This window comes from Gluconobacter sp. P1D12_c (genome assembly GCF_018812105.1).
GTDB lineage: Bacteria > Pseudomonadota > Alphaproteobacteria > Acetobacterales > Acetobacteraceae > Gluconobacter > Gluconobacter oxydans_A.
In genome coordinates, this window is the sequence record NZ_JACSIQ010000004.1 from 173,014 (window position 1) to 229,889 (window position 56,876).

Genomic DNA, 56,876 nt, shown 5'->3' on the forward strand with positions numbered 1-56,876 from the left:
AGTCGGCCTGCTCGACCCTGGACCACGCTCTTCTGTCCTTCTGCAAAACTACACACGCTTTTTCAAAGGTCTCTGGCAGGTTGTGCCTTTTTCCCTGGTGAGCGGCTGGGCGCTTGTTTTCCATGAAGGCGGCTTTGCTGCCGTAAACTGGACGATCAATGCCATGCAGCTGATCGGGATTGCCATGGCGGTGGTTTTCATAACGACAGTTCGCGGACCGTTCCTGCGAGCCCGTCGGGCCATGCGCCCTCAGCCTGCTGTTTTTGACACCCTCAGAAACCGTATGGTTCTCATGGCTGGCCTTGGTCTTGTGAACATTCTGATTGCAGCCATGGCGCACGGCATGTGATTGTGGTAGCGATATGGCGCTTCATGGGCTGTATCGCTTGCCATTCCAGCGTTTAGCCGATAACGCACCACTTTAAAGTTGCGGGACATGTGCCCGCCCTCAACTCCGGTCCATTCCGTCAGGTCTGTACCGTCAACGAGAGTCTCGAGAGTCATTTGAGCGCGAAAACGACCTCCGGTCCTTCCAAGCCCCGTACCTCTGCCCCTGCAAAACGCGGACGCCCCGTAGGCAGCCGTGCGAAGGCAATCAAGAATTCCCCGATCGAAACGGAAGATGCCGATTCGGCTACTCCTGAGCCGGTCGTAGCTGAAAAGAAGCCTCGCGGTCGTCGTCCCGCTGCTCAAAAGACAGAGACAGAAGCCGTTGCCAAGGCCGCAACACCTTCTCGTCGGCGCACGAAGGCAGTTGCAATCTCCGAAGAGGAAAGCGCACCAGAAACTGCTGAAGCAGCCCCAGTACGTCGTGGCCGCCGCCCCAAGAGCGAGACGGTTGGTACAGACACTCCGAGCACCCCGCGTCGGAAGGCACGCAAGCCAGCTCCAGAAACAACCGAGTCCGTCGAAGCTGTCGCCCCGGAAGTAACTGAAACTCCTGCGCCCAAGCGCCGCGGTCGTAAGCCGAAGGTCGTTAGTGACGCAGTCGTTGAAGAAGTCGCAGCGCCAGCTCCCAAAAAGCGCGGGCGCAAACCGAAAGTCGTTGCTGCTGAGGCTACACCTGAAGTCGTGGAGCCAGCAGAGACACCGAAGCCACGTCGCGGGCGCAAACCCAAAGCTGCTGTCGCAGCCGAGGTATCCGCACCTGAACCAGCAAAAGCCGAGGCACGTCCTGGAGTTGCTCCTCCGGTAGAGGCAGCAGAGGCTCCAGCGAAAGCACCAGCTCGTCGTGGACGCCCTAGGAAGATTCAGCCTGAGGCTGAAGCTCCGGTAACTGCGCCAGCTACTCCGGAAGTAACGGCTGAGATTAAACCTGAGCCGGCACAAGCCGAAGTTGTAGTCGCTGTTGAGGCCTCAGAAGATCGTCCGCGCTTTGCTGATCTGGGCCTTTCTGACGCCATCATGCGCGCCATTCAGGAACTCGGTTACGAGCACCCGACTCCTATTCAGGCTCAGGCTATTCCTGAAGTTCTGAAGGGACACGACGTTCTGGGTGTTGCTCAAACCGGAACGGGTAAGACAGCATCCTTCACGCTTCCGATGATCGAGAAGCTGTCTGGTTCTCGCGCTCGGGCCAGAATGCCGCGTTCGCTCATTCTTGAGCCAACACGTGAGCTGGCCCTCCAGGTTGCAGATAATTTCAAGCTTTACGGCAAGCACTTACGCCTGACCCATGCACTGCTGATCGGCGGTGAAAGCATGGCCGAACAGCGCGAAGTTCTGAACCGTGGCGTGGATGTTCTGATTGCGACTCCGGGGCGTCTTCTCGATCTGTTCGGACGTGGCGGCCTACTGCTGACGCAGACAAGCACGCTGGTTATCGACGAAGCTGACCGTATGCTCGATATGGGATTCATTCCCGATATTGAAAAAATCGTCAGCCTGCTGCCCGCAAATCGCCAGACGCTTTTCTTCTCCGCCACTATGGCACCCGAAATTCGTCGCCTTGCAGACGCGTTCCTGAGAAATCCGGTACAGATCACGGTCTCCCGTCCATCTTCTGTCGCAACCACGATTGAAGAAGGTTTGATCATCGTTGAAGAGGACGAGAAGCGCCGGGCGCTTCGTAAGCTGCTTCAGGCGCAGAATGTTCAGAACGCCATTGTGTTCTGTAACCGCAAGCGCGACGTCGATATGCTCCAGCGTTATCTGACGAAGCATGGATTCGCCGCAGGTCATCTGCATGGCGATCTGGCACAGTCCTTACGCTTTTCAACGCTTGATAGCTTCAAGTCTGGCGAGTTGAAGATTCTGGTCTGCTCTGACGTTGCCGGGCGTGGAATTGACATCGGCGGTCTGTCGCATGTTTTCAATTTTGATCTGCCGTTCAATGCGGAAGACTATGTGCATCGCATCGGACGCACTGGTCGTGCCGGTAAGCATGGTCATGCCTTCAGCATTGCTGGGCCGCGTGACCGCCGCCTCCTGGACGCGATTGAAACCCTGACAGGGAAGGTTATTCCCCGTCTGGAATTCGCCGGAATACAGTCTGTTGATTGGGCTCAGGAAGACGAGAACGGTCGTCTGATTCAGACACCCAAGCAGGCACTCCCATCGCAGACTTCCGAAGAATCCAGCATTGAGGACGAATCGGAAGGACAGCGCCGCAACAAGCGCCGACGCGGAGGGCGCAAGCGCAATCGTGCGGATCGTGACGAGACACAGGTAGCAAATGCGCCACAGCCTGTTGCAACACCCGTTGCGCAGCCTGCTCCTCATGATCGCCAGTCCGTTGAACTTGCCCCTGCCTTTGAAAACGATGCGCCGAAGACAGGCTTTGGCGGCGATACACCCGCCTTTATGCTGGTACCTCGGCGACACAGACTGTCGGTGGCAGCCGAAACAGACCTGACCCTTCCCGTTCAGCACGATGCTCGTCATTACGGTGATGAATAACCCCGGGACCGGAGCTTTTCCCCTCCGGATTGAAGGTTTAGGCGCTGCTGCAGACGGCGTGGCTCATCACGACGGGCATGTTCTTTTTATTCCTGGCACGTTGCCAGGAGAGGAGGTGCTAGCCCGCTTTTCTGGTACGCGCCCTGAACTGATTGAAATTACGGCTCCGTCGTCAGATAGAGTTGCACCTCCCTGCACTCTCTTTGGCGAATGCGGTGGCTGTGCGATTCAACAGATGTCATTGCCTGCGCTACTGGACTGGAAGACAACACGAGTCGCTGAAGCTCTGACAGCAGCGGGCTTTGAAGATCTTCCTGTTCCACAGCGTTATCAAACGCCGTCATACACGCGTCGACGTATGGACCTGGCGATCCAGCGTATTCCAGGTGGCGTTGTCCTCGGGCTTCATCGACGCAATGGCGATCCGGTGGATATGACGGAGTGTCATGTCCTGCACCCTACCCTTTTTGCTTTGCTGAAGCCACTTCGTGAGGTTCTGTCTTCTCTGGGTGCGTTGACCGGCCGCGGAGGCTTAGTCCTCAATCTTCTGGATAGTGGCCCAGACCTGACGCTTTCGACGCCAGCTGAGTTGACTACCGCTGACCGCACCAAGCTTGCCGCCTTCGGGAGGCAACACGGACTGCCGCGGATTTCATGGCAAAACCCGAAAGACCGTTCTATTGAAACGGTCTCACAGACGCGGGCAGTCAAGGAAGCATTTGGAAGCGTGGAAATTACTCCACCTCCTGCTGCCTTTCTTCAGGCGACTGAAAATGCGGAAAACGCCATTGTACAGGCTGTTGTTGATGGGCTTCCGCCACTCAACAAAAAAGATATCACAGTCGAGCTTTTCGCAGGCTGCGGTACTCTGACATTCCCCATGTCGGAAAAAGGCCGCGTAATAGCGTATGAAGGTGATCTTGCTGCCGCAACTTGCTTAAAGGCAGCAGCAGGCGGTCGACGGGTAGATGGATTCCATCGTGATCTTATGCGTCAGCCTCTCCTGCCTCAGGATCTGAAGTCAACACGAGCTGTCGTTCTTGATCCGCCTTACGCTGGTGCTGGTGCACAGACAATGCCACTCGCCAAATCTGGCGTTAAAGACATCGTGTATGTGAGCTGTAATCCTGCTGCGTTGGAAAAAGATGGTCGTGCATTAAAAGATGCAGGCTATTCAGTCCTGAACTGGACAATTGTGGACCAGTTCCTCTGGTCCACAGAAGTGGAAACGGTTCTGGTATTTTCACGTGATCCTAAACGGATCAAACGTGAAAACTCTCGCCGCAACCACAACGTCCCTTCTCATTTGGATTCCTGAAGGTAAATCCGGCTTCGAGATCCTTGATCTCGTAGTCCATAACTGTCCCTGTCAGAAAAAGTGTGGCCTTGCGATCAACAAGCAGGGTCACACCTTGGTCTTCTACGCGCTCGTCCGTTACGGCTGGCTCATCCACAAAAGTCATTTCGTAAGACAGGCCTGAGCAGCCTCGCGTACCAACACCAATGCGTAAAAGTTGCCCCTGATGAGCGCCGGCATAGAGAACGCGCAACCTCTCAGCAGCACGATCAGACACAGACAGCAGAGCGGGAAGTGGTCGACGTGTCAGGGTTTCAGACATGACTTTTGCCCCTCAGATCAGAACATATTAAGCGCAAGACGCGCATCATCACTCATGCGGCTCATGTCCCACGGCGGATCCCATACAATTTCCACAGTGGCATTCGTCACATTTGGCACTTTCAGAATGGCGTCACGCACCATTTCCGGCAGTTCCTGAGCACTTGGGCAATTTGGAGCCGTCAGGGTCATTTCCACGTTGACCCGACCGTCATCATGCAGATCAATCGCGTAGATCAGACCCAGCTCATAAATGTTTACCGGAATTTCCGGGTCATAAACGGTCGCAATCGCCGCTATAACAGTGTCCTGGTCCGGAACAATGCCCTCACCTGTTACGGGAGTGCTCTCATCAATGGGGTGTTGTTCGGTCATGGCATCACTCATGTGAGCATCTTCCGTGCCCGTTCAAGGCCTGTGATCAGGACGTCAATCTCATCCTGTGTCGTGTAAATACCGAAACTGGCGCGCGCCGTAGCATGCACACCGAGACGACGGACAAGCGGCTCCGCACAATGCTGACCAGCACGGATCGCAATTCCCAATTGATCCAGCAAGGTAGCCAGATCATGGGGATGAGCGCCGTCCATCACGAAGGACAGAACACCACCGCGAACCTGGGGAGACCCAAGAACTTTAAGCCCCTCAACCTCGCCCAGACGCTGCTCAGCATATGTGGTCAAGGCTGTTTCGTGACGAGAGATGGCGTCGTAACCAATCCCCTCCACGAACTTAACAGCCGCCCCCAGACCAATCGTTTCCAGAATGGCAGGGGTTCCCGCTTCAAATTTATGAGGGACAGTCGCCCAGGTCGCACGCTCGAAAGAGACATTCTGGATCATCTCGCCACCACCCAGGAACGGTGGCATGGCATCTAGAAGCTCCCGCTTACCCCAGAGTACGCCGATACCTGTTGGCCCGTAAAGCTTATGGCCAGTGAAGGTAAAAAAGTCTGCTCCGATATCCTGCACATCGATTTTCCGATGTACGACAGACTGCGACCCATCAAACAGAATGCGCGCGCCATGAGCATGGGCGATTTCTGCCAGTTTTTTGGCGGGCGTAACGGTCCCCAGCACGTTCGACATATGCGTGATGGACACGAGAGCAACATTGCCATCGTCCAGAAGCGCTTCATACGCCTCGAGATCAATGTCACCACTCTCATCCATTGGGGCTACACGGAGTTCGATACCAACCCGATCCCGCAGCATAAGCCATGGAACAATATTGGCATGATGCTCCAGTTCAGAAATCAGAACCGCCTGCCCTGGCTTCATCAAGGAGCCAAGACTGTGCGCCACCAGATTGATGGCCTCTGTGCTGTTTCGCGTGAAGACAACTTCATGGCGGTCGGGTGCATTGATGAGCCCTGCGACAGCATCACGCGTACGTTCGTAAGCTTCTGTTGTCCGCTCACTCATCCAGTGCAAGCCGCGATGAATGTTAGCGTACTGATGATACGCCGCATCGCGCATAGCTTCGATCACGCATTCCGGTTTCTGAGCTGAAGCGGCGCTGTCGAGAAAGACAAGCGGACGACCATGCACCTGCTCAGACAGGATCGGAAACTGCGCGCGTACGGCCGGCGTCATGCTGTGATGCTCCGGATCAGTACGTCGCGCAGGGTCTCATCTGTTACGAGATCAAGTGCATCCAGAAGGAAGGCCTGAACGAGAATAGCGCGCGCTTCTGCTTCTGGCACACCACGAGAGCGCAGATAGAAAAGCTGCTCGTCATCCAGTGCCCCCACAGTCGCGCCATGGCTGCACTTCACGTCATCCGCGTAAATTTCCAGCTCAGGCTTACTGTTAATCTGCGCCTTCTCTGAGAGAAGAAGCGCCTGATTCATCTGATAGCCGTCAGTCTTCTGGGCAACACGATCGACGAGAATCTTGCCTTGGAACACGCCCTGTCCGCTCTCGGAAAGCACAGTCTTAACCGTTTGGCGCGATCCACAATCAGGCGCTGCATGATGAATCATAGACGTCAGATCGTTCAGGCGCGTGCCATCCACGATCTGGATTCCGTTCACATGGACCTGTGCATGGGCTTGGGTCAGCGTCGCAACAACTTCGTGCCGCGCCAGTTCACCACCCTGATTCAGGGTAAAGCTGTCGTAGTTTCCGTTCGCGTCTACGGATGCATAAACAAGAGCAAGATGCCCCGCGTCCGCGCCCTCACGCTGCAGTTTGACGTGATTCAGCTGGGCACCTTTTCCCACTACAATGTCAAACCGCGGATTGGTCACATACCGACCGTCCCCTACGTTAACATCGAAGACCGTCAGAGATGCACCGTCTTCGAGAACAATCTGATGGCGCAGATGTGTGGAAATGGCGTTCCCTGAGGTGAGGGAAACGAGGACCAGCGTTCCAGCAGCAACGCTCGCAGGCACGCGAATGGACAAACCATCCTGACGCAGGGCTGCGTTGAGAATAGCCGAAAAGCGGTCCTCTAACGGGTCAACGGCTTCACCCTGCGAACGAACGAGATTTTCCGAAAGGCATGTTTGAGATGCAGCTTCCTGCCCATTCGCGAAAACCGCACGGCTTTCTGCTTCTGGCAACGCAAGAGCGTCCAACAGAGACTGCACATCCTGATCCGAAAGTGCAGGCGCTTCGTTCCAAACCGTTTCCGTAAAGGCCCGCAGTGGCGTATATCGCCATGCCTCGACACGCCGCGTGGGAATCCCGCGCTCAGCCAGAACAGAGCCATGTCCCGCTGCACGCCCGACGAAAGCGCTCAGGGCTGGGGACGACTGAACTGCGGTCCCTGTACTCACGCTGCAGCCTCGAGGAACTGGGTGTAGCCCTGCTTTTCAAGCGTCTTCGCTACTTCCGGACCACCACTAAAGATGATCTTGCCCTTGGCCATTACATGCACGCGGTCAGGAACGATGTAATCGAGCAGACGCTGATGATGCGTAATGACAAGTGCTGAGAAGTCAGGCCCGCGAAGAGAATTCACGCCATCTGCAACAATACGCAGGGCATCAATATCCAGACCACTGTCTGTCTCGTCGAGAATAGCGAAAGAGGGCTGCAGCAAGCGCATCTGGAGCACTTCATTACGCTTCTTCTCACCGCCGGAGAAGCCTACATTAACAGCACGCTTGAGCATTTCGTCAGACATGGACAGACGCTTGGTCTCAGCCCGGACCGCCTTCAGGAAAGCAACAGCGTCCAGTTCGTCTTCACCACGCGCACGGCGCACAGCATTGACGGCTGTCCGCAGAAAATTGGCGTTATTGACGCCCGGCAGCTCGACGGGAGACTGGAATGCGAGAAACACGCCCAGAGCCGCACGCTCTTCCGGGTCCAGAGCCAGAAGATCCTGGCCTTTAAAGGTCGCGCTTCCGCCTGTTACTTCGTAGTCATCGCGGCCGGAGAGGACATAGGAGAGCGTAGATTTGCCAGAGCCATTCGGGCCCATGATGGCATGAATTTCGCCCTTTGGAATTTCGAGGTCGATCCCTTTCAGGATTTCCTTTGGCGTCCCATCGGCATCAATGCGTGCTTCGAGGCCCTGGATCTTGAGAAAATCATTCATGTCTTAACCCACACTTCCTTCGAGGCTGACCTGGAGTAGCTTCTGAGCCTCGACCGCGAATTCCATTGGCAGCTCCTTGAGCACCTCGCGGCAAAATCCGTTAACAATCAAACCAACTGCGTCTTCTTCAGAAAGCCCGCGAGAGCGACAGTAGAAGAGCTGGTCTTCGGAGATTTTAGACGTCGTTGCTTCGTGCTCGATACGCGCGGTCATGTTGCGGCTCTCGATATACGGAACCGTATGTGCACCACACTGATCACCAATCAGCAGACTGTCGCACTGCGTGAAATTGCGCGCATTGCGCGCCTTCGGCTGCATACGAACAAGACCACGATATGTGCTGTCAGAGCGGCCGGCCGAAATGGTCTTGGCAATGATCGTCGAGCGCGTATTCGGCGCCAGATGAATCATTTTCGTACCTGTATCGGCCTGCTGGTGATTATTGGTCACAGCAACGGAGTAGAATTCGCCAACCGAGCCCTCGCCTGCCAAAACGCAGGATGGATACTTCCACGTAATCGCGGAACCGGTTTCAACCTGCGTCCAGGAAATCTTGGACCGTGCGCCGCGACAGGCCCCGCGCTTCGTCACGAAGTTATAAATGCCACCGCGACCTTCGTCGTCTCCCGGATACCAGTTCTGCACCGTAGAGTACTTGATGGACGCATCATCCATCGCAATCAGCTCGACAACCGCCGCATGAAGCTGGTTTTCATCTCTCTGGGGAGCCGTACACCCCTCCAGATAAGAGACGCTCGCGCCATCTTCGACGATAATCAGGGTCCGCTCGAACTGGCCGGTATTGCGGGCATTGATTCGGAAGTATGTGGAGAGTTCCATCGGGCAACGCACACCCTTTGGAACGAACACAAACGATCCGTCCGTAAAGACAGCGGAATTCAATGCTGCAAAAAAATTGTCAGCGGCTGGTACAACCGAACCAAGATACTGCTTTACGAGATCCGGATGTTCGCGAATGGCATCCGAAATCGGGCAGAAGATGACACCGGCTTCTTCAAGCGTCTTACGAAAGGTTGTCGCAACCGACACGCTGTCAAAAACAGCGTCAACGGCAACAGGCAGACGCTTCTGATCTTCAGCACCTTCTACACCAGCCAGCAACGCCTGCTCATGCAGCGGAATGCCTAACTTGGCATAGGTTTTGAGAAGCTCGGGATCGACTTCATCCAGACTTTTCGGGCCAGGCTTCTTCTTAGGCTGAGCGAAGTAATGCGCATCCTGATAATCAATCGGAGGGTGGCTGACTTTGGCCCATTCAGGCTCTTTCATTTCCAGCCACATGCGGAAAGCCTTGAGACGCCATTCCAGCATCCACTCAGGCTCTCTCTTACGCTCCGAGATCAGGCGAACCGTATCTTCATTCAGGCCCTTGGGAGCGATATCCATTTCGATATCAGTCTCGAAGCCCCACTCGTAACTGGACTTCGCGAGCTTTTCGACTGTCTCGCGGGTCTCCGTCACAGCTGGCATGATTTGGTGTCCTCAGTTGACCGGATCAGCCACGGGGACTGGCCCGGCGCCGGTAGTGTCGAGAGAAGGCTCCTTGGGCTCCTTCCCGCTATGTAGAACGGAATGTCGGTCCATATCCGCAAGCGTAATACTGTTGAGCGTTCGGAGAATGGCGTCATTCACCATGTCCCATTGCCCCGAAAGGCCACACAGGGAGCTATGTTCGCACTCCCGACCGTCGCAGCAGGCTGTAATCGAAATCGGACCATCAACAACGGCGATAACCGTGGCGATCGTAATTTCTTCCAGCGCACCTGCCAAACGGTAACCGCCACGGGCCCCTCGATGAGAGATGACGAGTCCGCTCGAAGCCAAACCCTTAAGCAGCTTTGCAACGGTTGGCTCGGGTACTCCGGTCTCTCCTGCCAGCGCGGCGGCTGTTGCCAGACCCTCGTGCTGTCCGAGGTGGACAAGGAGGACGGTGGCATAATCGGCTAGTTTGGAGAGCCTCAGCATAGCTTGCACACTCACATTACATTCATTCAAGACTTATGAAGTCCTGATTAGGTTCCAGATGACCCATGCTGTCACAAAGGTCAAGAAGTTTGTGATGTCTTAAACGGAGTTATAACCTCTTCAGACACCGAAAAACAGGCGGGAGATCAGATCAAGGCCAGCTCCAGCCAAAAACCCGACGACAGTCCCGTTAACGCGAATATAGGCCAGATCCCGCCCTACACGTGCTTCCAGACGGCGCGCAAGGTCATCGCCATCCCATCCTGCCATGACATTGGCGATAAACCCGGAGAGCTTGTCTCTGACGCCAGGAAGCAGCTTCGAGACCATGCGTTCCACGGTGGTGTTGATGCGCTCTCTCAGCGGATCATTTTCACGCATGGACGTTGCCAGACCGGTAATCGCCGTATCCAGAACAGAGGCACTCCAACCGTCCTCTTTTGCGCAATCCTCTTCTGCCATCCGGCGGACGCGCTCCCAGAGTTCGCCGCTCCAGGCCTTTAGGCTGGAATGCGTGAGAACTGAGCCAATCGCTCGCGTCAGATCCTGTCGGCGATCCGGATCCGTTTCCATCCGATCGATTTCAGCCCGCACCCACGTCGTGAAGCCATGCCGAATATCCGAGTCCATCGGGTCGATCCGTTCAATTTCAGCCTGAAGAGCCGTCAGAACCCGATTGGCAACCGATCCTCCAATGGCCCAGCCGAGGAAGCGCCCCCCCTGCTCACGCACCCGCTCCTCGACGAACTGCCTCAGATCACCCTCCTTGGCAGCGACGGTGGCCTTGAGCTTTACCAGAAGGAAAGAGAGCACTTCCTGATGCATCTCACTGTCCACCATCGCCCTCATGGCGCGAGAGACGAGTGGCGCGATTTCCTCACCATTGAGCAGGACCGGCAGCGCGCGCGATAGAGCAGCACTCGCCCGACCGTCCTCAAGGCGATCAAACAGGCTGGGGATACTGGCGCGCAGCGTGGCGACAAGTGTCTGTCGGGTAGATGGCTCGCTGAGAGCGTCCGCGATCAAACCTGGCAGATCAATCTTGGAGAGGGCCCGATGAACGTCGGCATCCGTAAAGAACTGACCAGACACAAACCGGCCCAACGCCTGCCCTAACCGCACCTTCTGTCTGGGAAGGATAGCCGTATGAGGAATAGGAAGCCCCATCGGATGTCGAAACAGGGCAGTCACAGCAAACCAGTCTGCCAAGCCTCCAACAACGCCGGCTCGTGAGCCTGCCCGAAGCACGTTTAATGCCAGGCTATCATCGTGGAAATGTCTCGCCGCCAAATAGGTCGTGCCTGTGGCAACCGCGCCCATGCCGACCAAAAGGCCTCCGGCCAATCTGGTTGGCGAAGACCCCTTCTGCGGAATGGCCTGACTGACATCTTTCTTCATATCCGGACGCATGAAGCCTCCGATAGCATCATCCGGACGCACTGTCGCGTCCGCAACAAGGTTGCGCTCACAGGCCGGGCATGGAACATAACTTGCCCGTTTTCAATTTACCTTCCGCAGAAGCGAGACTGCTCCCGATGTCTGACTGCGCCTCCCGGCACGACACATCCCTTTCCGACCGCATCGACGCCATGACCACGCGCCTGACACAGGAACGCAACGGTCTTAGTGATCTGATTGCCTCCATTGGTGATGAACTGTCCATCGGAAAAGGTGAGAAAATCGAGGAGCTGGAACACACAGTTCGAACCTTGCGGGACGAATATTTTTCGCAGCGTGCCGCTCATCTTCGCCAATATGTCGGTCTTGAAGATGCGGACCCGACAGAGCGTCTGAAGCAGGTTGCTGCCAAACTGGTCGAGCAGGCACCGTCGCCGGAAGCCCTGACCAAACCAGCAATTGCTGCTGTCTTTACAGCTCACCCGACATTTGCTCTGGCTGACCACGTCTATGCGCTCATGGCCGAACGTGCCTCCAATCCGGAAGCGCCTCTCCCATGCCTGACAACACATCGCCGGTCGGCACCGCCGACACTTGCCGATGAGCAGTCCCTCGCCCTGGCTGCCGTTTTGCGTGGCCGCGATGCCCTTGATGAGCTCACGACATCTCTCATTGAAAAAATGACATCCCGGTGGGCGAACGAGGCGGATCATGTGGATCCCTCACCCATCATTCTCGCAAGCTGGGTCGGTTTTGATACAGACGGGCGCAATGACATTGGCTGGTGGGACACAATTCGCATCCGTCTGGAACTCAAACTTGCGCAGCTTGAACGTCTTGAATCGGGCCTGACTGAACTCCGCCTTCAGGATACGTCACTGGCGATGCGTGTTCGCCGCGCCATGGAAGCGGTCCGGACACAACATGCTGCATGTCCGAGAAGCAAAAGTGCTACCCCCGAAGACATTCGCGACTTTGCACAGACCCTGATCGCACATCGGGAAAAAGCCCTGTTGGACGCGAAAGAGCTCCAGCCCTTCTTCCGGGATGCCGCATCGGGACTGGAAGCTTCAGATGCCCTCCGTCTGCGCACGCTCCGGGCCGGGTTCATGAGCCACGGGCTTGGCATTGCGCACATCCACACGCGCCTGAATGCCGCTCAAATCTATAACGTTGCCAGAACGCGCCTCGGCCTGACGGATGACCCGGCTCTTCCGTCCCGCCGGCGCGTGCTGCTGTCTCGGATCAACGATGCGCTCGATGATCTGACCGCACGCCATGTCGATTTTGGCTCTCTGCTCGTCGAGCCGGCATCGGCCGCGCGCCTGATGATGACAATGGCGCAGATTCTCAAGCACATTGACACTGGGTCCCCCATCCGTTTCCTTATTGCTGAAACAGAAAGCGGATACACGCTGCTGGCCACGCTGTGGCTAGCCCGCCTGTTTGGCATTCAGGATCATCAGATCGAAATTTCTCCCCTTTTCGAGACGGAAAGCGCACTCGAAAACGGAGAGACCATCCTTGAGGAAGCGTTCCGCTCCCCACACTGGCGGGATTATCTGCGTGCGAACGGCAGACTATCCCTGCAGTTCGGTTATTCGGACTCGGGTCGTTATGTCGGGCAGTTAGCCGCCACGAATCTGGTTGAGCGCCTGCGGATGCGGACGCTGGACCTGCTGAAAGAACATGATCTCGAGGACGTTGCCCTCACGCTTTTCGACACTCACGGCGAAAGCATCGGCCGCGGCGCCCATCCTTTCAGCCTCCGTCAGCGTCTGGACTATTTTTCTCCGGCAAGAACGCGGATTGCGTTTCAGAATGCAGGTGTCGGCTGCCGTGTAGAAACCGCATTCCAGGGTGGTGACGGCTATACATTGTTCGGAACGGGAAGCATTGCAGCCTCCACGATTGCGACATTGGCCGAGCATGTGGCGCACGTTCCGACGAGCGTGAATGATCCCGTCTATGAACGCCCGGATTTTGCAGCAGACTTCTTTTCGACCATTGCGCTGGACATGGGCGCTCTGGTCAACGATCCGGGATATGCAGCACTCTTGAGTGCTTTCGGGCCATCCCTGATCGACAAGACAGGCTCCCGTCCGTCCGCACGTCAGTCTGACGCCGCTACAGTGACGCGCATCACGCATCCAAGTCAGCTGCGCGCTATCCCGAACAATGCCATCCTTCAGCAGCTTGGCTGGTGGGCCAATGTGCTGCACGGACTTGGAAGTGCGGCGCAGCGTCATCCGGAAACATTCGAGCAGTTTGTCACCAGTTCGCCACGTTTCCGCGAAGCCATGGACTTTGCGCGGCAGGCATTGGCTCACTCCGATCTGGAAGTCCTGCGCGCAACAATACGTCAGCTTGATCCGGGAACCTGGCTGGATCGGGCCTCCAAGGCGCAGGACGAAGAAGAGCGTCAGAATTTCCTGACCATTTCCCATGGATTGGAAGTTCTACGCTTCTGGACGAGCGCACCGGCAATGTTCCGCCGTATCCAGACGGATCATATTGCCCTACGCGCCGCGTGGCCCGATGCACCGCATATGGAGCCCCGCGAAAAGTTGCTGCACGCCATCCGCTTTGCACTGATTGATCGCCTGTGGGTTCTGTCTACGCGCATTCCCTATTTTGGCCCGCGCAATAGCCTGACACGTGATTCCATCACCAACCTGATCCTGTGTCTGGATATCCCGCGCTCCCTGCATCTGCTGGATGACCTCTTCCCGGTCTCTGGCCCGAGCGTGGCCAATCTCGACTTCGGCGAGCCGGGCGACGCAGGAGAAGAAAGTGGCTTTGCGCGGGAACACCGGGAAATTTTCCAGCCGCTGGAACGCTCGTTCAACCTGCTACGGGAAATCGGCGTGGCGATCATGCATACGAACCGTGCATTCGGTTAAGAACGAAACATTATAACATCTGGCTTGTCTGCAAGTCAGCTATGCGTTTAGAGAAGGGCAGAACACTTAACACAAGGCCCTTCTGAATGCTTCGCAAGGCTCTCTTCCTGGGTGTTGCCATGATGGTAACACCCGCTCTTGCCGCTGAACCCGCCAAGGATACTCCTGCCCCCAATGCCGACAGCGTTACACGCGGCACGGTAGTCGTGGATGGCTCGACCATTCCTTATCAGGCTGTTGCCGGGACCATTCTCGTGCACGGGTCAGAGTACAATGATTCCAATGAGGTTCTGACCAAACGCGGCATCAAGGTTGAAGCCGGCAAAGACGATAGCGACAAGAACCCACCTGTCGCATCGATGTTCTATACCGCCTACTTCAAGGATGGGGTTCCATCAGCGAAACGTCCTATTACCTTCCTGTATAACGGCGGGCCGGGGTCGGCGTCTGTCTGGGTTCATATGGGCACGTTCGGGCCACGCCGCGTCAACACCCCCGGTGACCAGCATCTTCCCGCCGCACCTTACGCTCTGATCAACAATCCCCAGTCTCTACTGGACGTGTCTGACGTTGTGTTTGTCGATGCGCCGGGAACCGGCTTCTCGCGCATTGCGGGCAAGGATGCAGCCAAGGAGTTCCTTGGTGTCGACGGTGACGGAGAGGCGTTCACCCACTTCATCTCGAAGTTTCTTGCAAAGTACCACCGCTACAATTCGCCCAAATACCTGTTTGGCGAAAGCTACGGCACCATGCGCTCCGCAGTCGTCATCAATGATCTGGAGCAGGAAGAGAACATCGATTTCAATGGTGTCATCCTGCTCTCCCAGATCCTGAATTACGACAACAGCGCTGATGCACCGCAGTTCAACCCTGGCGTTGATGACCCGTATGTTCTCGCTCTACCCACTTATGCTGCAACGGCGTGGTATCATCATTGCCTGCCACAGCAGCACCCGGACCTGAAGGCCTTCCTGAAGGAAGTCGAGCATTTTGCTGTGGCGGATTATACCGTTGCCCTCCGTCAGGGAGCAGACCTGCCGGAAAGCGAGCGTCAGGCTATTGCAGAGAAGCTCCACACCTACACTGGCCTGCCGGTGGACTATATTCTACGCTCTGATCTCCGCGTGAACGGCGGCCAGTTCGAACAGCAGCTTCAGGCTGCAACGGGAATGGCAACAGGTCGTCTCGATACGCGGTATTCCAGCCCGACGCTTGATCCGATGACGAAGGAAGCAGATTACGATCCGCAGTCCAGCGCTATCAGCTCTGCCTATGTTTCGGTCTTCAATGACTATGTGCGGAACACTCTGAAGTACGGCACAGACGAAACCTACCGCCTCTTCAATCCCGAAGGAAACTGGGACAACAAACACACCCAGCCAGGACACGGCTACCAGCCCAAGGGCGTTCCCAATGTCATGAGCGACCTTGCCATGGCAATCAAGACGAACCCAAACCTGCATGTGATGCTGAACGGTGGCTACTACGATCTCGCGACGCCTTACTATGAAGGTATTTACGAGATGAAGCATCTTCCGATGGCTACCAGCCTTCAGAAGAACATCGAATACGCTCAGTATTCGTCCGGACACATGGTCTACGTAGACCCGGCAGCCTTGCAGCAGCTTCATGACAATGTCGCAGCGTTTATCCGCCGGACAGACAATCTGCACTGATCTCAAGCGTTTTCAGAAAAGGCGACGGAGGGGCAACCTTTCATCGCCTTTTTTTATGTGTCATCAGGCAAGCCTATGTGCACACGAGCCTTGTCGGAGCCTTCGATCGAAAACTCGTGTGCACTCTGCGGCTTGGTTGCTGGGACAGCCTGCACCAGATCAAGAGCTCGTAAAAGCCGGTGTTTCTGAGCGTTGGCGCTCGCAGAAGAACACCAGGCAAGGCGAGAAACACTCTGCAAGCAGAACACTATTCATGGAGACGATAGCAATAACCGACGCCTGTGCTTCAGGCAGGGGTATTGGTGCGTCTTTATGGAATATAGGGACAAAAAACCCCGCCAGATTGCTCTGGCGGGGTCAGATGTCTCACCGAGGTGAAAAAATCAGGCGGACTTCGCCATGATTTCTTCAGCCACGTTACGAGGAACAGCCTCGTAGTGGTGGAACTGCATGGTGAAGGATGCACGACCCTTCGTTGCAGAACGCAGATGGGAAATGTAGCCGAACATTTCCTTCAGCGGCACCTGGGAACGGATCATCACGGTCGAACCAGACGTTTCCTGGCTCTGGATGATGCCGCGGCGACGGTTAAGATCGCCAACAACATCACCGACATGATCGTTCGGCGTCGTGATTTCCACGTCCATGATCGGCTCAAGAATCACCGGACCGGCATTCTTCATGCCTTCACGGAAGCAAGCCTTGGCGGCGATCTCGAAGGCCAGAGCCGACGAGTCAACGTCATGGTACTTACCGTCAAGCAGCGTGAACTGGAAGTCCACCGTCGGGAAGCCAGCGAGAACACCCGTGGTGCTCTGCATGCGGATACCCTTTTCGACAGCCGGGATATATTCCTTCGGAACAGTACCGCCGACGACCTTGTTGGTGAAGATGATCTCGTCCGGCTTGTCAGACGGAGCGAACTCGATCTTGACTTCAGCGTACTGACCCGATCCACCAGACTGCTTCTTGTGGGTATAGGTCTCAACGTGCGGCTTCGTGATCGTCTCACGATAGGCCACCTGAGGTGCACCGATGTTGGCATCAACGCCGTATTCACGACGCAGACGGTCAACAATGATGTCCAGGTGAAGCTCACCCATGCCGGAAAGGATGGTCTGACCCGTTTCCTGATCGGTCTTAAGGTGCAGGGAAGGATCTTCAGCCGTCAGCTTCTGCAGTGCCAGCGTCATCTTCTCGACGCCATCCTTGGTCTTTGGCTCGACAGAGATGTCGATAACCGGAACCGGGAACTGCATACGCTCCAGAACCACCGGATCAGCGGCATCCGCCAGCGTATCACCCGTGACCGTGTCCTTCAGACCAACGAACGCAGCAATGTCACCCGCACCAACGGACTTCACTTCCTGACGCTTGTCAGCATGCATCTGGAACATGCGGCCAACGCGTTCCTTGTGACCCTTGGTCGTGTTCAGGATCGTGTCGCCGGCATTCAGAACGCCGCGATAGACGCGAACGAAGGTCAGCGTGCCGTACTTGTCGGAAATGATCTTGAACGCAAGGCCAGCAAACTTGCCGTCCGGGTCAACCGGAACGATCGGCAGGAAGTCTTCGTCAACCTCTTCGCCTTCCGGCGGAGCAATGCGGATGCCTTCAACTTCGTCCGGAGCCGGCAGATAGTCGATAACTGCATCGAGCAGCGGCTGAACGCCTTTGTTCTTGAACGCCGTACCGCACATGACGGGACGGAATTCGCCGGAGATTGCACCCTTCTTGATGCACTTCTTCAGCGTAGCGATGTCAACGTCGCCCTTCTCGAAGTACTCTTCCATGGCGTCGTTATCCACGGCAAGAGCGGTATCGAGCAGGGTCTGGCGAGCTTCCTCAGCCTTTTCCTTCAGGTCAGCCGGGATCTCTTCATAGTGGAACTTGGCGCCAAGTTCGCCGCCTTCCCACACGATCGCACGCATCTCAACGAGATCGACAACGCCAACAAAGTTTTCTTCAGCACCGATCGGCAGCTGCAGCGGAACTGCAACGATATCCAGCTTCTCTTTCAGCGTGCTGAAAGCGTAGTAGAAGTCTGCACCCGTACGATCGAGCTTGTTGATGAAGATGATGCGCGGCACGTTGTAGCGGTCAGCAAGACGCCAGTTGGTCTCGGACTGCGGCTGCACGCCAGCCACACCTTCAATCACGAAGATGGCGCCATCGAGCACGCGGAGCGAGCGATTCACTTCAATGTTGAAGTCAATGTGGCCCGGGGTGTCGATGATGTTGATGCGGTGGTCGTTCCACTCACACGTCACGGCAGCGGACGTGATGGTGATGCCGCGCTCACGCTCCTGCGCCATGTAATCGGTGGTGGTGTTACCGTCGTGCACTTCACCGATCTTATGGGAGACACCCGTGTAGTACAGGATGCGCTCGGTCGTGGTGGTCTTACCAGCATCGATATGAGCGGTAATACCGATATTGCGGATCTTCGAGAGAGCCGATTTGGCTTCCTGAACGCTTTCGGACACGGAGAACCTCCAAAAAACAATAAAAGGTGTTTCAGTCTGGACTGAAACACCTCCGCTGCGGCTCGTTAAAGCCGAACCTGATTTGTCCCAGTGGCGGCTGAATGACCCAGACCGCCATGGTTTTCAAGAGTAATCTTTATGAACCAGCCGAAGCCGGAAAGATTTCTCAGGCTGTCTGTGCAGCCTTACGCTCCTGAACACGCAGGATACGACGCTTGATGACCTGAGCTTCTTCAGGAAGCTTGCGGTTTGGCGTTCCCAGCAGGAACGAATCCAGCCCACCATTGTGCTCGATCGTACGGATACCGTTGGTGGACAGGCGCATGCGCACTGAAGAACCAAGAATATCGGAGATCATCGTGGTCTCCTGCAGATTCGGGAGAAAACGACGGCGGGACTTGTTATTGGCGTGGCTGACGTTATTGCCCGTCAGCACGCCCTTGCCCGTGACCTGGCAACGGCGAGACATGGTAGCACTTTCCTCGATGCTGGATGACGCAGGACAGCGGAGGCCCGGCGCGTTCCGTAAATCAGGCGCGGCTTATCGCGAACGAGAGGGCTTTCGTCAAGCCCTCATGACCGCTTCTCCCGCCTGAACCGACCACATTCTTGCATAATAGCCGTCTTTTTGCAGCAATTCCGTGTGTGTTCCACGTTCGACCACCCTTCCGGCATCCAGCACGACGATCTGATCAGCGTCCTGAATGGTAGATAGACGGTGCGCAACGATCACCGTTGTTCGGGACAGAGAAAGCGCGCGCAATTCCTGCTGTATCGCGGCTTCTGTCCACGTATCGAGGGCACTTGTTGCTTCATCCAGAAGAAGAATTCTGGGGTCTTTGAGGAGCACGCGCGCGATTGCGACCCGCTGTTTTTCGCCCCCTGAGAGCTTCAGCCCACGCTCTCCCACGACTGTGTCATATTTTTCTGGCAGCTCATTAATGAAGTCATGAATTTGCGCACGGGCGGCCGCAAGTTCGACAGCCGCTTCTGGAGCAGAAGGATCTCCATAGGCAATATTTTCGCCAATTCCCGCATTGAACAGAACCGTGTCCTGCGGGACGGTTCCAATCACTCGTTGCAGATCTTCCAGCGCCACATCCCGCAGGTTTTTCCCGTCAATAAAGATAGAGCCCGATGTCGGATCATAAGCGCGGGTCAACAGACGCCCGATCGTTGATTTTCCTGAGCCCGTATGCCCGACGATTGCTAGAGATGTTCCCGCCGGAATATCCAGATTAATATCATGCAGGATTTCGCGGGACGGATCATAACTGAAGGAAACATGCTCGAACCTGATCGCAGCAGGACCACCTGTCGCGAGCTTGGCGGGCAAGGGTGCTGGATTTTTCGCCTCAACAATTTCTGAGTGCGTACCAAGGAGTTCAAGGTAGTTCTCAAGATCTACCCGGGCATTTCTCCAGCCCGCGCTGACGTAATTCAGCGCTCCTACAGAACTATAGAGCCCTCGAAGGTAGCTACCGATCAGAACGAACTGCGCGACACCAATCCTATGCTGCACGATGTCATGAGCGGCCAGCAACAATATGACCGCGGTTGCGCCCGCAATTAGCAGGCTTCGCGCCATCTGGGAAAGGCCGACCAATCGTTTCAAACGAATTTCAGCGTTCTTTAGAGCGACACGCGACCGGTCGTAGCGGAGAATTTCCTGATGACTGTTGGCAAAACTGCGGACTGTCTCGAAGTTCAGCATACTGTCAACGAGTTGGTATTGTGCCTGACTGTTGGCTGTGTTCCGCGCACGCCGAGCTGTCATTCGCATACGCGTAAAAACATACGATACAGCTGCGTAAACGCCGATCCCGCCGACAGCCACCACGACATACCGCCAGTCAAAGATCCGAAACACGACGAAAAGCGTCATCAACAGTTCGATGGTGTTTGGCAGAACGTTAAAGAGGACAAGACTGAGCAGTGTGCCAATCGCATCCGAGCCACGATCCAGTGTCCTCGTGAGAGCTCCCGTCTGCCGGTCAAGGTGAAACCGGACGCTCATGGCGTGAAGATGCTCCAACCCCACCAGCGCAACACGCCTTTGCAGGTCAGCTTCAATAGGAGCAATCAGCATTTCACGGAGCGGCGTCGATAGCCCCGCAACAACACGGATGATCGCGTACTGGCCAATTAACCAGAACGGGACAGCCAGCAGCGCCTGATGCTCTGACAACGCCGACACCATCCGACTGAATAGCCAGGGGGTCGCAACTGTCGTCCCGCTTTCTACAAGAAGCAGAACCATCGCCACCCCGACCCAGAACGCCGTACGGCCAGGGTTTTCAGGACGAATTTTTTTCCAGAGTTCTTTGAGAGACAGGCTTTCCGATTTCGAATCGTGTTTCTTTGACATGCCAGACTATGAGAAAGAGAGGCTCCGCTTTGCAATCGCTCGCGCGCATGCGAAACTTTCGATTGTGCTAGAAAAGTCTCCATTCCCGAATCTTGATCCGTTCCTCCGACATATAGAGGCCTGCAATAGCGCACGCCTTCCCGGCGGACGGCGCCCGTTTTTTTGTGCTCACGAGCAGATTGGATGGATTTCCCCGGAAACGTCCCTCCAGCTTGAATCTTTAGGATTAAAAACACAGGAAAAATTTGGCGTTGCGTCAGGAGAGGACTTGTTTCCCCTCTCCCAAACTCTTGCCAGACAGGGCGTGTATGCTTCGCATGATGAGCCCTTCGACGTTCGCAACGCGCAAGGTCATGTCATTGGACGTGTTGACCGGGGCGCCATTCCGGTTCTGGGAGTGGCGGCAGAAGGCATCCATATGAATGGCCTCGTAGAGCATTCCACAGGCACAATGCTATGGATCGCCTGTCGGAGTATGTCCAAGCGTCTTGATCCTGGAAAACTGGACCATCTGGTCGCCGGCGGCATGAGTGCCGGGCTTGACCCACAGATGACCGTTATCAAGGAAGCTCAGGAAGAGGCTGGCATCCCGGAAGAGCTATCCCGCCGCGCAGTGCCCGTCAGCCGACTGCACTACGCCATGGACCGCCCTGAAGGGCTTAGAAGAGATGTTCTTCACTGCTACGACCTGATCCTGCCAGAAGATTTTGTCCCAGTAGCAGAAGATGGTGAAGTTGAGAGTTTTCATCTGATACCGCTAGCGGATGCATTCTCTCTCGTCCGAGATACTGATGACTTCAAGTTCAACGTCAATCTCGTTCTGATCGATCTGTTTATCCGGCGGGGCCTGTTCACTTCCAGCGAATGTACCATCCTTAGAAATGCACTGGCACAAACACACTCATGAAAAACCTCGGTCTCACTGCCCTGTTCCTTTCGCTTCCCCTTTTGGGAGGCTGCGTCGTCCCGGTGAGTGTCACGCCCGACCTCTGCCGCGAAATGCGTGCTCAGGATACATTGCAGATCAGAATGATGTTCGGGCAGACGCGTCCCGGCGGACTGCCCATAACAGATGATGAATGGCAGACATTCGTTACATCCGAAATTACCCCCTATTTCCCGAGCGGCCTGACAGTTTTCAGGGCTGATGGGCAATGGATGAATACTGTGACCCATGTGGTAGGCAGGGAACCGTCCAGAATTCTCTGGGTTGTGACACCTCCCGACAAGAACCTTCAGCACAATCTACGTGCAATTCAGGCCGCTTACCGGCAACAGTTCTCCCAACAGGCTGTGGGCCTCACCATCCAATCCGGATGCTCGCTGTTCAACTGAGAACCTACGGACATGGTGCAAACACTTCGCCAGTGCGCGGACGGATAGCGCATCAGCCATAATTTCCGGCCACTATTTTCAGGACCCCCATGACCGATCAATTTCCTCCTCGTTCCCCTGAAGTCATTCCGGTGGAAGCCTCGGATTCCACCGGAACCATACAGCGTCGGGCACGGGGGTTTCTGGCCCTCTTTTTCGTGGCTATCGGTCTTTACACACTGAAAAATTTTCTTCCGGCTTTGTTATGGGGATGCGTGTTCGCCATTTCCCTTTGGCCGCTTTACCAGCGCGCTGAGCGTCGGTTTGGCCGCAATGACTGGCTGCCGATGAGCTTCACCCTTGTTGTTGCTCTGATTTTTCTGGTCCCGGTTTCTCTCGTTGGCGTCAAACTTGCCGATGAAATCAGGAGCGCGCTGGAATGGATTGAGGACGTGCGGAATAACGGCATTCCAATGCCCGAATGGGTCCCGCGTCTTCCATTCGTGTCCACGCAGGCAACCACGTGGTGGCAAAACCACATGACCAGCCCACAACGGCTGTCCCACCTGCTCCACTCAGTCGATGTCGCTCATGGTATGCAGATGACAAAGCAAGTTGGGTCGCAGGTCGCACGCCGCGGCACACTTTTTGCGTTCTCTCTACTGACGCTCTTCTTCCTGCTGAAGGATGGAGATTACGTGATTCGTAAGGGGCTAGTGGGCTCCCATCGGTTGTTTGGTGAACAAGGCGAAAGCCTTGCCAAACAGATGATCTCATCCGTTCACGGAACACTCGCAGGGCTTGTGCTGGTTGGTCTGGGAGAAGGGGCAATCATGGGAGCTGCCTATATGCTTACAGGCGCCCCCCAGCCCCTGCTCTTTGCCATGCTCACGGCCGTGGCAGCCATGATACCTTTCCTCGCTTGGCCAACAGTCGGACTGGTCGCTCTCTTGCTGTTGGCTAAAAGCAGCATGATTGGCGCAATTGTCGTGATGGCTCTGGGCTCCGTTGTAATTTTTGTAGCCGACCATTTTATCCGCCCGGTTTTAATCGGCGGCAGCACCAAGATGCCGTTCCTTTGGGTCCTGCTTGGCATTCTAGGCGGAGCAGAAACGTGGGGCCTTCTCGGCCTGTTCCTTGGACCAGCAATTATGGCCGCACTCCATCTGCTGTGGACGCTCTGGACAGAAGAGCGCACAGACAAGAAAAAGGCCTGAAAAGGCCTTTTATAATACCATCATTTTTTAAGGTAATTACCGCAGGACTGGTCGGGCAGGCGGGATTCGAACCCACGACCCCCAGTCCCCCAGACTGGTGCGCTACCAGGCTGCGCTACTGCCCGTTCGTCCTGCGGTGGCGGTGGTTTAGCAGCGCAAACTCATCACCGCAATGGGGCATCTGCCCTATACCGGAAGAAGACTTCTCAAAATTTGAAGTTCTTCCAGAATTTCCTTCATTTCAGAACGCAAAAATTCGTTTTCTGCATCCAGATGCCTGACGGAGGCAGCAAGGTGCTGATTCGCATCCTGCAGAACCAGAACTTCTTCTGTGTCATAAATTGAGAAAGGCGCTTCGGCTTCGGCTTCGGCTTCGGCTTCGGCTTCGGCTTCGGCTTCGGCTTCGGCGAATGTCCTTCCCGTCAGACACTCGTCAAGCACCTGATCCGCCTTTTCTTCAGGTTCAAGAGTTTCGGGATACTCTGAAAGCGATACGTCTTCTTCGTCGTGAAGCACCGACGTCTCACCAACGGCGACACTCTCTTCTCTCAGTTCAGGAGCACCAGAGATCTCTGGTACTGCCGGAGCTTCGGGAAAGATAATATCGTCCGCAGCGTCTCCTAAAACTGGACCCTCAACTGGAGCGGGCGCTGCATGAACACTCGCAATATTCTCCTCTGCCTTAGGAGAAACAGTGCGATTTTCTAGAGATTTCCTAGCTTTTTCTTCTCTTAAAACTCGCAGAACGCCTTGGCCCTTATAGCCCTGTACGTAGAGAAGATCGGAAATAAGACGAAGCGTCTCGACGTGTTCAGGGCTGTAATAACGGCGCCCACTTTCCCCACGAAATGGCTTCACACCCGGATAGAGAGTTTCCCATGAACGCAGTCGATGCTGCGGAATATGGAGCTCTTCCGCGACCTCGCTGATGGTTCTGTAAGCGTCCGGGCCCTTTTTGATTTTTCCAGCCCCAGAATCAGCCAGATTATCGTCGGAGAGATCAGCGCTATTGTTCGAAGTGGTATCAATCATCTGCGTCGTCCACATCGCCAGCATGGCTTTCCACGCCATTCATCTGGTCCCGCAAAAGCTGCGAAGACCGAAACACCAAAACAGCGCGAGGCAAGATTGGAACCTCAACCCCGGTCTTGGGATTTCGCCCGATGCGTTCTCCCTTCTGGCGGACAGAGAAGGTCCCGAAGCCGCTCAGCTTCACGGATTCACCTGCTTCAAGTGTGGAGGAAATTTTCTCCAACACACTTTCCAGAATCATGGAGGAATCGTGCCGGGACAGCCCAACACGGCTATAGATGTGCTCGACAAGATTCGCGCGCGTGACTGTACTCATGACACATGCGTATCATGACGTTCAGAACAGTCAAAGGAATCAATCGTTAACCTTGAAAGACAATGCGCCGTCTCACATGCGGACGAGCGCGGAACCCCAGGTTAAACCGCCACCCAGCGCTTCCATCAGAACAAGATCGCCCTTCTGGATACGACCGTCTCTGACGGCTTCATTCAGAGCCAACGGGATGGAAGCGGCAGACGTGTTAGCATGACGGTCCACTGTCACCACGACACGATCGGCGGGAAGAGCCAGCTTTTTGGCCATACCGTCAATAATACGGAGATTGGCCTGATGCGGTACAAGCCACTGAATATCCTGCCCCGTCAGGTTGTTGGCTTCCAGTGCTTCATCAACAGCCTGGGAAAGCTTAACAACCGCATGACGAAACACTTCTCGCCCAAGCATTTTAAGATGTTGAGTCGTGCCTGCGCAGCCTACTGCCCCGTCAACGTACAGAATGTCCCCAGATCGACCATCAGAATGAAGATGGGTCGAGAGAACGCCCTCACCTTCCTGAGCCCCTGCTTCCAGAAGCACCGCGCCGGCGCCGTCCCCGAACAGAACGCAGGTTGTGCGATCATTCCAATCCAGCAGTCGAGAAAAGACCTCGCTCCCAATCACGAGAACTTTCTTGGCCAACCCGGATTGAATGAACGAATTTGCTGAGGCCAACGCATAGACGAACCCCGAACATGCAGCGCTGATGTCGAAGCCAAACCCTTTGGTAATTCCGAGCAGGGCCTGCACCTGTGTTGCCACCGCGGGGAAAACCTGATCTGGCGTGGAGGTTGCCACAATGATGGCGTCAATGTCGTCAGCACTTACACCGGCCTGCTCAAGAGCCTGACGCGCCGCGGCAGCGGCCATGGACGCCGTCGTCTCATCCCCTGAAACGATGTGACGCTGCGTGATACCCGTGCGTGCCCGGATCCACTCGTCGGATGTTTCGATCTTCTGAGCGAGATCGTCATTCGTGACAATCGTGCGCGGCAGATAGCCACCCACGCCTGTCAGGCGGGCACGAAGGGGACCGGACATAAAGTTTCTCAGCTCACAGGTTCTGGGGCGACCGTGCTGGCAGCAGCAGAAGCTGGATCAGCTCCAAGCATACCGAGCTGATCCAGGCGGGCACGGATCTTGTCGTTCAGGTTATGGGTTACGGCATCCATTGCGATATCGACGGCTGAGGCAAAAGCTTCGCCATCTGCGCCACCATGAGATTTCACAACAACGCCATTCAACCCAACAAAAACAGCGCCATTATAACGCCGTGGATCAATCCATTCCCGCATTCGCTCCAGCCCCGGGCGAACCAGCAGATAACCGATACGGGTGAGCAGATTGGTCTCGAAGACGCGCCTCAACAGACCGAAAGCCAGCTTAAGAGCGCCCTCGCCTGTTTTCAGGGCAACATTCCCAGTAAAACCATCTGTCACGACAACATCCGTCGTCCCGGCGGTAATGTCATGCCCCTCAACAAAGCCGTGAAACTGTTCCGCCAGTGTGCTGTCACGAAGACGCTCCGCAGCCTGACGAAGCCTCTCGTCACCTTTAAGGTCTTCAGAGCCAACGTTCAGGAGCCCGATTGTGGGCTTTGGCAAACCCAGTGCGGCCTGAGCAAAAGCCTCGCCCATGACGGCGAATTCTACCAGATTGCGGGCGTCACACGCGATATTGGCGCCGAGATCGAGCATGACGGTATCACCGCGCGCAGAGGGCTGCACAGCAACCATCGCAGGGCGGGAAATTCCAGGAAGCGCTTTGACGATAATCTTGGCCAGAGCCAACATCGCTCCGCTGTTTCCAGCAGACACAACGCCACGGGCTTCACCAGAAGATACAGCCTCCATAGCCAGACGCATGGAAGAGCCACGAACGCGCAAAGCTGCGGTCGGCTTCATTTCCATTGGAATGCTGGCTGGAGCGTGACGAATGTCACAGATGCGGGCAGCTTTAGGATATCGTGCCAGAGTCGGCTTTAGAACCGCCTCATCTCCGATCAGGAGCAGTCTGGCTGTCGGATGACGATCAGCCGCCAGTTCGAGACCGGCAAGGACGATATCCGGTGCCCTGTCTCCCCCCATTGCGTCGACGGCAAGGGCATAAGGCCCTAGGGCCGCGGCGTCACGAACAGGCGTGACAGGCGCTTTAGACATTAAGACAGTTTCCCGGACAGCATCGCAGATGCGGATACTCCATCAGAGCATCCGCAGAAGAGATCAGGCGCGGACGGCCGTCTTCAGGCTCTTGCCTGCTGCAACAACTTCACGACCATCGTAATGACCGCAATGGCTGCAAACGTGGTGCGGGCGCTTCAGTTCGCCGCAGTTCGCGCATTCCGCATGCGCTTCAGCCTGCAGGGCATGGTGGCTGCGACGCATGCCAGCACGGGACGGCGAGGTCTTTCTTTTAGGGACGGCCATGGCTTTTATGCCTCTTTCTGCTTCTGTGTCGGCACCCTTGCTCCGCTCCCAGCGGCATCCGGTGCCCCGTTGTTCGTCGTCTCGTATTTACGCCGAGTTCAGGCGGGCGGCTCTAGCAGAGCAAACGCAAACCCGCAAGCTAAAGCGAGGGATTTTATTCTTTTTTATCCCCGTTCTTCAGACCCACGAGCGCTGCAAATGGGTTTGGGCGACGCTCTGACTCAGGCAGGTCCTCGGACTGATCGTCCCCTTCTTCCCCTTCCGCAGGGGCCACGTCAACAGCATTTTCCAGACCGGCACCTGGAAGACGAGGATATGGGTCCAGCATCAGGGCCAGTTGTTCGGCAGCGGCTTCGCCAATGTCCAGCGCCTTGCCATCATGCGGAACGTCGTCAGGGGCATCCAGATTAATGGAATCGATGTCGAATTCATCTTCCGGCATCTGGGATTCCGGAATGAAGCGCAGAACAAAGGTCTCGGCGAGCACATCGTCAAATTTTTCTGCCGTAATGACGCATTCCTGTGTCACCTTTGCGCTCAGACGGCCCTGAGCAAGAATTTCGGTCTTGCTTTCAGGTGTCAGAACGAAGCGACACTCAAGATGATGCACTGCCGGAATGCCAAACCGCCGCGCCAGGGCTTCACGCTCCTGCGGGGTTGCCGTCACGGTTTCTTCTGTTCCTGCCCCTACCCGACTCAGGGGGATACGACGTGAAAATTCGGGAGAATGAGACATTTGAGCACTCCATCCCCGGTTACATAGGGGAAATCGTTGACAGGCAGGTATCGTTTAAGGCACCCGCAGGGTTGAGCGGTTCTCTTGCACAGGATAGTTTCCGGTTCCATGAATAACGCATCTTTTCTGACGACCAAAAGCAGAACACGTCTTGTGCAACGCCTCGGTTTCACCGGTTTGGCCTGTGCTCCGCTCCTTCTGGGAGGATGCTCGGTATTCAGCCCGATTCCCGAGCCGCGCGGTTCGCTCATCGAGAAGACCGATTACGCCCAGCTGGTGCCAGGCACCAGCACACGGTCTGACGTGCTCGACAGCCTCGGCTCCCCGACCGCACACGCAACCTTTGACGACAACACATGGATCTATGTGTCCATGATCACGTCTCCAACGCCGCTGGGCTTCCCAACGGTGGACAAGCAGCAGGTCGTGGTTCTGAACTTCGACAACTCCGGCGTACTGCGGAAGATGGATACCCTGAACCGCAAGGATTCCATTCGCGTCGGCATGGTGGGCGCCACAACCCCAACGCCGGGCACCAAGACGTCGGTCATTCAGGAGCTGCTGGGTAACGTTGGCCGTTACAACCCAATGAGCAACATGAGCAGCACATTTGGTGGCAGCCAGGGCCCACTGGGCAATCAGGGTACCGGCAATGGTGGTGCAGGTAATAGCCTGCCCTGATCTTCCATCTATTTTGGCAGGCTGAGCAGAACGCCCAGCCCGCCAAGTGGGCTTTCAAGCAGCCTGATGGTGCCCCCATGGGCATGAATGATGTCGCGGACAATTGTCAGCCCCAGACCGCTTCCGCCGTTACTCCCTGATCGTGTTGACTGCAGAATTGTCGCCCGCTGATCAGGGGGAATACCGGGGCCATTATCTTCCACTGTAATCTCGATCCTTCTCTCTCCTTCCCAGAGAGAGATTCTCATGGCACCCCCATGCCGTCTGGCATTGTCTGCCAAATTGGTGAGCGCACGCTTCAGCGCATCCGGTCGGACTGGTATTTCAACACCCTCCCGTCCCTCGACCCCCAAGACCTGACCGCCAGCACGTCTGGCAGCCACAGCAACCTCATCAATTAGAGATCGTAGATCCGTCATGACGGGGCGTTCCGATCCTTCTCCACGCGCAAAAGACAGATAGCTGCCAATCAGCCGCTCCATATCTTCGATATCCGTCACCATGTCCTGAATATCGGGCTGGAGATCTTCAGCCTGAATGCGTCCTTTTGTCGGGAGCATGGCCATACTGAGGCGCAGCCGCGTTAAGGGGGTCCGCAGATCATGGGAAACCCCCGCCAGAACCGCCGTCCTTTGCGCGACAAACCGATTAACGCGATCCTGCATGCGGTTGAACGCGATAGCGGCCTGACGCACCTCACGCGCACCCTGAGGGCGGATAGCCCCCTCATCGCGGCCTAATCCAAAAAGCTCAGCTGCCTGAGCGAGCCTGCGAATGGCGCGCACCTGATTGCGCATAAACAGTGCGGCAATGACAAAAAGAAGCGCAGAACTGCTGAACGCCCAGGCAACGAACATCCAGATCGGGCCTATGCTAAGCCTCTTATGAGGCGTCAGGACGTCCAGCACACCATCAGGCAGAGCAATGGAGACTCTGACAGTTTCCGGAACGGCAGACCAGTCCACAAAAAAGGGACGTCCCAGCCCCTGATGCAGAGCACGCTCAAAATCATCGTCGATGGGACCGAGAACATGGTTCGTCCCTTCGCGCCCTAAAGTCGCATTCGGATGAAAAACGAATTCAAGCTGGGTTCGTGCAGACGCATCTCGCAGAAGAGCTTCGCGCCGATCCTGCTCAGGCGTCCGCTCCAGCATCGACATGACGAGCGAAACCTCGCCTGTGATGCCATCAGACAGACGCCGGGAGACGACATTCAGATAAGTCCCGTAAAACAAAATCAGGACGATCGCCTGCGTGACAAGCAGCGGCGTCAGGACGATCAGCATGGACCGCCCTAAAAGGGAGCGCGGAAGAACACGCCTTAGCGGACGATCAAGCCGCCCCCAGTGGTCTTCAGATCCCGGGTTTGAGAACATAACCCTTCCCGCGAACCGTATGGAGGAAACGTGGCTCCTTGGGATCGACCTCAATGCGCCGCCTGAGACGCGTCACCTGCACATCCACAGCACGTTCTCCGATTTCATCCATGTCGAGCGCTTTGGCAATGTCTTCGCGCGACATAACAATCCCTGGGCGACTGGTCAGCACCCCCAGCAGGGCGGCCTCGCCTCCTGTCAGATGGACCGGCCCGTCCGGGCCGGTCAGGAGGCCACGCGGCACATCGAACTCCAGCACGCCTAACCGTAGAAGAGAGGGCACTTCGGAGACTGCGGAAACGGCGGGCACAATTCTTCTTAGATGTGCACGAAGGCGAAGCAGCAGTTCTCTCGGTTCGAACGGCTTGCCCAGATAATCATCCGCCCCGGATTCCAGTCCGTCGATCCGATCCGCCGGCTCGCCCCGAGCCGTAAGCAGAAGAATCGGTAACGACAGCCCCTCCGCTCTGAGTGCCCGCGTTAACGAAACCCCGTCTTCTCCTGGCATTGTGACATCTAGGACGATGGCATCCGGCTGGATCAATTGCAGCACTTCGCGAGCCTGACGGGCATCTTGCGCCGTAGTGACACGATAGCCGTTTTCAGCGAGGTACCGCTGCAAGAGCCTGAGCAAGCGGGAATCATCATCGACAACAAGAATATGCTCGTCACTCATCGAAAACCTCCTCCCGGAGCGATCTGGAGAGGTGAAAGAACGCGCTTGAACCCCTCAACCGCAGTTACTCCTGCCTCCCTGTAGGCCCGTGTCATGACATCACGGATCAGCTGAAAAAGCTGTCGCTCGATCGCCTCGCCTTCAGGCGTGAGCTTGAGCGGGCGCTTGCGCCGATCATGCCGGTCTTCTTCCTGCACCAGAAAATTTCGCTCACGCAGGTCTCCCAAAGCCCGACCCAGCGACTGCTTTGTGATCCCTAGGCTGGCAAGCAGAGCGCTGGGAGTGATCCCGGGATGGGCTGCGACCAGAAAAAGAATTCTATGGTGCGCAGAACCCAGGCCGTTTTCCCGCAAAAGTGTCTCGCATTCTGAGTTAAGACTGCGCCACGCAAGCATGAGTGCTTCGTAGGACTGCCGAATCTGCTCTTCACGAAGATAGAGATGTGCGGTCGCAGAAGGTGGTCCGTCCGGAAGGCGCATTGTCACCGAACTATTTCCTCAACGTACCCGAAGCGGCTGAAATCCTCGATGCGTTGCGGGTAGAGAATGCCATCCAGATGATCGTTCTCATGCTGAAGAACATTGGCGTGGAACCCAACTGCCTCGCCTTCAACCTCTTCTCCATTTTCATCGAGGCCCCGATAATGGACTTTGGCATGGCGAAGGACATCGCCTCGCAAACCTGGAATCGAAAGGCATCCTTCGCCACAAACCATCATCTCTTCACCAAGAGGTGTAATTTCCGGATTGATCAGAACACGTGGCAACAGAGCCTGCTCAGGATCGGAAACCCGGTTTGCGGGCACGCGATAGACGAAAAGTCGCAAGGGATGATGAACCTGGGGCGCAGCCAGCCCGGCGCCATTTGCATCGACCATCGTGTCCAGCATATCCTTAATCAAATGGCGGATTTCCGGGGATTTTGGATCAGAAACAGGTTCTGCGATCTGGTGCAGGACAGGGTGACCCATACGGGCAATCTTGAGCAGGGCCATGAGCTTCCTCTATCAGTTGCAGAACGTTAACGCACAAATCGCCCGCAGATTGCGCATGGATAAAAATCAGCACAAGCACCATCGAATGAATTGCACATCTCCAAAAGAGTGTGTTAAGGGCTCCATCCCAATTGGATTGCCATATCACGGGTGACGCTAAAGGCGGGCCCAGAAGGAGTTGACGGCACCGTGCAGGTACTCGTTCGTGACAACAATGTTGACCAGGCGCTAAAGGCGCTCAAGAAGAAGATGCAGCGCGAAGGCGTGTTTCGTGAGATGAAGCTGCGTCGCCACTTCGAGAAGCCCTCTGAGCGTCGCGCCCGCGAAGCAGCAGAAGCTGTTCGTCGTGCCCGCAAGATGGAGCGCAAGCGTCTGGAGCGTGAAGGCTTCTAAAGTCCTTCCCGTTATCTGAACGGACGAGAAAAGCCGCAGCCCTTAGGGGCGCGGCTTTTTTTATTGCCATCACACAAAGATTTCAGAACTTGCCCCCTTACCTGTTACGGCAAGGAGGCAAGCCTCCCCTCAGCGTGGGTCCATCAGCCTGCGGCTTAGATAGACTGCTTCCAGGGCCCGTTCATGCGCCACCTCGGCAGCATTGACGGTTCCGGCATGACCTCCCTCCATATCTTCGTAATAGAAGAAGGGTACGTGGAGCTCCTGAAGGCGCGCTGCGAACAGACGAGCATGCACAGGGCCAACACGGTCATCTCGGGTCGAAGTGAAAATAAATGGTGTTGGATAATGCACATCCGGCTTCAAAGCCTGAAGTGGCGACGTCTTATCCCAGAATGCTTTTCCTTCAGGTGTAGACACACTTCCGTATTCAGCCGCCCATGACTCGCCTGCAGCCATATGCTCGTAATTCAGCATATCGAGCAGCGGCACACCAATGATGGTCGCATTCCACAATTCCGGATGCTGCGTGAATTCTACCCCCATCAGCAAGCCGCCATTGGATCGTCCACGAATACCCAGACGCTTGGCCGATGTAATGTTTCTCGAAAACAGGTCCCGGGCCACGGATGCAAAGTCATCATAGGCAGACTGGCGTCCTGCGTGACGCGCGGCTTCATGCCAGGCTGGGCCGAACTCTCCGCCACCCCGGATATTAGCCATCACGTAAACCCCACCACGCTCGAACCACGTGATCCCAAGGTCTGGATGGTAGACAGGCAGGTACGAGAGGCCAAAGCCACCATAGGCAGTCATGAGCGTGGGATTGGCACCATTCTTCGTCCAGTCTTTCGCATGCACAACAAAGTACGGGACCTGCGTTCCGTCTTTACTGGCCGCAAAAAGCTGCTCAACCGTGAGCTTTGATGAATCAAACAGTTCGGGCTGGCTATAGAGAAGCTGGGTGTTCTGCCTGGCTGTGTTGACGCTCCAGATCTGCGGCGGCTGAATGAAGCCTTCGAGCTGGAGGTATGCTTCTGAGCTGTGGGGATCAGAAGAGACAATACTGGCGGCCATGTTTTTGGGCAGCTCAATGCTCCGCCCAGACCAATGGCCGTTCGAACCCCGGCGATAGAGCATCAGTACGGGCTGAACATTGTCATACATGACAACAATCAGACCATCCTTGGTCGCCGCAATAGCACCATCCATTCCATCCCCGATGGTCTGCCGCTTGGTCGGGGTGACAATGATCTCAGGGGCGTGAGGATGATCTGGATTTACGGCGACAACGCTGTCTGCAGGGATTGTCCCCTTCGCCGTGGGCCAGTCCTGGAGCAGATGGAAGACCAGTTGGCCATCCTGATAGCTCAAACCGTCATATTTTTCCGGCATGGGCAGTTGGACTGTTTTGAGCGTTACGGGATCCAGTCGTTCAACTTCGCTATGGAAAAAATCCTTATGCCGATCGATCAGAACGACCTGATGCCCCTGCCCGTCCCGCAGGACAGTGGGAACGACTTCCATGTCCTGACCGGTTCCACGGAACACTTCCTCAGCCTGAGACAGGCTCTGCCCACGCTTCAGGGCACGGACAACATACGGATACCCTGATGTTGTCAGACCGGCATCCGTCGTGCCCCAGTCCCGAGAGACCAGGACTGTATCCTTATCGAGCCATGCGACCGCCTGCTTTCCGTTTGGTAACCGGAAACCGTTCTGCACGAACTCATTGGTGGTCGTGTCGTATTCTCGCAGTTCGTGCGCGTCTTCGCCCGCATTGGACAGGCCCAGAAGGCAGATCCGGTCTGCTGGTTCCAGACAGTTCAACCCTTCCATCACCCAGTTGGCATGTTCAGACCGAGAGAGCTCATCCAAGTCAAAGCGCGTCTTCCATAGCGGATGTCCGCTTTTGAAATCAGCCTCGGACGTGCTTCTCCACACCCCGCGGACATGGACTTTGTCCTGCCAGAAATTCCAGATCTCTCCTGCCATTTGTGTGGGAACAGCGAGACGATCCGGTGACTGCTGAGCCGAGAGGATCCGATCATAAAGCGGCTTGTATCTGGGGTCAGAAGCCAGAGCGTGCTGTGTTTTTTTGTTTTCAGCCTTCACCCAGTGAAGGGCTGGTCCGCCATCGACCTGCTCAAGCTGAGCCCTTGAGGGAGTGGCCGTAGCAGCCTGTACCGACGCAAAAGGAAAAAGAGGAAGTAAGAGACAGAGAGCCCGCAGTGCGGAGGGACGCATGCCTGATCCTTTCGGCCGTCATTCGTAGTGATGACGGCATCGTAAAGATCACCCGCGGGAAAACAACCTCACCCCACGGCAACGGCACTGACAGCCTCTTCTACCTCCTGAAAGGTCGGCATGAGGTCACAGGGAATGCTTTTGCGGCCGATTTCTACACTGACCTGAGGCGCATTTCCTTGCAAGTGCGCGACAATGACGGAACGAACCAAATCGAGGTAAGACGCCTCTTCTTCCACAACGCCCCCAAGACGACCAGCAATCGGGGCAACAATGCCATATGCCAGCAGAATACCGAGGAACGTTCCAACAAGCGCGCCGGCAATCATCTCGCCCAACACGATAGGAGGCTTGCTGATGGATGCCATAGTCTTGATCACACCGAGAACGGCAGCAACAATTCCGAGGGCTGGAAGAGCATCGGAAACGGATTGCAGTGCGTGAGGAAGATGCATTTCCTCCCGCAGGTTCTTTTTAAGCTCCCGCCCCATCACGTCGTCCATCTGGAACGGATCTGTCGCATTCATGCCTGCCATCCGCAGGTAATCGCAGATGAAGGAACAGACCTGTCCGTTATCCCGAATCTTCGGAAACGCCCCGAAGATTGTACTGCCTTGGGGATCTTCAATATGGCTCTCAATAGCCATCATCCCCTTGCTGGCCGCCAGCTTGGTGACGTGGAACAGCAGCCCCAGAAGTTCAAGATAATCCTGTCGACCGTACTGCGAGCCTTTCATGGCTTTCTTCAAACCGGCCGGAAGGTGTTTCACAGCGGAAATTGAGTTGGCCATGACAAATGTGCCGATTGCTGCCCCGAGGATTGTCAGGAGTTCAAAGGGCATGGATGCAAGCAATGGACCTATGGCGCCGCCTGATGCCACGAAAGAGCCAAACACGCAGGCCAGAACGACACCAAGGCCGATAAGAATAAACATTCAATATTTCCTGAGTGGCGACTTGATTATGGTTGATCGGGAGACAGAACCAGAACGACGCGTCTGTTCCGTGGACTCAGCGGATTGGCATGATCAAAAAGGTTTCTATCGGCATAGCCGCTGACAGTTTGCAGGCGTCGGTCCGGAAAGCCCGCCTGAACAAGAACGTCCCTCGCCGCAACCGCGCGGCTGCTGGACAGGCTCCAGTTGGATGGCAAACCGGATTTGTAAGGTGCCGCATCCGTGTATCCGGCAATGGAGAGGTGCCCGGGGAGCTTTTCAAGATAGGGAGCGACCAGCCTCAGGAGTTGAAGAGCGCGCGGCATTGGAGTGGCAGAACCCAGCGCGAACATTGGCTGATGTTCAGAATCCGCAATCTCCACATGCAACCCGTCATCACCGACCTGAACGGAGACCTGGTCTCGGACGTCTGCCAGTTGTGACGGGGCATTCAGGGCCCTACTGATCTGATCGGCGGCACTCTGGAAGGCCTGCTTGTGGGGAAATGCCCCTTGGCCGGATACGGGCTCTCCTGGCTCGATCTGCCCATCGCGCAGAACTACAATCTGTGCGCTGTGCTTTTCCGCATCTTTTTGGGGAAGATGATTCTGTCCTGATAGACCGTCATCTGGATTTGGCCCCGCGACCTGACCGGGCTTGACCGCCATAGGGCGATCAGAGGACGCGATGGGAGAGAGATCGGGCATGACGCTCAGTTTGGGTAGTGCGTCCTGCTGAACTGCTATCGGATTAAAGAAATTAGCGATGCCCTTACGTTGCTCTTCTGTCGTGGCATTGATGAGCCACATGACTAGAAAGAACGCCATCATGGCCGTCACGAAGTCCGCATAGGCAATCTTCCAGCTTCCGCCGTGATGGCCACCTTCTACAACTTCAAAACGCTTGATGATGATCCTGCGCTCGTCCTTGCCGTTTGCTTTCGACATGCTGCCTCCTGAGAGAGGTCAGTATGGCAATCAAAGGTTAAGGAGAGCTTTAAGTCCGCCTTGGCAGCTGCACACCAGACGGCATTTTCACAACGTCAACACGGTAACACCGCACATTATGGCCATGGCTCTGGCGACACAGCGTGTCCTGATCCAGCACTGTAGGAATGCGGTGAAGCTCTTCAATTTTTAAACCGAGCGGCACCTCAGCAGACGGAAAAGAAAACAGGCTCCACCTTGGATCTGATCCCAGAACCGGAAGGCTGTTCTGTGTCAAAGCGAGTTGAGATGCGAGACCATACTCTTCAGCCACGAAAGCCGATGCTCCCGTCTCCTGAGCACGAGCGACAAGTTCTTGACTGAAATCGGGCCATCCAGCCGTCTGTCGCTGGATCGGATCTTTAGCGGCGGGAAACGGCAACGGAGAGAAAACGGCTTGTCCATAAACCAGTACGGTCAAGGCTATTCCGTTGATGACCGGCCACCGAACACTCCGGCCGGCTTCTATCGCAGCCAAAGCCAGGACGGGATAAACAACAGCCGGCCAGTTTGCCTGTACCCGATCGCCCAGAGCATGCGTGACAAACACAGCGAGAGGCAGAAGGCTTAGCCATGCCAGAAGCCTGTTCCGCTTGATGCACGCCCAGCCACCCAGAGCAAAGAGCCCGAAAACAAGGGGGGTCGCCAGACCAATCTGACCTCCAAGAAGCTCCAGCAGAAACTGGGAGGCACGAGCCAGATGCCAGTCGCCTGCTCGTCCGCCCTGTTTCAGCAGGCTGACCCAATGATGGGATGCATTCCAGAGAAGGACTGGGGCTGTCGTGATGATCAGAAGCGGAATTGCAAGCCATGGACCAGCTTGCTTCCTGAACCTTGGGGTCGTGAGAACTGCCCCCCCAAGGGCTAAACCGATCAGAACAGCGGTATATTTTGAGTCGAAGGCGAGACCGAGCAAAACACCCGTTAACAGCCACCAACCTGTTGTTCTGCTCCCCGACGATGAAACCGCTTTCCCGAGTGCAAAAAGAGACACCGAAACGAAAAATACCAGCGGGGTATCCGGCGTCATGGTCGCCGATCCAAGTCCGAGCATCAGCGTTGCATTCAGGAGAAGAACGGCCTGAAAGCCTGATAACGGCCAAGGGCGCGACGGGAGCAATAGCCTAGCCGCATGGTACAGTGCCCAGCTTCCCGGAAGAACGGAAAGCGGCCCGAGCAGACGCCCCCCCAGAGACGTGTCACCAGCCAGCCATGTCCCAATTCTGATCCAGAGGGCTACCATGAAAGGATGGTCGAAATAGCCACCCTGGAGATGGCGGGACCACACCCAATAATAAGCCTCATCGGGCGTGAGCGGCAGGCATGCTGCCAACCCGAGGCGTGTCACAGTCAGGGCAACAAGAAGCGCCCAGAACAGGCTGGCCTGCTTCTTGAAATTATCAGTCACGTCAGCGCCAGATGAGAGTGGAAGACACAGCGTAATTCCAGACGACACCGATCACAGCCCCTGCGGCAGACGCACGGTCCCAGTGCCCATGGCCAACATCGTGCAGCACCATACGGGCCACCCCGATATTAGCGGCCGCTCCGAGAGAACAGACGGCGAAGAAAATGATCAATCCCACCCACATCTTCGCGCCCTTCAGGCGACGGTCATGATAGGTCAGACGGTTGTTGAGCAGGAAATTTGTCAGGATGGCAACGGCCGTTCCAACCAGTTGAGACTGAGAAAAATCCATTCCTCCCAGTCGGGCAATCTGCATCACGGCAACATTCACGACCACGCCAACAATTCCGACCAGCGCAAATGCCAGAAAACGGGATGGCAGCCAGCCATGCGTGACTTTATCCAGAATCATCATTGCGAACTGGAGAAGAACAACGACATCCAGCTTGCTTTCTCCCGCAAGACGCGGACGAAAAACAAAGGGAACTTCCGTAATCTTCACGGATTTTGGCGCAGACATCGCCAGATCCAGCAGGATCTTGAAGCCGGTTCCGGAAAGTTTTGGAAGAACAGCCTGAAAAAGCTCTCGCCGCATGGCAAAGAACCCGCTCATCGGATCAGTCAGGCGGTGCGGCAAAACCGATTGAGCAGCGCGAATTCCGGTGTCTGACAGAAGATGCCGCCAATAACCTGCCAGCCCCGCATTGTCTCCGCCTTCTACGTGGCGGCTGGCGACAACAATATCGGAGCCGACATCAAGATCTGCCAGCATTTTGGGCAGAACAGTCTCGTCGTGCTGAAGGTCCCCATCCATGACCGCCACATACGGTGCGCTGGACGACAGAAAACCTTCAATAACAGCGGATGAGAGACCCCTACGTCCTACCCTTTTGATGCCCCTTACACGAGGATCATTGTTCGCAACTTTTGAAACGCGCTCGGCAGTTCCGTCAGGGGAATTGTCATCAACAAAAATGACTTCCCAACGTTCTCCTTCCAGAGCTGCATCCAAAGCCGCGACAAGGGGAACAATATTCTCTGCCTCATTATAGCAGGGAACAATAATGCTGATCCGGGCAGGCAAAAGCATCCCAGCGCTAACCGTTGGGGATGCTTCTGCCATCAGATAGGAACTCCAGCCAGATCACGACTGGTATGAATGGTCTGGAGTGTCTGCACCCGCACGACGTGGACACTGTCTGTCAGACGCCGGGTCAGAATGTTCTGGTGGGCAGCATCACGAGCGACGAGACGGACGAGGAAATCTCCTCCGCCACGGATCATGTGACATTCGCGTGTTTCGGGCCAGGCGCCGACCTGCGCCTCGAAGGCCTCCAGAACACTTCCCTTCTGGCTATCGAGACCGATGAGGGCATAAAAATTGAGCGACCAGCCAAGCAGGGCTGCGTCAACTTCTGCATGATACCCTTTGATGATGCCAAGTTCTTCCAGACGCCTGACACGCCTCAGACAGGGGGGAGCGGAAATACCGGCGCGTTTGGCCAGCTCCACATTGGTCATACGACCGTCTGCCTGAAGCTCGGCGATGATCTGCCGGTCAATGGCATCCAGTTCAACGGGGATGGAAGAGAAAGAAGCGTTCATTTGAATCTGACGTATATGGCAGGTGGCAGCGTCCGCAAAGATGGCACATGCGTCTGAAAGCTCTATATGAGGGGTCAAAACACGGACGAGGATCGATCATGCCTGAAATCCATCATACGGACCTTCTGGTCGTGGGCGCAGGCCCCGCTGGCTACACTGCCGCCATTTATGCCGCACGCGCCAGTCTGAAACCGATTCTCGTGACGGGTCTTCAGCCTGGCGGCCAGTTGACCATCACGACCGACGTTGAAAACTACCCTGGCTTCGCGGCTCCCATTCAGGGCCCCTGGCTGATGGAACAGATGCGCGAGCAGGCTGAACATGTCGGCACACGCCTTATCTATGACCTGATTACCGAGGCAGACCTGAAAAACGGTCCGGCCGCAGATGGATACTTTCATCTGAAAGGCGATTCAGGGGACGAGTTTCTTGCACGTACAGTCGTGATCGCAACGGGCGCTCAGGCCAAATGGCTTGGCCTCGAGTCGGAAAAGCGCCTTCAGGCTGGCGGCGTTTCGGCGTGCGCAACCTGTGACGGCTTTTTCTATCGCGGTAAAACCGTTGCGGTCGTAGGTGGCGGCAACACGGCCGTGGAAGAGGCGCTCTATCTGACTCACCACGCTGACAAGGTTCACGTTATTCATCGCCGGGACGGTTTCCGGGCAGAACGCATTCTGCAGGAGCGTCTTTTTGCGAATCCGAAAATCGAAGTTCACTGGAATCGTGCTGTTGAAGAAGTTCTTGGTGCAGGGACACCGGAAGTTGTGTGTGGCGTTCGTCTGAAGAACACTCAGACGGGAGAAAGCGAAACTCTGCCCGTTGATGGCATGTTCGTCGCCATTGGCCATAGCCCGAATACGGGGCCGTTCCGCCATGAAGTGGCTTGTGACGAAGATGGATATATCATCACGGAAGCTGGTGGAACGCGCACTTCAGTAGAGGGTGTTTTTGCCGCAGGCGACATTCAGGATCGGATTTATCGGCAGGCTGTGACGGCTGCGGGTACAGGCTGCATGGCCGCTCTGGAAGCCGAACGCTACATTTCTGGCATACCTGCTATGACAAAAACTTGACCCTCGTCGCAGGTTCAGACAGTTTCGTCCCTTCAACGACACACCGCTTAAACAACGCCAGGTGACATGGGCAAGAAGGACGAGGACCGACGCGCCAGCGATCGGGGAGACCACCACATGGATTGGGACAAACTGCGTATTTTCCACGCAGTCGCCGAAGCCGGGTCCTTCACCCATGCAGGTGACAGACTTAACCTGAGCCAGTCTGCCGTTTCACGGCAGATTTCAGCTCTGGAGGAGGTTCTGCGTGTTCCGCTGTTTCATCGGCACGCACGAGGCCTCATCCTGACTGAACAGGGTGAGGTTCTGAACCGCACAGTGCGTGAAGTCTTCTCCAAGCTGGCCCTGACACAGGCATTCCTGAGCGAAAGCAAGGAACGAGCGGCGGGCAAAATAAAGATCACGACAACCACCGGTTTTGGCCTTTGTTGGCTTTCTCCGAGGCTGCATCGCTTTCTGGAACTGCACCCCGATATTGAGGTCACGCTTCTTCTTGAAGACGCAGACCTTGATCTGGGAATGCGTGAAGCAGACGTGGCTATTCGCCTGCATCCGCCGACACAGCCAGACCTTGTACAGCGCCATCTCGCTAATTTTCCTATGCCTATCTATGCCAGCCCAGACTACCTGGACCGGTACGGCACGCCGACAAATTTGCAGGAATTAGCGGAACATCAGATCATCGGCTTTGCAGGGCGCCACCTGCCATTGCCGAATGTAAACTGGCTTCTGGACCTTCTTCGCCATGAAGGTCTGGCCCACCGGGGAAGTAGGCTGGCCATTAACAATATTGCTGCCGTTGCGACTGCGATTGCTTCAGGCACAGGTATTGGTTCTTTGCCGCTCTACACGGCTGCGTCCTACCCCAACCTAGTCAGAGTTCTTCCCAATCAAGCCGTTCCGTTGGTTGAGGCTTACTTCGTGTATCCGGAAGAACTGCGGACTTCCAAAAGAATCGCCGTATTCCGAGATTTTCTGCTTTCGGAAATCAGCAGCCTCAAAGGCCAGGAATAAAGCCCATAGAATGCCGTCGCGCTCACCCGCGGCGGCCATGCCCCGTGATGCAAACATGTTGGGCTGCACTGGACCGGAAGACAGCTTCCCCGACAGGCGCAAAGCCATTTCCATGCCTAGAATGCGTGCTCTCTACATTGCTCTTGAGAACAATTAGCCCCAACTGGGAATGATAGCAGGGGGTGACAGTGGCCCGACCCTTTTGATTCTGTAGCATTTTTACTGAAGCTGCTTTTTTCAGAGGATATCCTGAAGCAGCTTTTGCCGAGGACGCCCCGGCACAGCACAGAGCCCCTATAAAAATCGGGATTATCCAGACAGATAATGAAGGGGCTTTCCACATCGCCCCACAATAGCGCACGACGCTTCCCAACGCGTGCCTGAAAGCATCAGCTCCGCTTTTATGCTTCAAAAAGCGGCATCCAGAACACAGGGAACAGAAATTCCTGTCATTCTGCCGTGGCTGACTTGGTCGCGCTTTGATTCACACGCTCACGCAACTCTTTCCCCACTTTAAAGAAGGGAACGCTTTTTTCTTCGACAGAAACAGTGTCTCCCGTGCGTGGATTCCGACCCGTCCGCGCATCTCGGCGCCTGGGAATGAATGCGCCGAACCCGCGAAGTTCAACACGATCGCCTCGCGTCAAAGCTGCACTGATTTCGTCAAAAATGGTGTGAACGATCCGTTCGATATCCCGCGTCAGAAGGTGAGGATAAATCGTGGAAAGCTCTGCAATAAGTTCCGATTTGGTCATGACTGCAGCCTATCTGCCTCCGCCCATGAAACTGGCTTGTCAGGGTTGCAGAATCGCAACGGCCCCGTCAAGGCTGCTGAGGGTTAATCGCCCTTCCAGCATCTCCGTAAAGCCTGATCCAAACACGCCCTCGAGCATGGCCCGTTTGCGAGGAAAATCATACCAGTGTCGCTTGGTTACAGAGAGCAACGGCATCACTGGGTACTGTGCATCTCCAATTTTCAGGCGCTGCCTGAGCCATTGCCGAGCGATGTCTTCGTCTCCCAATTCGTCGATCAGGCCCAGGCTCAAAGCCTGACGCCCCGTATAGGCCCGACCGTCTGCAAGGCTTCGCACCTTGTCTTCAGGCATGTGCCGCCCTTTAACGACCATGGCGACGAACTGATCGAAGAGATCATTGACCAATCCCTGAAGCATCGTGCGCCCTTCTGGCGTCAGATGACTTGTGGGATCGGTCTGATCTTTCATGGCGCCAGACGTAATAGCAGCAACATCAATGCCGACACGCCCTAGCAGCGGAGAAAGATCGGGCCGCTGCAGGATTACACCAATCGAACCCGTCAGTGTGGAAGGCAATGCCACGATATGCTGTGCTGGAACTGAGAGCATGTAGGCGGCAGACGCGCCCATATCACCCATCGTGACAACAACAGGCTTTACCTGGGCAAATTTTTCGATCGAATCGTGCAGACGCTCCCCGCCCGTGACACCGCCGCCGGGGCTATCAACAACCAGCAGGAGTCCGGTTACTGAAGAGGACTTCTGTGCTTTACGAAGAGCCGTCGTGATCTGGGAAACGTCATTTCCGATCACGCCGTGAATAACCAGACGCGCGATGTGCGGACGCGCATCTAAACTGGAAACAGTTGAGTGGCTTTTACCAACAGCGATAATAAGTGCTGCAAGAAAAAACAGAAGCGCGGCGCCCCTCCAGAGAAGTAGGCGCTTGCTGTCAGCCATTGATCGGAGAAGCGTCTCTGCCTCTAAACTCATGAAACAGTATTCTCCGACCACATAACAGATAGTGCTTTTTCAGAAAGACAATTCCAGAAAGCCGGGAATTAGTCCTGTTTTTTGGACTGACGCGTCCGACCAGTTTCTTTCTTGCCTTCGCCTGTTGCGCTGATCTTGCGGCCCAGACCGATTTCGCGGGCCAGAGCCGAGCGACGCTGTGCATAGTTCGGAGCAACCAGCGGATAATCGGACGGAAGACCCCAACGCTCACGATACTGCTCTGGGGACATATTATAAGCGCTCTGAAGGTGCCGCTTGAGCATCTTCAGTTTTTTGCCGTCTTCAAGGCAGACGATGTAATCCGGAAATACTGAACGCTTGATCGGCACAGCAGGCTGCGGACGCTCTGGCTGCGGCTCTTCCTGTGGAGCACCAGCATTTGCAAGAGCTTCATAAACCTGGCGGATCAATGCCGGGAGAGACGCCGCATCCACATTACCCTTGGAAACCTGTGCAGCAACGATCTGCGCTGTAAGCTCCAACAGATCCGGGTGGGATGTATTCTCCGACATAATATCTTACCTTCCATTCAAAATAGCATTTTTACTATGCTCAACAGCGTGAAATCATTCTGCCGAGCCTGTTTGCAGAATATATACCCAATACCACCGAGATAGCCACTCAACTTTAATACCAAACTGACCACACGTTCCTTAAAAAAGAAGTAATCACTTCAGAGCGTGTTTCGGAATTCGCTAATTTTCTTTCCGGGAAGCCTTATGCAAACCGTTGACGCTACACTCTGTTCACCAAGTGATTTTTCAGGATGGCGAACACAATCGCGTAATTTCCTGAGCAAGCGAATCCCGGCGTCTTCCATCACTTGGAGTATTAGGGCGCCTGCCGCTCTTTACGCAGCGAAAACAGATCGGGATTTACCTGACACTCCCTCCCCTATGCGTCTGCCTCGAAATTTTGCAGCTCTGATCCCGTCCGTGTTTGCATCCGATATTCCGGAGAGATTTGATCTTCTCTATCGCGCCCTGGAACATATCCAAGAGCACGGAAGCCCACGTGAGACAGACATCACCCGGTTTGAGCAGATTGCCAGCACCGTTCGAGAGCAAATTCTTGAATTGAGAGGCGCGTTCCCAGAGAACCGGATAACAGACTGGCAGATCATTCGAACACGCCAAAAATTACAGCTCATAGACAGTCAGAGATACCCTCTCATCAGACTGCGGGTTTCCCCTTGGGCTCTCCTTTCAGACGAGACGACACTTTGCTGGGACGGCCACAAGTACCGTGTTGGACCACCCATTGATGACGCAGGACAATCAGAGGCAGATCTGATTGATCTTGCACAGAAAGCTGCAACCGCCGGGCAAGAGAACGCCTTTTGGGCTAACCCGGCCACAGTGCATGTCACACCTGATCTGGAGGAGATTGAAAAGACGTCCTCTTTGTCAAACCTGCGGTCCCTCGCCGTCGATTGTTCTCTCTGTGATCTTTGTCACCACGCGTCACGCACCGTTTCCGGAGAAGGTACGACGCAGGCCCAGATCCTCTTTGTCGGCGAGCAACCAGGAGACCAGGAAGATCTTCAGGGAAGACCATTTGTTGGCCCAGCCGGACAGCTCTTCGAACGCGCACTTCAGGAAGCCGGGGGCAATCGGGAACAGGCCTGGATCAGTAACGCAGTCAAACATTTCAAATTTGTCCGCCGGGGTGCAAGACGCATTCATCAGAAACCCGATGCGACAGACGTAAAATCCTGCGCCCCATGGATCACAGCTGAACGGCGTCTCCTTCAGGCAAAGGTTACAGTTCTGCTCGGTGTAACCGGAGCAAGTTCCGTTCTCGGACGCCCCATCACTATTTCACGGGAGCGCTCCCGTTACATGACTTTGGAAGATGGCAGTACTGGCATTGTGACGGTCCATCCTTCTTACCTGCTCAGAATTCCGGATGAGGACAGCAGGACACGCGAATACACAAAATTTGTCGCAGATCTGAGAATGGCCATTTCCGCTCTCGCCTAATTGACGGCTTCAGGAGTAAGAAAGCCGCACAATGAGTGGCAGTACTACGTCAACAGGACGTCCGACTCCGAACAGTTCCCCATCAGGTGCAGGTGCGTCAGCCGCTCTGCGGCCCAGGGTCAAGCTGCCCCTGTCATGGATCTATGCGCCATCCGCAGCGACCCTGACTTTTGCTCTGCGAAATACATTTGCAGCTTGTCTCGCCATCGGAATTGCCTTCTGGATGGAGCTGGACAGTCCTGCATGGGCCGCAATGACTGTCTGGGCTGTTGCGCAGGCCACCCGTGGGGAAAGCCAGTCCAAAGCCAAATGGCGTATCATTGGAACAATTACCGGAGCGGTCGCATCCATTGCGTTGATGGCCGCTGCGCCTCAGGCACCCTGGCTCTTCTTCCCCATGATCGCCGTCTGGATTGGCGTGTGCAGTGGGCTCGCAACATTCGTAAGTAACTTCCGCTCCTATGCACTTGTTCTTGCAGGATATACCTGCTCGATCATCTGCATGGATGCGGCTTCCGATCCGGACAATATCTTCACCGTTGCCGTTTCCCGAACCACTTACATTACCCTTGGCGTTCTGTGTGAAGCCTTCATGGGTCTGATCTTTGCCACTACTCAGGAACGGCAGGCCCGGATCCAACTGCGCCAGAAGCTGGAGTCTGCTCTGGTTCTCGTTACGAAGACGCTTACGAGTATTCTCGGTGAGGAACGCGGCGCCCTGAATGCCGCACGCAGACAATTTGGCACCATCCTCAGCATTAACGACCAGATTGAATTTGCAGAAGTTGAGATGGGCCCGCATGGACACGAAGGTGACCATGCCCGTGCCGCTCTTGCCTCCGTATCAGCCCTGCTGTCTCGCGGGTTCGGTATGGCAATGCGCCTGCAACTTCTGAACCATGACCACCCTGCCTTCACCCAGGCCGCTGATGAGATCCTCTCGTTTCTTAAGGATTTCCCGAAGCGGATTGCCAATACTGAGTCCGTTCCGGATCTTTTGGCAGAACTCCAGCATCTCCGTGATGTTTGCCGCCTGTATGCTGCCCCTCACCGGATTACCGATCTGGAGAACAGCAATGAACCCATTCCGGGAACAGACCCGTTCGATCTACGCCTGAATGAGCAGGATACCGAGACACACCTCGATGAACGCGTTCTCTTCATGTCACTTGGGGAGCTACTCGGAGACCTGGAACTTGCCATCAAGGAATACGAGGCCAGCACACACTCCATTCCAGGCGATCACTTTCATTTCCAACGCCAGACCCACCGTGACACACGCGAAGCTATTCATAATGGCCTCCGCGGAGCCTGCGCCGTTCTTGTTACGGCCCTGATTTATGAGATCACAGCGTGGCCAAGCGGACTTGGCTTTATCGCCATTACAACGCTGGTCTGTGGTCTGTTTGCGACCAAAGAAAACCCAGTCCTTGGGACCACGGAGTTCCTGAAAGGAGCACTGGTCGCTTACATTGTGGCCTGGATACTTGTCTTTGTGCTCATGCCCAAAGTCACAACGTTTGAAACCCTGACGCTTTTCCTGGGGCCGGCCATGTTCCTTGGCGGTCTGGCCAAAGGCAACCCCTCCACTGCTGGCGGCGCGGCAGCTTACGGCCTTCTCCTTCCTGCCATGCTTGGGTTGGAGAACCATCACGTCATGAACGAGGTGGCATTTTATAACGGCAATATGGCCGTCGTTATGGCAGTGGGCATCAGCGTTCTGGTTTTCAGAACAGTATTGCCATTCAACAGTTCTGATGAACGGCTGCGTCTCCGCAGAATTATGCTGGCTGAACTGCGCGGCCTCGCAGATCCCGCACAGACACCACAAATCAGTATCTGGATCGGCCGTAACACGGACCGTTTCGCGCGTCTGATCCGCCATGCTGGCCCCACCCCTGCTCCGCTCATCGAAGCCTGTATTCTGGGGACGCTCGCCACACTCACGCTGGGCCTGAACATTATTCGCCTACGAACCCTCTTGGACCGCGAATACCTTCCCGACAGCGCAAGACGCCCGATCCAACTGGTGCTCCATTACGTTGAACAGTCTACCCGACGCCATGATAAGGCCGCTCGTGTCGCCAATGCGGCCGTAAGACGACTGCGTGCTCTGGATGAGCATGAGACAGATCTGGTCACGCGACTGGAGATGACCCGGGCAATCACTTACCTCGTGGTTATTGCTTATACGATGCAAACAAACGCAGACTTCCTGGATGCGAGCCGCCCATTTAGAGGCGAGCGCAGCCATCTGAAAGTACAAGAGTCACGTTAAGCGGCAGGAGAAGTACGCTTCTCGCATAGCTTGGGAATTTCGAAGATTGCAGAGCGATTACAATCTACTCTGATTTATTCCCAATACCGCGACACAACCCACGCTCCAAGACGGAGGATAGTCTTCGTAAGGGTTAAGGTCAGATATACATATCTTAGAAATCATGGCGGAGAGGGTGGGATTCGAACCCACGGTACCCGCGAAGGCACAACGGTTTTCGAGACCGCCCCAATCGACCACTCTGGCACCTCTCCGTACGGTCCACAGAAGCAGACCTGATCGATGGCGCGGCTTATGACTGGCTTTTCAGCATAATGCAAGAGGGAGCCAACACTCTTTCCCTAATTAAAGATGGTATGACCTACTCACAATTTGCTCTTTTTGATTGACTGGACGGCTGTCTCCTTGTATCGACCCGCCTGTTCTAGCCGTCCCATGTGGTCGGTCAGGAACCAACGATAAGAAGCGACTGGGCTGCGCCAGACCGGGAATACCCCGGCAAAAGTGGCCAAGAGATCGGAACAGCGAGAGTTTCCAGAATGTTTGCAGTCATCCGCACAGGCGGAAAACAGTACCGTGTTGCTCCTGAGAGCATCCTGAAGGTTGAAAAGCTTGAGGCTGAAGCCGGTAGCACCGTGACCTTCTCCGACGTCCTGATGGTCGGCAGCGAAGGCAGCGTGACCGTTGGCGCGCCGCTGGTTGCTGGCGCAACCGTGACGGCCACCGTGGTCGCACAGGATCGTCTGGCCAAGGTCATCATCTTCAAGAAGCGTCGCCGTCAGAACAGCCGTCGTAAGAATGGCCACCGCCAGCATGTCACCGTGCTGCGCATCGACGCGATCAACGCGGCCTGAAGCCGCACTAGGAAGGATACACAGCCATGGCACAAAAAAAGGCAGGCGGTTCCAGTCGTAACGGGCGCGATAGCGCCGGTCGCCGTCTTGGCGTCAAGAAGTTCGGCGGCGAGAGCGTTCTGGCAGGCAACATCATTGTCCGTCAGCGTGGAACCAAGATGAAGGCTGGCAGCAATGTCGGCATTGGTCGCGATCACACACTGTTCGCCCTTGTGGACGGACATGTGAAGTTCCAGCGTCGCGCCGAAGGCCGCGTCCACGTTTCCGTGGCGCTGCCGGAAGCCGCCGAGTAAGTCACCGCGCCCCAAGCGCGAGCGGAAGGGCCGGTCCTCCCAAGGGCCGGCCTTTTTCATATGTTGCGGATAATACGATGAAATTTCTCGACCAGGCCAAGATCTATGTACGTTCCGGCGATGGCGGTGACGGCGTGATCGCCTTCCGTCGGGAAAAGTACGTCGAATTCGGTGGCCCTGACGGTGGTAACGGCGGGCGTGGTGGAGATGTTCTTTTCCGCGCCGTCCCTGCCCTTAATACGCTGATCGACTTCCGATACACACAGCATTTCAAGGCCCGTAAAGGCGGCAACGGCGCAGGTTCCGATAGAACTGGCGCAGCTGCGGAAACCGTTATCATCAATGTGCCCGTCGGCACGCAGATCTTCGATGAAGACCGCGAGACACTCCTGGCCGACCTGGACGAAGACGGCAAGGAAATCCTTCTGTGCCGCGGCGGTGATGGTGGCAGAGGCAATGCCCATTACAAGACCAGCACCAATCGTGCGCCACGCCGTGCCGACAAGGGTTGGCCGGGTGAAGAGCGCTGGGTCTGGCTTCGCCTGAAACTCATTGCAGATGTGGGCCTTGTTGGCCTCCCGAATGCAGGCAAATCTACGCTTCTTTCCGTAGCATCCCGCGCGCGGCCGAAAATTGCAGACTACCCATTTACCACTCTACATCCGCAGCTTGGTGTCGTACGCCTGAATACGACTGAAGAATTCGTCATTGCGGACATTCCAGGACTGATCGAAGGCGCAAGCGAAGGCGCAGGCCTCGGCGACCGCTTCCTGGGTCATGTCGAGCGCTGTGCAACGCTGCTTCATCTGATTGATGGAACAGAATCGCAGATCGTAAAGCACTGGCGCCTGATCCGGAATGAGCTTGAAGCGTATGATCCGGTTCTGGCCGCCAAACCTGAAATCATTGTGCTCAATAAGTGCGATTCTCTGACTGCCGAACAGAAATCAGCCAAAAAACGGGCTCTAGCAAAAGCATCTGGCGCAGAAGTGCTGACACTCTCCGGTGTGACAGGCGAAGGCCTGCCCGAGTTGCTCCGGCTCCTTCAGGATCGTGTTAATGCAGCAAAGGAAAGCAAGCTGGCATGACCGCCAAGGCCCCTGCCCCTCAACTGGCGCAGGCGCGCCGGATTGTTATCAAGGTTGGAAGCGCTCTTCTTGTTGACGGCGCACAGGCAGCTCTGCGGGCCGATTGGCTGCGCAGTGTCTGTGAGGACATCGCCAGCCTAAAGAAAGCGGGCACAGAAGTTGTTGTTGTTTCCTCAGGGGCAATTTCACTTGCAAGGCACCAACTGGGCCTGATGAACCGCCGCCTGCGCCTCGACGAGAAGCAGGCACTTGCTACTGTCGGGCAGATTGGTCTTGCTCAGGGCTGGAGTGATGCCCTCGCCCAGCATGGACTTGTCGCCGGGCAGTTACTTCTCACGCCCGACGATACGGAAAGCCGTGAGCGCCATCTGAATGCTCGCGCCACACTCCAGACACTGCTGGACCTTGGCTGCATTCCCGTCATCAATGAAAATGATGCCATCGCCACCTCAGAAATCCGCTTTGGTGACAATGATCGCCTAGGTGCCCGTGTGGCACAGATGATTGAAGCGGACTGTCTTGTCCTCCTTTCCGACATTGACGGTCTTTACACGGCGGACCCGCGCACGGATCCAGCGGCGCGTCATATTCCGGTCATTAAGCAAGTGACAGACGACATCATGGCGATGGGGGGCGAGCCTCCACCTGGCTATTCGTCTGGTGGAATGCGCACGAAACTTATGGCAGCCCGCATTGCCAACCGTGCTGGCGCATCCATGATCATTGCAGCAGGACAGGCACAGAACCCCATTCAGAAGCTCCTGGATGGTGGTTTGTGCACCTGGTTCCTTCCCCAGACGGATACGGGCTCTGCGCGCAAACGTTGGATCGGAAGCAGCCTGCACCCCAAGGGAGCTCTTGTGGTTGACGCAGGAGCGCGAAATGCCCTGATTGTGGGCGCGTCACTTCTGCCTGCCGGTGTTACCGCGATTGACGGGCACTTTGAGCGCGGAGATCTGGTGCTGATCAAAGATGAGCAGGGAGATGTGCTGGGTCGCGGTTTGGCGTCCTACACAGCGAAAGAGTGCACGAAACTTATCGGCCATCGCTCCGAGGAAATGGAGCAGCTTTTAGGCTATCGTGGTCGCGATGTTCTGATTCATCGGGATGACCTTGTGCTGGATCAGCACTAAAGCCACTCCAGCACAAAGTTGTGCCTAGCCCCTTGGAGGCCACCGGAGCTTCGGCTCCGCACGGGTTCTAAAAGCCTCGTCATCGTCACTTCGAGCAGATACAGACCGAGGGGCAAGCTCTTCCCGCTCCCGCGCAGCGCTCTGTCGCGTCTGCTCACCCTCCCAAGGAGCGCGGGACCAGCTTTTTTTAGAGGTCTCAGGCTTCTTGGCTACTCTGCGCAGAGCATCAGGGTCAGCCACCAACGGACCGTCCTCATAGGACGGTCCCTCAGCGCGCACGACAGCGGCAGGCTCAAAATAATCTGCCGGCTCCGAAGGTACGCGCTCAACTGAGGGCGTTTTCTGAACAGGCGCACGAACACCAACAGTCCGGCTTTCCTCGTCAGCAGGCCGCCCGGCGGCAACCATCCGGTCTGATGGCGGGGCCGTCAGACGCAGGGACAGTGATTGAAGCTCTGCACGCAGTTCTCCAATTTGGAACTCGAGTTCTTGCAATCGTGGCTTAACACCGAAAACGGCAAACGGCATGCAGACTAATGCCAGCGCGAACAGCCCGGCAATAATCAGCAGAGACATCAATGCCCATGCGGGCAACCATGAAATATCGGGCATCATGCTCCGGTCCGGATATTAAGAGAGCCAGACAACGCGGGTTCGATCCGGAAACGCCGGATTACATGCCAAGAGCGCGGCGATAGATATCAAGAAGCGTTTCCTGCTCTTCCACTTCCGCAGGCTCCTGCTTGCGTAGCTTGATGATCTGCTTGATCACCTTCACGTCAAAACCGGCAGACTTCGCTTCAGAGAAAATATCCTTGATGTCACCCGCCAGAGCCTTGCGTTCTTCCTCCAGACGCTCGACCCGCTCAATGATGGAGCGCAGGCGGTCAGCAGCAATGCCACCCGTTGCGGCGCCTTCGATTTTGCTTTCTGCGTCCATGTTCATTTTCCTTTTTCAGGCATAAGTCCGGGGCATCGCAGAGATGCGACACCAGCCGCGCGGCTTATCGCGCCAAGGCTTGGGAGGTCAACGGAATTATGTGCACATTTAGGGAACGCACGCGTTTCCGTGATGCCTCCTCCCGATGTCGTGCATGCCCGTTCCCTTGACATAAAGCCCCCCAGAGCGGAACTAGACCCTGCCTGCAAAGGCCTGAACCCTAAACCCTTTTCCCCCGACAATCCGGGTTCGAGAGGTCAGAGAGCACCCATGGAACACGTCCAGCAAGTCGAACCATTCGACTATGTTATCTTTGGCGCCACCGGCGATCTCACAATGCGCAAGCTTCTGCCTGCGCTTTATAACCGTCTCCGCATGGGACAGATACCAGACGATGCCCGCATCATTGGTACTGCCCGTACGGATATCGACCGGGACGGCTATGTTGCCCGCGCCAAAGAGGCGCTGGAACGCTTCATCCCCGATGATGTCCGATCTCCGGTCCTCGTAGACCGTTTTCTCGGACTTTTACACTACGTCACACTTGATGGCACGAAGGCCGACAGTGAATGGAGCGCCCTGTCCTCCATTCTCTCCGAAGCCCCGGCTGACCGGATCCGCGTCTATTATTTCGCGACGGCACCTCAGCTGTACGGAAGAATTTGCGAAAATCTTCACAGCCACAATCTCGTATCGCCGCATTCGCGCGTCGTGCTGGAAAAGCCGATCGGCACGGATATGGCGACTGCGACAGCCATCAATGACGGCGTGGGCCAGTATTTCCCCGAGAATCAGGTCTATCGTATTGACCATTATCTCGGGAAAGAGACGGTCCAGAACGTTCTGGCTCTTCGCTTTGCCAATCCGATCATGAACGCCGTCTGGTCTGCCGAGCAGATCGAGAGCGTTCAGATCACGGCTGCTGAAACCGTCGGGGTTGAAGGTCGCGCATCCTACTACGACACATCAGGCGCCATGCGGGACATGATCCAGAATCATCTCCTGCAGGTGTTGTGTCTGGTCGCGATGGAAGCGCCTGATTCCCTGGAAGCCGATACCGTCCGTAATGCCAAGCTGGCCGTGCTGAACGCACTCCGTCCGATTACGGATGAGACTGTCGCTTCTGAGACCGTCCGCGCGCAGTACACTGCCGGCGTTGTCGGTGGCCAGAGTGTTCCGGGCTATCTGGAAGAACTTGGACAGCCGAGCAACACGGAAACATACGCTGCAGTGCGTGCCTGGGTTGATACCCCACGCTGGAAAGGCGTTCCTTTCTATATCCGGACGGCCAAGCGCTCTGCACGCAAGGTTAGCGAGATCGTTATTCGCTTCCGTGCTGCGCCGACAGCTTTGTTTGGTGCGACGCCACCGGGAAACCGGCTGGTTATTCGCATTCAGCCGAATGAGGGTGTTGAGCTACAGCTGAACGTCAAGAACCCGGCTCTGGACGCCTATACCTTGCGTACGGCAGATCTCGACACGACAATCCGCATGGAAGGCGGCCTCCCCTTCCCGGACTCGTATGAGCGCCTTCTGCTTGACGCGGTGCGTGGGAATCCGGTTCTGTTCATTCGCCGTGACGAAGTTGAAGCGGCATGGCGCTGGGCCGAGCCTGTGCTCAAGGCCTGGAGCGAGAACAAGGTGCCGATGCAGACTTACAGTGCCGGGTCTTATGGTCCCGAGAAATCTGCAGCGCTGCTCGCCGACAAGGGCGACAAGTGGCACGAAGACATGGAGTAATTGCTTTTGACTGACCCCGCGAACGCGAAGCCCCGTTTTACACGGGGCACACGGCGTCCGCCCCGTACACTCAAACAGCACCTGATGCGCCGGCTCCTGATTGTGGTGCCGGCGTTTCTGCTGATGTTCGTGGTCGTTCGTTCCGGACTTTTGGATTTTTCCTACGACAAGTTCACGTTCAACAAGCTGAGCTGGTTCGATAATACAGCCCTTGTGGAACATCTGCGGCTTGTCGTGACCAACGACGGACTGACGGACATGCCCAAGCGTTGTCTCGTGTTCGTTGTGAATGGCAATGCTGCCGAGAATAATCCGGACATTGATGTCTTGGGACGCCACGGTAACGGCTGCCCCGGAGACAAACCGTCAGCTGACAAACTGTTCAGCCTGAAGGTTGATCGCAGTGAGCGCACGATTCAAACCGATGCGGGAACGCCTGGCACGTTCCACGAACTGCGGCTTTAAAGCTTCCGCTCAGGAAGGTCGTGATCCGGCCTTCCTGAAAGCCTCACGTAAAAATACGCCCCCTTCCCGCAATGCCGTCCGCCCATCCCTGAACAGGGCATAGCCGTTCAGAAAGCCGTGGATCATGCGCGGGAACAGTCGATATCGAACCGCTACACCTCCGTCTCCGAGCAGACGGGCGTAGAGCTCCCCCTCGCCTCTCAGCGGATCGAATCCGGCCGTTACGATCATCGCAGGCGGGAGATCCGTGAAGGTCTCGGCAAAGACAGGCGAGAATTCCGGATCGAACAGGTCCTCCGGGGATGAAAGGGTCTGCCCGCAATACCAGTGTAGCAACTCCGTCGTAAGCATATAGCCTTGACCGTATGTCTGTCGGGACGGTGGAATAACGGGACCACTGACGGCCGGGTAATACAGAAGCTGGGCCGCCAGACCAATACCGGGATCAGTCCGGCTCCAATGCGTAAGAGCGGCCGAGAGATTTCCGCCTGCACTATCTCCCGCCACCGCGATTGGAAGACTGGGCGCAACCTGTCGGAGCCATTTGAGGGCTGCCTGCGCGTCTCTCAGACCCGCCGGGAAACGATGCTCAGGGGCTAGACGGTAGTCGAGTGAAAGGACCATTGCACCCGATGCTGCGGCCAGTCGGCAGCAGATGCCGTGGTGAGAGATCGTATCGCAATGAACGAATCCCCCGCCATGCAGGAACAGCACGACACCCGTGACTTTCCCTCTTGGACGGTAGAGCCGTGCAGGCCGCTCTCCGATTTCGCCAGGGACCTTGATATCGATCCACTTGCGAATTCGAAGGGACGACAGACATTGAGGGAAGCTGGGACGCCCGGTGATGCGCCGGATCTGGGCGCGCGCGGCGGCTGACGGCATGGGCGCAGGAATATCTGGCACTACATCAACAGACACAGAATGGGAGACTATCCCCCGCCGCCGGGCCTGCCATTCCAGCCAGAAAAGAAAGATCCGCAGAGCAAAAGTCGGTTGCATTCCAGCATCATGGCGCCAAATGAACCGAAAGTCTGCCCTTGACCCGCACTCGCTCCCGGCGCAAGGTCCGGCCCGCCAGACGGCTGGACGATCGCTGTGACCGGGATGAGGATCCCTGTCATGGAGGAAAGTCCGGGCTCCATGGGAAAACGGTACCGGCTAACAGCCGGCGGGGGCGACCCTAGGGACAGTGCCACAGAAAACAGACCGCCCGCCGGACTGTTCCTTCTGGAACATGTCGCGGGTAAGGGCGAAACGGTGCGGTAAAAGCGCACCGCGATTCCGGCAACGGCATCGGTCACGGTAAACCCTACCGGGAGCAAAACCGAATAGGAACGGCAGGCTGTCGCAAGGCAGCCGGGAGCGTCTCACTCCGTCGTTCGGGTTGGTTGCGTGAGGCATGCAGCGATGCATGTCCCAGAGGAATGATCGTCCCGCCTTTGGCGGACAGAACCCGGCTTACAGGCCGTCTGGCACCTCTGATGAAAAACGTTCTCCAGTAATTCTCAAAAGCTACATCATGAGAACATAAAGGGAACAAATAACGGCAGGTATAGATCTCGCCGTGCGATTATCCCTGATAATTCCTAACAAACAGCAAAAAATCGCGTCACAATTTCCACCATGAAAATAGCCGCAGTTTTCTGCGGTTTTTCGCAGATATATGTTTGACGTCCCATGAAATCCCATGGTATCCCAAGAAAGAACAGAGAAATACCTGATCACCTTGCGCAAGTCCTGAAGTGAAGGGAGGCACATCATCAATGAGCATGTTCCTCGGCACACATCAGAACCGCTTTGACGCCAAGGGACGCGTTTCCATTCCGGCCCCCTTCCGATCCGCTCTCAGAACGCAGGCTCAGCCTGGCGAAGCGCTGGTCATTCTTCGGCCTTCACATCTTCATCCGTGCATCGAAGCCTGGACGTCCGCCGCTTTCGCCTCTCTGGCGCAGCCTCTGGACGAATACGATCCATTCTCTGAAGACCACGAAGATCTAGCTGCCAGCCTCTATGCAGATGCGTATCCGCTCGACAGCGACAAGGAAGGCCGGATCATTCTTCCCGATGTTCTGCGCGCCCATGCATCGTTAAGCGACGAAGTGTCCTTCATGGGACTGGGGCGCGTTTTCCAGATCTGGAATCCGACAGCAGCAGCAGAACGTCGTCACCAGGCTCGTGCACGGGCAAAAGAACTTACCAGCAGCCGCAAACCGGCCACCGGAGATGCGGCATGAACGCAATCACACTCGTCCATCAAGGACATGTTCCCGTCATGCTGAAGGAGGTGCTCAAAGCACTTTCCCCGCGTGAAGGCGGCCGGTATCTGGATGGGACATTTGGCGGCGGCGGGTACGCACGCGCCATACTCAACAGCGCAGATTGCACCCTGCACGGCATTGACCGTGACCCGACTGCGATTGCCCGTGGCGAAGCCATGGCCGAGCAGGCCAATGGTCGACTGTTCATGCATCAGGGAACATTCGGGGACATGGAAGCGCTTGTCGGGCAGGACGGGCCGTTTGACGGCATCGTTCTGGACCTCGGTGTTTCTTCCTTCCAGATTGATCAGGCTGAACGCGGTTTTTCTTTCCGCAATGATGGTCCGCTGGATATGCGCATGGGGGGCGAAGGACCCTCTGCTGCCGATCTGGTAAATTCCATGAAGGAAGGTGATCTGGCGGATGTTCTCTATCGTTATGGCGAAGAGAAGCTGTCCCGTCGCATCGCACGCGCCATTGTGGCTGCCCGCGCGGAAGAGCCCATTACGACTACGGGCCGCCTCGCTCACATCGTTCGGTCCTGCGTCCCCAAAGACCGCTCCAAGATCGATCCCGCTACACGCAGCTTTCAGGGTCTCCGGATTGCCGTGAATGACGAGCTGGGCGAACTGGAACGCGCGCTGGAAGCAGCCCCTCGCCTTCTGGCTCCCGGCGGCGTGTTCGTTGTTGTGACCTTCCATTCCCTTGAAGATCGTCTGGCCAAGCGCGCCATGGCGGAACTGGCAGGTCGTACTGCCA

Annotated in this window: 55 protein-coding genes, 2 tRNA genes and 1 other RNA gene (2 of these 58 only partly in view); 23 read left to right on the forward strand and 35 right to left on the reverse strand. The window is 56.0% G+C overall.

The genetic code is table 11. The features are described 5' to 3' along the window. The 3 genes from KP705_RS06215 to KP705_RS06225 all read left to right on the forward strand — a co-directional run. On the forward strand, window positions 1-349 hold the 3' portion of the coding sequence (locus KP705_RS06215) for a hypothetical protein (protein ID WP_046901422.1). It extends 104 nt beyond the left edge of the window; the window shows 349 of its 453 coding nt (coding positions 105-453); its start codon lies beyond the left edge, outside the window; the stop codon is at window positions 347-349. Between the two features lie 899 nt (window positions 350-1,248). Next, window positions 1,249-2,898: a DEAD/DEAH box helicase gene (locus KP705_RS06220; protein ID WP_215764221.1), complete on the forward strand. Its 1,650-nt coding sequence runs from the start codon at window positions 1,249-1,251 to the stop codon at window positions 2,896-2,898. After that, window positions 2,873-4,216: a class I SAM-dependent RNA methyltransferase gene (locus KP705_RS06225; RefSeq protein WP_215764184.1), complete on the forward strand. Its 1,344-nt coding sequence runs from the start codon at window positions 2,873-2,875 to the stop codon at window positions 4,214-4,216. Before KP705_RS06220 ends, KP705_RS06225 begins: the two co-directional genes overlap by 26 nt. Here KP705_RS06225 and KP705_RS06230 read toward each other — a convergent pair. From KP705_RS06230 to KP705_RS06265, 8 genes are all read right to left on the reverse strand, one after another. Beyond that, entirely contained in the window at window positions 4,161-4,517 is a 357-nt protein-coding gene (locus KP705_RS06230) for an iron-sulfur cluster assembly accessory protein (protein ID WP_215764185.1), read from the reverse strand. The two genes, KP705_RS06225 and KP705_RS06230, sit on opposite strands and share 56 nt — an antisense overlap. Window positions 4,518-4,534: 17 nt before the next feature. Further along, a complete protein-coding gene (locus tag KP705_RS06235) occupies window positions 4,535-4,903 on the reverse strand; it encodes an SUF system Fe-S cluster assembly protein (protein WP_215764186.1) in 369 nt (122 codons plus the stop codon). Further along, entirely contained in the window at window positions 4,900-6,111 is a 1,212-nt protein-coding gene (locus KP705_RS06240; protein ID WP_064273146.1) for an aminotransferase class V-fold PLP-dependent enzyme, read from the reverse strand. Before KP705_RS06240 ends, KP705_RS06235 begins: the two co-directional genes overlap by 4 nt. Continuing rightward, window positions 6,108-7,301 carry a Fe-S cluster assembly protein SufD gene (gene sufD, locus KP705_RS06245; protein WP_046901417.1) on the reverse strand — a complete coding sequence of 398 codons (1,194 nt, stop codon included), beginning with the start codon at window positions 7,299-7,301 and terminating at the stop codon, window positions 6,108-6,110. The genes KP705_RS06240 and sufD overlap by 4 nt, the downstream gene beginning before the upstream one ends. Further along, window positions 7,298-8,068, reverse strand: coding sequence for a Fe-S cluster assembly ATPase SufC (gene sufC / locus KP705_RS06250; protein ID WP_046901416.1), 771 nt, complete (start codon window positions 8,066-8,068; stop codon window positions 7,298-7,300). The genes sufD and sufC overlap by 4 nt, the downstream gene beginning before the upstream one ends. Before the next feature lie 3 nt (window positions 8,069-8,071). After that, complete coding sequence (gene sufB / locus KP705_RS06255) at window positions 8,072-9,559, reverse strand: Fe-S cluster assembly protein SufB (RefSeq protein ID WP_046901415.1); 1,488 nt, start codon at window positions 9,557-9,559, stop codon at window positions 8,072-8,074. Between the two features lie 12 nt (window positions 9,560-9,571). Next, complete coding sequence (locus tag KP705_RS06260; protein WP_046902051.1) at window positions 9,572-10,054, reverse strand: SUF system Fe-S cluster assembly regulator; 483 nt, start codon at window positions 10,052-10,054, stop codon at window positions 9,572-9,574. Between the two features lie 120 nt (window positions 10,055-10,174). Beyond that, window positions 10,175-11,494 (reverse strand): DUF445 domain-containing protein, encoded by a 1,320-nt coding sequence (locus KP705_RS06265; RefSeq protein WP_308267189.1) that lies wholly within the window; start codon window positions 11,492-11,494, stop codon window positions 10,175-10,177. 95 nt (window positions 11,495-11,589) lie between these two features. Here KP705_RS06265 and KP705_RS06270 point away from each other — a divergent pair, with 95 nt between their 5' ends. Both KP705_RS06270 and KP705_RS06275 read left to right on the forward strand, forming a co-directional pair. Then, window positions 11,590-14,355, forward strand: a complete 2,766-nt coding sequence (locus KP705_RS06270) for a phosphoenolpyruvate carboxylase (RefSeq protein WP_046901414.1) — start codon at window positions 11,590-11,592, stop codon at window positions 14,353-14,355. An 86-nt stretch (window positions 14,356-14,441) separates the two neighbouring features. Beyond that, window positions 14,442-16,031, forward strand: a complete 1,590-nt coding sequence (locus KP705_RS06275) for a S10 family peptidase (RefSeq protein WP_046901413.1) — start codon at window positions 14,442-14,444, stop codon at window positions 16,029-16,031. 383 nt (window positions 16,032-16,414) lie between these two features. Here the strand turns inward: KP705_RS06275 and fusA are convergent, their stop codons facing one another. The 3 genes from fusA to KP705_RS06290 all read right to left on the reverse strand — a co-directional run bounded on the left by fusA (window position 16,415) and on the right by KP705_RS06290 (window position 20,885). After that, window positions 16,415-18,517, reverse strand: a complete 2,103-nt coding sequence (gene fusA, locus KP705_RS06280; RefSeq protein ID WP_046901412.1) for an elongation factor G — start codon at window positions 18,515-18,517, stop codon at window positions 16,415-16,417. A gap of 166 nt (window positions 18,518-18,683) precedes the next feature. Continuing rightward, on the reverse strand, window positions 18,684-18,986 hold the full coding sequence (rpmB, locus tag KP705_RS06285) for a 50S ribosomal protein L28 (protein WP_007282133.1): 303 nt from the start codon (window positions 18,984-18,986) through the stop codon (window positions 18,684-18,686). Window positions 18,987-19,082: 96 nt separating this feature from the next. Beyond that, window positions 19,083-20,885, reverse strand: coding sequence for an ABC transporter ATP-binding protein/permease (locus tag KP705_RS06290; RefSeq protein WP_046901411.1), 1,803 nt, complete (start codon window positions 20,883-20,885; stop codon window positions 19,083-19,085). 268 nt (window positions 20,886-21,153) lie between these two features. Between KP705_RS06290 and KP705_RS06295 the strand changes: the two genes are divergently transcribed. From KP705_RS06295 to KP705_RS06305, 3 genes are all read left to right on the forward strand, one after another. Next, complete coding sequence (locus tag KP705_RS06295; protein WP_235271799.1) at window positions 21,154-21,792, forward strand: NUDIX domain-containing protein; 639 nt, start codon at window positions 21,154-21,156, stop codon at window positions 21,790-21,792. Next, window positions 21,789-22,220: a DUF3574 domain-containing protein gene (locus KP705_RS06300; protein ID WP_046901409.1), complete on the forward strand. Its 432-nt coding sequence runs from the start codon at window positions 21,789-21,791 to the stop codon at window positions 22,218-22,220. The genes KP705_RS06295 and KP705_RS06300 overlap by 4 nt, the downstream gene beginning before the upstream one ends. An 89-nt stretch (window positions 22,221-22,309) precedes the next feature. Then, entirely contained in the window at window positions 22,310-23,416 is a 1,107-nt protein-coding gene (locus KP705_RS06305) for an AI-2E family transporter (protein ID WP_046901408.1), read from the forward strand. A gap of 48 nt (window positions 23,417-23,464) precedes the next feature. Here the strand turns inward: KP705_RS06305 and KP705_RS06310 are convergent. From KP705_RS06310 to KP705_RS06340, 7 genes are all read right to left on the reverse strand, one after another. Beyond that, window positions 23,465-23,541: transfer RNA gene (locus KP705_RS06310), tRNA-Pro, on the reverse strand. Window positions 23,542-23,602: 61 nt separating this feature from the next. Further along, entirely contained in the window at window positions 23,603-24,448 is an 846-nt protein-coding gene (locus KP705_RS06315) for a MerR family transcriptional regulator (protein WP_252348264.1), read from the reverse strand. Next, on the reverse strand, window positions 24,441-24,764 hold the full coding sequence (locus KP705_RS06320; RefSeq protein WP_046901407.1) for an integration host factor subunit alpha: 324 nt from the start codon (window positions 24,762-24,764) through the stop codon (window positions 24,441-24,443). The genes KP705_RS06315 and KP705_RS06320 overlap by 8 nt, the downstream gene beginning before the upstream one ends. A gap of 72 nt (window positions 24,765-24,836) precedes the next feature. Further along, window positions 24,837-25,805 (reverse strand): beta-ketoacyl-ACP synthase III, encoded by a 969-nt coding sequence (locus KP705_RS06325; RefSeq protein WP_215764187.1) that lies wholly within the window; start codon window positions 25,803-25,805, stop codon window positions 24,837-24,839. An 8-nt stretch (window positions 25,806-25,813) separates the two neighbouring features. Continuing rightward, window positions 25,814-26,923 (reverse strand): phosphate acyltransferase PlsX, encoded by a 1,110-nt coding sequence (gene plsX, locus KP705_RS06330; RefSeq protein ID WP_215764188.1) that lies wholly within the window; start codon window positions 26,921-26,923, stop codon window positions 25,814-25,816. A 63-nt stretch (window positions 26,924-26,986) separates the two neighbouring features. After that, complete coding sequence (gene rpmF / locus KP705_RS06335) at window positions 26,987-27,190, reverse strand: 50S ribosomal protein L32 (RefSeq protein WP_046901404.1); 204 nt, start codon at window positions 27,188-27,190, stop codon at window positions 26,987-26,989. A 154-nt stretch (window positions 27,191-27,344) separates the two neighbouring features. Further along, window positions 27,345-27,926, reverse strand: a complete 582-nt coding sequence (locus tag KP705_RS06340; RefSeq protein ID WP_064273133.1) for a DUF177 domain-containing protein — start codon at window positions 27,924-27,926, stop codon at window positions 27,345-27,347. A 108-nt stretch (window positions 27,927-28,034) separates the two neighbouring features. Between KP705_RS06340 and KP705_RS06345 the strand changes: the two genes are divergently transcribed. Next, window positions 28,035-28,607, forward strand: a complete 573-nt coding sequence (locus KP705_RS06345) for an outer membrane protein assembly factor BamE (protein WP_046901402.1) — start codon at window positions 28,035-28,037, stop codon at window positions 28,605-28,607. Between the two features lie 8 nt (window positions 28,608-28,615). Here KP705_RS06345 and KP705_RS06350 read toward each other — a convergent pair whose 3' ends face one another. Genes KP705_RS06350 through def form a run of 4 tightly spaced genes read right to left on the reverse strand, consistent with a single transcriptional unit; the run spans window position 28,616 to window position 31,653 of the window. Next, a complete protein-coding gene (locus tag KP705_RS06350) occupies window positions 28,616-29,983 on the reverse strand; it encodes an ATP-binding protein (RefSeq protein WP_046901401.1) in 1,368 nt (455 codons plus the stop codon). Further along, window positions 29,961-30,659, reverse strand: coding sequence for a response regulator (locus tag KP705_RS06355; RefSeq protein WP_046901400.1), 699 nt, complete (start codon window positions 30,657-30,659; stop codon window positions 29,961-29,963). The genes KP705_RS06350 and KP705_RS06355 overlap by 23 nt, the downstream gene beginning before the upstream one ends. Next, window positions 30,656-31,138, reverse strand: a complete 483-nt coding sequence (locus tag KP705_RS06360) for a MarR family winged helix-turn-helix transcriptional regulator (protein ID WP_232309068.1) — start codon at window positions 31,136-31,138, stop codon at window positions 30,656-30,658. Before KP705_RS06360 ends, KP705_RS06355 begins: the two co-directional genes overlap by 4 nt. A 2-nt stretch (window positions 31,139-31,140) precedes the next feature. Further along, window positions 31,141-31,653, reverse strand: a complete 513-nt coding sequence (def, locus tag KP705_RS06365; RefSeq protein WP_046901398.1) for a peptide deformylase — start codon at window positions 31,651-31,653, stop codon at window positions 31,141-31,143. A gap of 189 nt (window positions 31,654-31,842) precedes the next feature. On the opposite strand from def, the gene rpsU reads away from it, so the two are divergent. Beyond that, a complete protein-coding gene (gene rpsU / locus KP705_RS06370; RefSeq protein WP_007283570.1) occupies window positions 31,843-32,046 on the forward strand; it encodes a 30S ribosomal protein S21 in 204 nt (67 codons plus the stop codon). Window positions 32,047-32,175: 129 nt separating this feature from the next. Here the strand turns inward: rpsU and KP705_RS06375 are convergent, their stop codons facing one another. The 6 genes from KP705_RS06375 to KP705_RS06400 all read right to left on the reverse strand — a co-directional run bounded on the left by KP705_RS06375 (window position 32,176) and on the right by KP705_RS06400 (window position 39,227). Next, a complete protein-coding gene (locus KP705_RS06375; RefSeq protein ID WP_046901397.1) occupies window positions 32,176-34,293 on the reverse strand; it encodes a prolyl oligopeptidase family protein in 2,118 nt (705 codons plus the stop codon). 68 nt (window positions 34,294-34,361) lie between these two features. Next, window positions 34,362-35,228: a flagellar motor stator protein MotA gene (motA, locus tag KP705_RS06380; RefSeq protein WP_046901396.1), complete on the reverse strand. Its 867-nt coding sequence runs from the start codon at window positions 35,226-35,228 to the stop codon at window positions 34,362-34,364. Between the two features lie 26 nt (window positions 35,229-35,254). After that, entirely contained in the window at window positions 35,255-36,175 is a 921-nt protein-coding gene (locus KP705_RS06385) for a flagellar motor protein MotB (protein ID WP_046901395.1), read from the reverse strand. Window positions 36,176-36,224: 49 nt separating this feature from the next. After that, on the reverse strand, window positions 36,225-37,622 hold the full coding sequence (locus tag KP705_RS06390) for a glycosyltransferase family 39 protein (protein WP_308267190.1): 1,398 nt from the start codon (window positions 37,620-37,622) through the stop codon (window positions 36,225-36,227). Between the two features lies 1 nt (window position 37,623). Continuing rightward, window positions 37,624-38,745: a glycosyltransferase family 2 protein gene (locus KP705_RS06395; protein ID WP_252348265.1), complete on the reverse strand. Its 1,122-nt coding sequence runs from the start codon at window positions 38,743-38,745 to the stop codon at window positions 37,624-37,626. Then, window positions 38,745-39,227, reverse strand: a complete 483-nt coding sequence (locus KP705_RS06400; protein WP_046902047.1) for an Lrp/AsnC family transcriptional regulator — start codon at window positions 39,225-39,227, stop codon at window positions 38,745-38,747. The genes KP705_RS06395 and KP705_RS06400 overlap by 1 nt, the downstream gene beginning before the upstream one ends. Before the next feature lie 98 nt (window positions 39,228-39,325). On the opposite strand from KP705_RS06400, the gene trxB reads away from it, so the two are divergent. Together trxB and KP705_RS06410 are read left to right on the forward strand one after the other, a co-directional pair. Then, window positions 39,326-40,300 carry a thioredoxin-disulfide reductase gene (gene trxB / locus KP705_RS06405; protein WP_046901393.1) on the forward strand — a complete coding sequence of 325 codons (975 nt, stop codon included), beginning with the start codon at window positions 39,326-39,328 and terminating at the stop codon, window positions 40,298-40,300. A gap of 117 nt (window positions 40,301-40,417) precedes the next feature. Then, the gene (locus KP705_RS06410) at window positions 40,418-41,314 is read left to right on the forward strand and encodes a LysR family transcriptional regulator (protein ID WP_046901392.1); all 897 of its coding nucleotides are present in this window, start codon (window positions 40,418-40,420) and stop codon (window positions 41,312-41,314) included. A 449-nt stretch (window positions 41,315-41,763) separates the two neighbouring features. Here the strand turns inward: KP705_RS06410 and KP705_RS06415 are convergent, their stop codons facing one another. The 3 genes from KP705_RS06415 to KP705_RS06425 all read right to left on the reverse strand — a co-directional run bounded on the left by KP705_RS06415 (window position 41,764) and on the right by KP705_RS06425 (window position 43,595). Then, window positions 41,764-42,069, reverse strand: a complete 306-nt coding sequence (locus tag KP705_RS06415; protein ID WP_046901391.1) for an integration host factor subunit beta — start codon at window positions 42,067-42,069, stop codon at window positions 41,764-41,766. 39 nt (window positions 42,070-42,108) lie between these two features. Next, window positions 42,109-43,062 carry a signal peptide peptidase SppA gene (gene sppA, locus KP705_RS06420; protein ID WP_211509715.1) on the reverse strand — a complete coding sequence of 318 codons (954 nt, stop codon included), beginning with the start codon at window positions 43,060-43,062 and terminating at the stop codon, window positions 42,109-42,111. 68 nt (window positions 43,063-43,130) lie between these two features. Next, window positions 43,131-43,595: a MucR family transcriptional regulator gene (locus KP705_RS06425; protein WP_046901389.1), complete on the reverse strand. Its 465-nt coding sequence runs from the start codon at window positions 43,593-43,595 to the stop codon at window positions 43,131-43,133. A 384-nt stretch (window positions 43,596-43,979) separates the two neighbouring features. Here KP705_RS06425 and KP705_RS06430 point away from each other — a divergent pair, with 384 nt between their 5' ends. Both KP705_RS06430 and KP705_RS06435 read left to right on the forward strand, forming a co-directional pair. Beyond that, window positions 43,980-45,065, forward strand: coding sequence for a UdgX family uracil-DNA binding protein (locus KP705_RS06430; RefSeq protein WP_252348266.1), 1,086 nt, complete (start codon window positions 43,980-43,982; stop codon window positions 45,063-45,065). A 31-nt stretch (window positions 45,066-45,096) separates the two neighbouring features. Further along, the gene (locus tag KP705_RS06435; protein ID WP_046901387.1) at window positions 45,097-47,343 is read left to right on the forward strand and encodes an FUSC family protein; all 2,247 of its coding nucleotides are present in this window, start codon (window positions 45,097-45,099) and stop codon (window positions 47,341-47,343) included. A 164-nt stretch (window positions 47,344-47,507) separates the two neighbouring features. Here KP705_RS06435 and KP705_RS06440 read toward each other — a convergent pair. After that, window positions 47,508-47,597: transfer RNA gene (locus KP705_RS06440), tRNA-Ser, on the reverse strand. Window positions 47,598-47,882: 285 nt separating this feature from the next. Between KP705_RS06440 and rplU the strand changes: the two genes are divergently transcribed. The 4 genes from rplU to proB all read left to right on the forward strand — a co-directional run bounded on the left by rplU (window position 47,883) and on the right by proB (window position 50,711). Continuing rightward, window positions 47,883-48,197: a 50S ribosomal protein L21 gene (rplU, locus tag KP705_RS06445; protein ID WP_046901386.1), complete on the forward strand. Its 315-nt coding sequence runs from the start codon at window positions 47,883-47,885 to the stop codon at window positions 48,195-48,197. Between the two features lie 26 nt (window positions 48,198-48,223). After that, window positions 48,224-48,490 (forward strand): 50S ribosomal protein L27, encoded by a 267-nt coding sequence (gene rpmA, locus KP705_RS06450; RefSeq protein WP_046901385.1) that lies wholly within the window; start codon window positions 48,224-48,226, stop codon window positions 48,488-48,490. 77 nt (window positions 48,491-48,567) lie between these two features. After that, entirely contained in the window at window positions 48,568-49,578 is a 1,011-nt protein-coding gene (obgE, locus tag KP705_RS06455) for a GTPase ObgE (protein ID WP_046901384.1), read from the forward strand. After that, window positions 49,575-50,711: a glutamate 5-kinase gene (gene proB / locus KP705_RS06460; protein WP_215764190.1), complete on the forward strand. Its 1,137-nt coding sequence runs from the start codon at window positions 49,575-49,577 to the stop codon at window positions 50,709-50,711. The genes obgE and proB overlap by 4 nt, the downstream gene beginning before the upstream one ends. A gap of 24 nt (window positions 50,712-50,735) precedes the next feature. Here the strand turns inward: proB and KP705_RS06465 are convergent, their stop codons facing one another. Both KP705_RS06465 and KP705_RS06470 read right to left on the reverse strand, forming a co-directional pair. Continuing rightward, window positions 50,736-51,326, reverse strand: a complete 591-nt coding sequence (locus tag KP705_RS06465; RefSeq protein ID WP_215764191.1) for a hypothetical protein — start codon at window positions 51,324-51,326, stop codon at window positions 50,736-50,738. Between the two features lie 58 nt (window positions 51,327-51,384). Further along, the gene (locus tag KP705_RS06470; protein ID WP_007283547.1) at window positions 51,385-51,651 is read right to left on the reverse strand and encodes a GapR family DNA-binding domain-containing protein; all 267 of its coding nucleotides are present in this window, start codon (window positions 51,649-51,651) and stop codon (window positions 51,385-51,387) included. A 270-nt stretch (window positions 51,652-51,921) separates the two neighbouring features. Between KP705_RS06470 and zwf the strand changes: the two genes are divergently transcribed. After that, window positions 51,922-53,391 (forward strand): glucose-6-phosphate dehydrogenase, encoded by a 1,470-nt coding sequence (gene zwf, locus KP705_RS06475; RefSeq protein WP_046901381.1) that lies wholly within the window; start codon window positions 51,922-51,924, stop codon window positions 53,389-53,391. A gap of 6 nt (window positions 53,392-53,397) precedes the next feature. Continuing rightward, entirely contained in the window at window positions 53,398-53,856 is a 459-nt protein-coding gene (locus tag KP705_RS06480) for a hypothetical protein (RefSeq protein WP_046902046.1), read from the forward strand. A gap of 9 nt (window positions 53,857-53,865) precedes the next feature. Here the strand turns inward: KP705_RS06480 and KP705_RS06485 are convergent, their stop codons facing one another. After that, window positions 53,866-54,858, reverse strand: coding sequence for an alpha/beta hydrolase (locus KP705_RS06485; protein WP_046901380.1), 993 nt, complete (start codon window positions 54,856-54,858; stop codon window positions 53,866-53,868). Between the two features lie 75 nt (window positions 54,859-54,933). Here KP705_RS06485 and rnpB point away from each other — a divergent pair. From rnpB to rsmH, 3 genes are all read left to right on the forward strand, one after another. Beyond that, an RNA gene (rnpB, locus tag KP705_RS06490) (RNase P RNA component class A) lies at window positions 54,934-55,336 on the forward strand. Window positions 55,337-55,622: 286 nt separating this feature from the next. After that, complete coding sequence (gene mraZ, locus KP705_RS06495) at window positions 55,623-56,093, forward strand: division/cell wall cluster transcriptional repressor MraZ (protein ID WP_215764192.1); 471 nt, start codon at window positions 55,623-55,625, stop codon at window positions 56,091-56,093. After that, a protein-coding gene (gene rsmH, locus KP705_RS06500) for a 16S rRNA (cytosine(1402)-N(4))-methyltransferase RsmH (protein ID WP_215764193.1) crosses the window boundary here: on the forward strand, window positions 56,090-56,876 show its 5' portion. Its footprint extends 185 nt past the window's final position; only the first 787 of its 972 coding nucleotides appear in the window; it begins with the start codon at window positions 56,090-56,092; its stop codon lies off the right edge, out of view. Before mraZ ends, rsmH begins: the two co-directional genes overlap by 4 nt.

What these genes read in the sequence shown, in the direction of transcription:
- KP705_RS06225 (WP_215764184.1), top strand. Translation starts at nt 2,873, where the DNA reads ATGCTCGTCATTACGGTGATGAATAACCCCGGGACCGGAGCTTTTCCC.
- KP705_RS06230 (WP_215764185.1), bottom strand. Translation starts at nt 4,517, where the DNA reads ATGTCTGAAACCCTGACACGTCGACCACTTCCCGCTCTGCTGTCTGTG.
- KP705_RS06235 (WP_215764186.1), bottom strand. Translation starts at nt 4,903, where the DNA reads ATGAGTGATGCCATGACCGAACAACACCCCATTGATGAGAGCACTCCC.
- KP705_RS06240 (WP_064273146.1), bottom strand. Translation starts at nt 6,111, where the DNA reads ATGACGCCGGCCGTACGCGCGCAGTTTCCGATCCTGTCTGAGCAGGTG.
- sufC (WP_046901416.1), bottom strand. Translation starts at nt 8,068, where the DNA reads ATGAATGATTTTCTCAAGATCCAGGGCCTCGAAGCACGCATTGATGCC.
- sufB (WP_046901415.1), bottom strand. Translation starts at nt 9,559, where the DNA reads ATGCCAGCTGTGACGGAGACCCGCGAGACAGTCGAAAAGCTCGCGAAG.
- KP705_RS06260 (WP_046902051.1), bottom strand. Translation starts at nt 10,054, where the DNA reads ATGCTGAGGCTCTCCAAACTAGCCGATTATGCCACCGTCCTCCTTGTC.
- KP705_RS06270 (WP_046901414.1), top strand. Translation starts at nt 11,590, where the DNA reads ATGTCTGACTGCGCCTCCCGGCACGACACATCCCTTTCCGACCGCATC.
- KP705_RS06275 (WP_046901413.1), top strand. Translation starts at nt 14,442, where the DNA reads ATGCTTCGCAAGGCTCTCTTCCTGGGTGTTGCCATGATGGTAACACCC.
- rpmB (WP_007282133.1), bottom strand. Translation starts at nt 18,986, where the DNA reads ATGTCTCGCCGTTGCCAGGTCACGGGCAAGGGCGTGCTGACGGGCAAT.
- KP705_RS06290 (WP_046901411.1), bottom strand. Translation starts at nt 20,885, where the DNA reads ATGTCAAAGAAACACGATTCGAAATCGGAAAGCCTGTCTCTCAAAGAA.
- KP705_RS06300 (WP_046901409.1), top strand. Translation starts at nt 21,789, where the DNA reads ATGAAAAACCTCGGTCTCACTGCCCTGTTCCTTTCGCTTCCCCTTTTG.
- KP705_RS06305 (WP_046901408.1), top strand. Translation starts at nt 22,310, where the DNA reads ATGACCGATCAATTTCCTCCTCGTTCCCCTGAAGTCATTCCGGTGGAA.
- KP705_RS06315 (WP_252348264.1), bottom strand. Translation starts at nt 24,448, where the DNA reads ATGATTGATACCACTTCGAACAATAGCGCTGATCTCTCCGACGATAAT.
- KP705_RS06320 (WP_046901407.1), bottom strand. Translation starts at nt 24,764, where the DNA reads ATGAGTACAGTCACGCGCGCGAATCTTGTCGAGCACATCTATAGCCGT.
- KP705_RS06325 (WP_215764187.1), bottom strand. Translation starts at nt 25,805, where the DNA reads ATGTCCGGTCCCCTTCGTGCCCGCCTGACAGGCGTGGGTGGCTATCTG.
- plsX (WP_215764188.1), bottom strand. Translation starts at nt 26,923, where the DNA reads ATGTCTAAAGCGCCTGTCACGCCTGTTCGTGACGCCGCGGCCCTAGGG.
- rpmF (WP_046901404.1), bottom strand. Translation starts at nt 27,190, where the DNA reads ATGGCCGTCCCTAAAAGAAAGACCTCGCCGTCCCGTGCTGGCATGCGT.
- KP705_RS06340 (WP_064273133.1), bottom strand. Translation starts at nt 27,926, where the DNA reads ATGTCTCATTCTCCCGAATTTTCACGTCGTATCCCCCTGAGTCGGGTA.
- KP705_RS06345 (WP_046901402.1), top strand. Translation starts at nt 28,035, where the DNA reads ATGAATAACGCATCTTTTCTGACGACCAAAAGCAGAACACGTCTTGTG.
- KP705_RS06350 (WP_046901401.1), bottom strand. Translation starts at nt 29,983, where the DNA reads ATGTTCTCAAACCCGGGATCTGAAGACCACTGGGGGCGGCTTGATCGT.
- KP705_RS06355 (WP_046901400.1), bottom strand. Translation starts at nt 30,659, where the DNA reads ATGAGTGACGAGCATATTCTTGTTGTCGATGATGATTCCCGCTTGCTC.
- KP705_RS06360 (WP_232309068.1), bottom strand. Translation starts at nt 31,138, where the DNA reads ATGCGCCTTCCGGACGGACCACCTTCTGCGACCGCACATCTCTATCTT.
- def (WP_046901398.1), bottom strand. Translation starts at nt 31,653, where the DNA reads ATGGCCCTGCTCAAGATTGCCCGTATGGGTCACCCTGTCCTGCACCAG.
- KP705_RS06375 (WP_046901397.1), bottom strand. Translation starts at nt 34,293, where the DNA reads ATGCGTCCCTCCGCACTGCGGGCTCTCTGTCTCTTACTTCCTCTTTTT.
- motA (WP_046901396.1), bottom strand. Translation starts at nt 35,228, where the DNA reads ATGTTTATTCTTATCGGCCTTGGTGTCGTTCTGGCCTGCGTGTTTGGC.
- KP705_RS06385 (WP_046901395.1), bottom strand. Translation starts at nt 36,175, where the DNA reads ATGTCGAAAGCAAACGGCAAGGACGAGCGCAGGATCATCATCAAGCGT.
- KP705_RS06395 (WP_252348265.1), bottom strand. Translation starts at nt 38,745, where the DNA reads ATGGCAGAAGCATCCCCAACGGTTAGCGCTGGGATGCTTTTGCCTGCC.
- KP705_RS06400 (WP_046902047.1), bottom strand. Translation starts at nt 39,227, where the DNA reads ATGAACGCTTCTTTCTCTTCCATCCCCGTTGAACTGGATGCCATTGAC.
- trxB (WP_046901393.1), top strand. Translation starts at nt 39,326, where the DNA reads ATGCCTGAAATCCATCATACGGACCTTCTGGTCGTGGGCGCAGGCCCC.
- KP705_RS06410 (WP_046901392.1), top strand. Translation starts at nt 40,418, where the DNA reads ATGGATTGGGACAAACTGCGTATTTTCCACGCAGTCGCCGAAGCCGGG.
- KP705_RS06415 (WP_046901391.1), bottom strand. Translation starts at nt 42,069, where the DNA reads ATGACCAAATCGGAACTTATTGCAGAGCTTTCCACGATTTATCCTCAC.
- sppA (WP_211509715.1), bottom strand. Translation starts at nt 43,062, where the DNA reads ATGAGTTTAGAGGCAGAGACGCTTCTCCGATCAATGGCTGACAGCAAG.
- KP705_RS06425 (WP_046901389.1), bottom strand. Translation starts at nt 43,595, where the DNA reads ATGTCGGAGAATACATCCCACCCGGATCTGTTGGAGCTTACAGCGCAG.
- KP705_RS06430 (WP_252348266.1), top strand. Translation starts at nt 43,980, where the DNA reads ATGCGTCTGCCTCGAAATTTTGCAGCTCTGATCCCGTCCGTGTTTGCA.
- KP705_RS06435 (WP_046901387.1), top strand. Translation starts at nt 45,097, where the DNA reads ATGAGTGGCAGTACTACGTCAACAGGACGTCCGACTCCGAACAGTTCC.
- rplU (WP_046901386.1), top strand. Translation starts at nt 47,883, where the DNA reads ATGTTTGCAGTCATCCGCACAGGCGGAAAACAGTACCGTGTTGCTCCT.
- rpmA (WP_046901385.1), top strand. Translation starts at nt 48,224, where the DNA reads ATGGCACAAAAAAAGGCAGGCGGTTCCAGTCGTAACGGGCGCGATAGC.
- obgE (WP_046901384.1), top strand. Translation starts at nt 48,568, where the DNA reads ATGAAATTTCTCGACCAGGCCAAGATCTATGTACGTTCCGGCGATGGC.
- proB (WP_215764190.1), top strand. Translation starts at nt 49,575, where the DNA reads ATGACCGCCAAGGCCCCTGCCCCTCAACTGGCGCAGGCGCGCCGGATT.
- KP705_RS06465 (WP_215764191.1), bottom strand. Translation starts at nt 51,326, where the DNA reads ATGATGCCCGATATTTCATGGTTGCCCGCATGGGCATTGATGTCTCTG.
- KP705_RS06470 (WP_007283547.1), bottom strand. Translation starts at nt 51,651, where the DNA reads ATGGACGCAGAAAGCAAAATCGAAGGCGCCGCAACGGGTGGCATTGCT.
- zwf (WP_046901381.1), top strand. Translation starts at nt 51,922, where the DNA reads ATGGAACACGTCCAGCAAGTCGAACCATTCGACTATGTTATCTTTGGC.
- KP705_RS06485 (WP_046901380.1), bottom strand. Translation starts at nt 54,858, where the DNA reads ATGCAACCGACTTTTGCTCTGCGGATCTTTCTTTTCTGGCTGGAATGG.
- mraZ (WP_215764192.1), top strand. Translation starts at nt 55,623, where the DNA reads ATGAGCATGTTCCTCGGCACACATCAGAACCGCTTTGACGCCAAGGGA.